Raw genomic sequence first — 57671 nt, 5'->3', positions numbered from 1 at the left:
CTTACTATATATTCATAATTTAGCAACTGCATACTATTTGCGAAATCAGCAAGTTATAGACAGCCATAATAAAGTTATTTTAGATGCAGGTTGTGGAAGTGGTTATAAATCTTTAGTGTTAGCTTCTGCTAACACGGGAGCCAAAATAGTTGGTATTGACATATCAGAAGAATCAATCAAATTGGCAAAACATAGGCTTCAGTACCACGGATTTGATAATGCAGAGTTTTATGTTCTGTCAATCTATGATTTAGCAAAATTGAACTATAAATTTGATTATATAAACTGTAATGAGACTCTATATTTATTTCCTGATATTGTTCAGGCACTAAAATCCATGAAATCTGTTTTAAATAATGGGGGGATAATTCGAGCTAATTTACATAGTGCAATCCAGAGGTTTAATATTTTCTGCGCTCAAAAGGCATTTACCATTATGGGATTAATGGAAGATAATCCTGGAGATTTAGAGATAGAAATTGTTACTGATACGATGAAGTCCCTTAAAGATAATGTTTTACTCAAGGATAGGACTTGGAGTCATGATTTTGAACAGGATGATAAAAAAGAGCGTATCTTGATGAATTATCTATTTCAAGGAGATAAAGGCTATACAGTTAGTGATATGTTTGCAGCTTTAAGAGCAGCAGACTTAGAATTTATTAGCATGTTGAATTGGCGGCAGTGGGATTTAATGAGCTTATTTCAACAGCCTGATAACTTACCAGCTTTTTTAGCTATGAGTCTACCAGAGATTTCCATGGAGGAACAGCTAGAGTTATTTGAGTTACTACATCCTATGCATAGACTACTAGATTTTTGGTGTGGACACCCGCAACCAGAGCGCACTTTTACACCCATTGCTGAGTGGGATGATTCTGATTGGCTAAATACTAAAGTCTATCTACATCCACAATTTAATAACTTAAATTTTAAAAGCCATATCGATAACTGCATCAACAGAAGTCAAGTTTTCCCCATGTTTAGAAATGTTACCTTGAATAAAGAAACTATTTATATAGATAGTTCTATGGCTCTGTGTCTACTTCCTTTATTTGACAAACCATATTTAATGATGGACTTAGTAGAGTATTGGCAGCAACGTAGACCTATTGATAGCCTTACGGGAAAACCCATAGAAACTGATCAAGTATTTGAACTAGTGAAAAATACCCTATCAACACTAGAAGGTTTTGACTGCATTATGTTGGAAAAGCTATCTTCCTAGACTATATACAAGAGGCTCTAGTGCAAAGTATTTGCTGAAATATAGCAATAGCAAGGTTTTCAGAGTGATAGGACAGAATAGAAAAAAATTTTTTAGTTGGGTGATATGAATTTAAGCGAAATGGGTAAGTTCTTTATAGAACAAACAACCCACCCTACTCCTGGGAAAACACTTATGAAAACCGAACTAAAAGCTAAATTTCTCCAACACATCCTCGGTAAAAAGAAAGAAGGAGAAGGTTTCACCCTTATTGAATTGTTAGTTGTAATTATCATCATTGGTATTCTGTCTGCTATTGCTCTACCTTCCTTCTTGAACCAAGCTAAAAAGGCTAAACAATCTGAAGCTAAGACCTATGTTGGTTCTATGAATAGAGGTCAGCAAGCATACATGACAGAAAACGACGCATTTACTGCCAGTATTGATTCAATGGGGATTGGTATTGCTAGCCAAACTGCAAATTACAAATTCACTGCTGTAACAGGCGATAACAGCGGTCTAGCTTATGCAATCAACGACTCAAGCTTAGTAACATCAAGCAGTGGTTTGAAAAACTACGGTGGTCATGTGTACTTGAAAAAAATTGGTGCTAACTCTGAGTTAACAAGTGTAGCTTACCTATGTGAAACTAATAACGTAGGACCAAGAGGTTCAGCTACAATTACAGCAGGTGGTACAACTTGTGATAGTGATGGTAAGTTAATTAAGTAATTGTTGTATTGTTACTTATTACCAGTATTAAAAGATTGTAGTTCACCTTCCATGATAAAGATGGAGGGTGGATATTTTTATTTATAGTACAGTTAATAAAATAAGAAATTATTTATGACTCAATTAGTTAATGAATGGCAAAAACAAGCAAAACAGTATCTTGTTAATGAACAGTACAATGCTGCTGTTAAACTTTATGAAGAGGCAATTAAACAAGAGCCTGAAGTTAAAAGTTATTATTGGAATTTAGGATTATTTTTATTATTACAAGGTCAGGAAACAGAAGCACAATTTACTTGGTTTACAGGCTTATCAGAATTAGCAGAAGCAGATGGTGATACTCAAGAATTATTAGAAGTTTTAGAGACAGAAGCAACCCGACGCATCACAATTGAAGACTATCATGTTGCTTGGGCAATTCGTCAACATATCAGAGAAATTTCTCCTGAAAATATTAATAATCTATTACATATTGCTTATCTTATTACTAAATTAGAGGCATTTAAAGACGATTGCCCAGAAATTTTAGCAGAAATTTGTAACTATTTACCTCTCAACATCGATAATTGCGATATTCGTTTATTGATAGATGTTATGATAGAGGTTTTAGTTTATTTAACTACAGTAGCAGAAGCACTTGATTCTATATTTAATTTTGTGCAAGTAGCTTTCCAAGCATATTCAGATACCTATGTAATGGGCATGATTGAGGCTGTAATGCTGCAATGCATTAAATTTTCTGCTTTTTATAAAAGACCAGATTTAGCATCAAAATTTGCCGAGCTTTGTTTACAGAGAGTACCAAAAAATTCTCATCTTGAATATACAGAAATACTGACTCTATTGTCGCATTTCTATCAAAATGAGGAAAAATTTGAAAAGGGAATAGAAACAGCTAAAGCTTGTTATGATTTGAGCAATACTTTAGCCGAAAAAATTTGTTCAAATTATCTTGTTCTCAGAGGATTGATGACTTCTGGTAGCTATTGGCAAGAAGCTTATTCTCGCTTACAAGATCAGATTATATTAACTCAACAGCTAATAGATAAAGAACCTGGTGATATTAATATAGTACAAGTTACAAGGTTGTTTGATGCTTTATTTTTCTTACCATACTTTGAAGACCAGCCACAAAGAAATCACACTATTCAGCATCAACTATCTAGTTTCTGTCAAGCCAAAGTTACTAACTATTATTCAGAATCTTATAAATCATACAGCGAATATTTAAATTTACGTAAAAATAATCGTAGTCAAAATAAATCAACTCTAAATATAGGTTATATTTCTCATTGTTTTAAAAGGCATTCAGTTTCTTGGTTATGTCGATGGATTTTTAAATATCACAATCCAGAAAACTTTAGAATTCATTGCTATTTTCTTCATGAATCTGAAGTATTAGATAATTTTACAAAAAATCATTTCCTTAATCAGTCATTTAAATTTCATCAATTTGGTCTCCGCAACCATGAGCAAATTTGGAGCCAAATTCAAGAAGATGAAATTGATATTTTAATTGATTTAGATAGTTTGACATTAGATCAGGCTTGCGAATTAATGTCTATTAAATCTGCGCCTATACAGGCAACTTGGTTAGGTTGGGATAGCTCAGGATTACCATCAATAGACTACTTTATTGCTGACCCTTATGTATTACCAGAATCAGCACAAGATTACTACAGTGAAACTATTTGGAGATTACCCCAAACTTATATAGCAATTGATGGTTTTGAAATAGATGTCCCTGATTTACGTAGGGATGATTTAGGCATTCCTAATGATGCAATTATCTATTTTATGACTCAAAAAGGATATAAAAGGCATCAACCGCATTTACATTTACAAATGAAAATTATTAAGGAAGTACCTAATAGTTATCTTTTAATTAAAGGTGATGCAGACCCAGAAAAAACCAAGGTCTTTTTTGAAGAGATTGCCCAAGAAGAAGGCGTAGATTTTTCACGGATCAAATTTTTACCTTATGCCCGTAGCGAAGCTGTCCACCGCGCTAATTTGCAGATAGCAGATGTTGTACTTGATACTTATCCTTATAATGGCGCAACAACTACGCTAGAAACCTTGTGGATGGGTCTTCCCCTAGTTACAAGAGTTGGTGAACAGTTCTCTGCACGTAATAGCTACACTATGATGATGAATGCGGGTATTACAGAAGGTATTGCTTGGAATGAAGAAGAGTATTTAGAGTGGGGTGTGCGCCTAGGTAAGGATGAGAAATTACGACAACAGATTTCTTGGAAATTGCGTCAGTCAAGACATACATCACCGCTATGGAATGCCAAACAATTTACCTATGAGATGGAGAAAGCTTATCAACAAATGTGGCACAGATATCTTGATAGTTAAAATTCCTGGCTGATTGTAAATTGGGTTGGTGCGACGAAACTCTATAATTACAGCCAATTGGAACCCAATAGTAACTTAGTGAAGGGCACAACAAAGTCTGTTGTGCCCTTACTTGTGAATTTATTTAGTTGAAAAACGCTGTCAATTCAAATCTTGTAAAAACATGGTTTAACTAGCAGTCTGAAAAATTAAACTCATCCCAAATCAAATAATTTTTGCAACACATCAAGGTCATTCAGTTGTCAAGGTTCAGTACCTTGCGGCTAATCCTCCAAACCCTTATGGGTCTTAGTTTCTAGCCAACGATTCGCACTTATTCACTACACCCCACACCCGACACCCCACACCCAAAAGCCTTATAGGTAATGGGTTTGGCGTTATCTTAGTGCCATTCATCTCTTGCTCCCTTCTCCCTGTGGGAGAGGGGCTGGGGGTGAGGGCGAAACCTTCCACAAGAGCGGGTTTCACGTTAAGTTGACACGTATGGGTACTGCCGTGCCCCTACGATATGTCACATTCTGTTTTTAAATTGGTATTAGTCAGTAGTTAAACTTAAGCGTGGGAAAGTAGCTTGGATATTTTTTATCGCGCTATCTAATTGATAGATTGGTATCTCGGTTACTCGTGCTTCTGCTAAAGCTGTCTCATCTTCATTAATCAGAATTATTCGACCATCGATCAGAGGTAACAGATATCGCCATTGTATATCCCCCAACTTATCTATTAAAGAAATATTTATGGTATCAGTAATATCTAAATCTTCCATCAAAAGATTCATGGCGACACTAGATAAAAATATTTCTGCATCTTCAGTAGTTATATTAGCTGTATAAATCAACAAGCTAATCTTTTCACTTTCAGGATGAGTTGCTAAAGCTTGAATTATTTCTTGTAACTCTAAACCGAGTTCTTCTTCTGATTGTGACCAATCGGGAAAGATGATGAGATTAATATCTTTTAAATTTAAGGATAACAAAGTTGCATCAATTAGCGCCTTGCTAACTGTTCCAGCCATCTTTGTCCAGGAGAACTTTTGAGCCTGCGCTAAACCTGCTGTAATTAAGGCATTACGTACTATAGGCTTTTGTACTTCGCACATAGCATTTGCCAATGCATCAACATCATCCTCTTGAACATAAATAACTGCATCTCCTGCTACTTCAGGAATAGAAGCATTAGGACAGGTGATAACAGGACAACCACAAGCCATTGCTTCAACTACAGGCATTCCAAAACCTTCATATTTAGAAGGATAAACTAATGCCACTGCACCAGAGTAAGCTATAGCTAATTCTTCATCACTAAGTTGTAGTGTATGAATAGCGCTACCTGAAGTATAAGCTCTATATTCTGGCTCTAACATACTACCAGCGCCAGTAGAAATAATATCGAATCCGTGGCTAGTAGTAAGTTGTGAAAAAGCACGGAAGAATAAAATACTATTTTTATAACCGCTACCACCACCAACTACTAAGAAGTAAGGTTTATGAATACCGTATTTATTTTGGAAAGCATTGACTAATTCTGCTTGGGCTGGTGAAAAAGTATTGCTAACCCCACAATGAGCTACAGTGACAGATTCTAAAGCTATATTATCGAAATATCTAGCTAAGTCATGGGCTGTATTTTCAGAAATAGATATATATCCTGAGGCGTTTTGAATCGCTTGATGCTTTTCTTTCCACATAGGATGATTTAAATCCCATCCCATCACTTCTGGAATCATGTCATAAGCCATGAATACAGAAGGCGTTGTAATTGGAGAAGTATAGTAAGTAGAAATAAATAATTTTGCTTCTTGTTCATCACAGATGTGTTGAAGCATCTTTTTATCAGCTGCGGTATTGTTATAGTCGTATGGGGGAATTGTCAGATAACGGATACCATTAATTTTTGGTGCAGTGTTGGCTCTATTTAAGACTAAAATATGATTTGTAAATTCAGTGTTTGCCCATTCTTCTAGTAGCGATCGCCAAACTCTAGCTATTCCTGTTTTATATAATTGGAAAAAGACTCCGTCAATGATAATTTGTGGTTGAGTATGGACATTAAAAATTAAGTTGAAATAATTTTTAATGAAATCTAAATCTCTATTTTTACTAAATTTTAGGTGGTTATCTAAATCTTGAGTATATTGGTAATCTATAAACTGTAAGCCTTCTGCTGTTAATAAAATATTCCAAGGTCGAATATCAGCAACATTATCTAGCTTTTCCAGCCTATCAAATTCAGCCTCAATTTTCTGATTACAAGTTTCATAATTAGGTACTAAAATCTCTCCAATTTGAGCAACATCAGATAGAAGTACGCCCGGAACAGTTCTAATATCTTGATTAAGATGTGATTTGTGAATTATTAATCCTTCTGCATCAGTTTTTAGAAAATAATTACGAGGTTGTAAAGGATAACCTATATAGGGAAAAATAGATTCTCTGGCATAATTAGGAGAATCAGCATAATAAAATGAACGTTTTAAATCAGTATCACAATGGGTTGCAGCTTCATAAGACATTTTGATAAAAACAGGTTTAAATTGACTAATTTTTTCTAAAGTAAGTTGTTTTTTCAATATATCCTTACCACAAACTCTTGACTCATCAGGGTGAGGAAGTTCAATAATAAAAGATTTAGAAATTTCATTTAATTCTGTTAGAAAATTTTCTGCATCTGGAATATGATGTAAAACTGATAACAAAAGAGTTACATCAAAGTAAACACATGCTTGGGTAGCTTTATATAACCATTCTGTCGTGACTTCAGAGTGAATTAAAATTACATTATTGACACCTTCTAATTTAATTAATGCCTGTTGCAAACGTGCATAAGGATATTGTTTTTCAATACTTATAAAAACATTTTGAGGAAATAATTTAGCTAAGTTAATAGTAAAAAATCCTACATTAGACCCAATATCGAGAATAGTTTGTTTGGGTTTAATATAATTTCTAATGACTTCTAACCTTTCAAAATCGTTAGCTCTAACTCCTTCTCTAATTAATTCTCCATGCAAATAGATAGATTGATAGACTTCAGGTAAATCATCTATTAAGTTTTCTAATTTTGATAGTTCTTGTGAGTTAATTTTCATAAAATTAATGCCAAAATTTAATAATTTAACATTGCCTATTAGAAAAATCAGTTATATAACTTGATTAACTAACCAGTAATTGATGCCATTGATTCATTAATGTTTCCAATTCTGAGTGGCTTTTAAGTGGATTCTCTAAAACTTGCCAAAATGCAATATAACGATCAATCAATTGAGCGATAAGTGCACCGGAAGATTTAATATTATGATTAACAATTGAGTCACGATGCTGCTTTTGGCTCTCAATTTCAATGAGATTATGGAAAGAGCTATCAGAAGCGAATACTTCCTGTAGTTCTTTTAATGGCTTAAAAAGAATATCTTTTGAAATCAGACTAGATTGAGGTTGTAGCTGGTTTGGATCTGCATTAAAACGACCTGTTTCTATACTGATACCAAATGAGAGAAATTCTATACTAACGGATGATTGATCGGTAACTAATACATCTACGAAAGGAAATAAGCTACAGATATTTAATTTTCTAGGTGCAACAATAATGTTGGGTAGGTTATAAGCTAAAGCTGTTTCCTCCATTTCTTGAACAGAACGAAGAGAACTTTCATATATTACTTCTGCACCCTGCGGATAGGCTTGACCTGGATTTACATAAATATGATTCTTAATAATTACGTTACATTGAAGATTTTTAAATAGAGGTAATAATTGTTCCCATTCCCTTGTATATCCCCAAGTTGGTGCATATAAAATAGTATATTTATACGGTAAGTTAGATAATTTTTGGGCAAGTTCGCTATATTCTTTAGGAATTTGCATTTTGTCATATTTTGGCCACCCTCCTTGCAAAATTAATCTTGTAGGTTGTTGAAAAGCCTGTGCGTAAGTTGAGCCTAATATTTTTTGAGCATGATGGTAATGAACATCTCCAGGAACGAAGATAATATTAAAGTCTCTTAACCTATTTTTTTCTATTTCATAAGCATCTATATCTCCCAAATCATGATGTAAATAAAATAAATATTGATAACTATTAACAGATTTTTTAATATGAGGATGATGTTGAGTATGATCCAACAAAATAGCTGCCTGTGCATCTGTTGGTTGTTGATTAGGGCCAATTAACCAACGACAGTCAAAATGTTGACTCATGCTTTCAAATACAGATAATCCTGCCTGTGCTTGTAAATCATGATAAGCAATAAAATCTACTCGAATTGGCTGACTTACAAAACAGGATTTATCAGTAGATGAACACCTTTGTAAAAGATTAGTTGTCGAAATATTTTTTGTATAAGGAACTAGTTTAAGACGACCTTGCTTTTGAATTTCTCCATACCAGTTTTTGAGATTTTCTTCATTGACATCATCCCCATGACAAACATAGTCAATATTTAAGCTTTCTAAATATTCTAAAGTCACATTTAAAGGAGCATTGGGAATAACTTCATCAACATAGCGGCAACTTTCAACGACTGCCATTCTTTCAACCATATTCATAATAGGTTGGCGTTTATATCCAGCAACAGTATCATCAGAGTGGATACCTACAACTAATTGATCGCCTAAAGATTTTGCTTGACTGAGAAAGTTGACATGACCTGCATGAAATAAATCAGCTACCATATCAACATAAATTCGGATTGGTTTGGTATTGTGCATAAATATATGAATAAAATTTTAAAATTCTGAGAAATATCTATGATTAATTAGTCTTAATTAAGACATTAAATCTATCTAGATTATAAAAACCTTGACTAATTTCTGCCATAGGAAAATTTTGCGGTTTAAATAAAAGATGTTCCGAGCGATGAGATTGAATTGGTAAATCTCCTATGAATATAGATGTTTTGGACACTCGGCTCATTTCTTCAATTACATTTTGAGCATATTGGAGGTTAGGAAAATAGTGAAATACGCTATAAGAAAAGGCTTTATCAAATGACTTATCCTTAAAAATTAAATTATCAGCCGAACCGTGAAGAACTGAGTTACAAAGTAATTTAATATGTTTCTTTACTAGAGATTGAGAATAATCAACTCCTACATAGTTACAATCTAAATATTGAGCCAACATGCCTGCACCACAACCAACTTCTAAAATTTTATCTGTAGGTTGAATGTCTAGTATTTTAGTTATTTGATTAGCAACAAAATTTGGATCAATTGTTGTCTCTTCATATCCATTTAACTCTTTTAAATCTTCTGTTTCTAAACTTCCCTTTCTCTCCCAAACTTCATGCCAGTCTAAAGACATAAATATACCTTTATAATTTAATTGCTTTGGCTAAAAATAATTTTTCAAAACATTGAATTAGTTCTTGAATTTCACTGTGATAAATATTGCCCATATTAGCAATCCTAAATATAGTTTTTTCTAGACCACCCTGTCCAGCATATATTATAAATTTATGTTTTTTTAACTGCTTATGTATATCGTAGTACGAATAATCAGGCGGTAATCGATAGGATTTTAAAACGCAAGAATAGTCAGCATAATTTAATAATGTTCTTATTCCTAGAGATTGCAAACTATTTTGAATAATTTGTGAGCGGTTTTTATATAATTCATTTCTACTTTGCCATCCGCCTTCCTCTTCTAATTCTTTTAAGGCTTCCTGTAAAGCATAGCTAACTTGAACAGATTGAGTAAAAGGAGAATAACCTTCTAGCTGTTGTTGGTGATAGCCATAAATATCAAGATATAGACTGGATGCTGCTGTATAACGAGACTCAAATACAGATTTTTTAGTCAGTACAAATGATAATCCGGGTACACCATGTAAGCATTTATTAACAGTTGCAGCACAAGCTTCTAAATTCCACTCAGAAAATTGGATGTTTTCTGCACCAAAGCTGGACACGCAATCTAGTAACAAAGCAACATTTCGACTTCGACAAATTTCGCCTAATTTGGCTATATCATTTAATCTTCCTGTTGTGGTTTCATGGTGAACAGCAACAACATGAGTAAAGCTAGAATCTTGGGTTAGATGCTGCTCTACTGCATCGCAATTCATTGGCTCTTCCCAAGGCGATGTGACTACTACCAAATTTTTCTGATGGATTTTCACCATTTTGGCCATGCGTTCACCATAAACACCATTGGTAACAATCAAAGCTTTTCCTGATTGTGGTATCAGGCTTGATAGCATGGCTTCTACTGCACAAGTACCTGAACCTGTGAGTACAATAGCTTCATAATTTCCTACAGCTTCTGGATATACACTAACTAAGCGACTTTTAATGTCTAACATCAATTGAGCAAATTCTGGCTCTCGATGGCACAAATCTTCTCTAAGCAAAGCTTGGCGAACTCTCTCGCTTAGTGTTACAGGGCCAGGATTAAGTAGAATATTACGATGGTTGATAGTCATTTATTTTGTAAAAATTCTCGTAAACGTTGAGCCACTTCTGGCGGTGTAATTTTGGGGCGAGGTAGTTGTTCTGGGATACCAGGTTTGATTTTAATGTGCAGGAAAGTTAGTTCTTTGGAAGGTGATTTTAAGTAATTTTCTAGCTCTTCTGGAGTATATATACAAGCAACTTTTTGATAACCGCAAGCTGATGCGATCGCACTAAAATTAATAGAATGCGAAACAGTAGATTGACCGCCAGTAGATTCATGGCATTGATTGTCAAGTAAAATGTGGAGCAAATTTGCTGGACGTTCATAACCAATAGTAGCTAATGCACCTAAACGCATTAGTGCTGCTCCATCTCCATCCAAAACAATTACACGCTGTTGGGGTTTACTAATTGCTATACCCAATCCTAAACTTGAAACGCATCCCATCGACCCAACCATATAAAATTGGGATGCATTATCTGCAATAGAATAGAGTTCACGACCACAATAACCTGTGGTCGCTAATAAAATATCATTAGAACTCATATAATTTTGAATATTTTTGAGCATTTCATGGCGGCTAAAACTTGCTTCTCCTTCTAATTCTGCAGTATTTGCCGTTAACGAATAAGACTTAACCTTGAGGACAGAATTAAGGGAACAAGTTTCGATTGAACCTTTTTTCATTACTAAAGCGTAAGGTTTTTGTTCAATCCTCATTATTTGCACTGCACGCTTTAAAGTAGGCTGAATTTCATCAACCTCTGTGGGGAAATATTCCCAAGGTATTTGCATCAGTTCCAGCAATTGGGGAGTAATTTCTCCCATCATCTGATGTTGCGGTTCATCTTTGTCACCATCAGGTTGACCACGCCAAGTTACTATCATCAGAATTGGGATTTTAAAAATTTGATTAAGAGAGGTTAACGGGTTCACCGCATTGCCTAAACCTGAATTTTGAAACATGACAATACTAGGAACTCCTGCTAATTCTGCTCCTGATGCAATTGCGACTGCATCACCTTCATTCGCTGCACCGACATAGCGTAAAGCAGAGTCATCAATTACATAGTTAATAAAAGAAGTGAGATAGGAACAAGGAACACCTGTATATAACGCAAATCCTAAACTTTGTGTAGCTTGAATAAAAGTTTTAGCAGGTATCATTAGAAACCCCCAGCTGTAATCATATCTTGAATTTCATCTACATCTAACCAATTTCCTTTAATGTAAATTACATGAATAACATAGCCAAGATGCACTAATTCATTGATTAATTGTGGTATTCTTCCTTGCTCTTGTATTTCATCTTCAATTAATAAAGTTTTGATAGTATCCCGCAGAATATTTTGAACTGCACTGGAAACCTTGAAAAGACCTGTCCATATTCCACAAATTTGTTCTGGAGAAATTTGACTATTAATTTGTTGTAAATATACATCTGTATAGAATGCTTGTTGAGAATTCGGTAACGTACATTTTACATAGTCCGGTCTGACAGAATTTAAATGCGCTTTACTATCAGCATCAACAACTATTACAAAATCTTGTTCGCTATCTAATAAAAGCTGTAATACATATTTTTTGAAGAGTACGTCTCCATAACCAATAATTAAATCTTGATTTTTTGCAGATATTCCTTCTAACCCTAAATAGAGAGACATCAGTTCTCCACTAGAGTCATAATTATCATTATCAACATAATTTAGATTCTGCAAATTAATAGCTTCTTTTTTATAGCCTCGCACTACTGTAATATCTTTGATGCTAATTGTGCGGTAATTATTCACAACTTGAGACAGTAAAGGTTCGCCTTTTAATTCCAGCATACACTTGGGCTTATCTGCAGTAAGTTGCCCAAACTCTATACCTCTTGATGCAGCTAATAACAAAGCTGCAATACCTTTCTGATTTTGAGGCAAATAACGTTTCTCTGCTTCTTGTAATTCTAAGGCTCCTTGCAATCTAAAAACTTCGGCTACTGAAATAATCTCTTCTTCAATAGTTAATAAACTTTCTTCTGTAAAAATCCTTTTTGCGGCTTGCTGCATAGCTGTGATAGCTGCTCGACAAATCTGATTAGCCCAGATGACAACTGAAAATTGATAATCCCGAAAGACTTGAGTAGGAGTTGTATAATATTTAGTTGGAACAATAACAACAGGACAGCGATCCCCCCACTCTTGCTTAAAAGCTAAAATCTCATCGGCAGTTCTCAAAGAACTATGAATTAAAATGCTATCAGCCCCAGCTTGATGATAAGCATCAGCCCGTTTGAGGGCTTCTGGTAAACCCCAACCTGCAATCAAAGCTTCAATTCTGGCAATCACGACAAAATCCTCATCAGACTGAGCATCTTTAGCCGCTTTAATTTTTCCGCAGAATTCTTCTATATTGGCTAATGGTTGTGTTGCGCCATTAATAAAACTATTCGTTTTTGGAAAAACTTTGTCTTCTATACAAACACCAGCAATTCCTCTTTGCTCTAATTTTTTGACTAGACGACGAACATTATTAAAATTACCGTAACCCGTATCTCCATCTAAGAGAATTGGTATCGAAGTAGTATCGCACATGAATTCAAGTACTTCTAGGACTTGTGTCCAACTGGCTTCGTTATTATCTCTAACTCCCATTGCTGAAGATATAGAAAGCCCACTCGCCCAAATGCCTTTAAATCCTGATTCTTGTCCAATTTTAGCGCTTAAACCATTATGAGCTTCTATTAAAAACTCAAGAGTTTTTGAATTAATAATTTGTCGTAACTGCTTGGTTTTTTTCATTATATCTATCTAAAAATTAGAGTAATTATTAATTGCTGAACAGTATTTTTTCTGTGAATTTAGTCTATTTTGAGGCTCTCATGAGCGCACAAAATCTAAATTACATACTTAGATGATGCTTGAGTCAATAGTATTAGTTAGGTTTAGACTGTTTATTAGTTTGGGAATTACCTTTGACTTGTTCTTTCTTCAATTTCTCTAATAAAACTTTGTAATTTTGATTATCAGGACTCAACTGGACTAACTTCTCTAAGGGTTGAATTGCACCTTGAGTATCTTTTAAACCTAAGCGCACATTTACCAATCCCTGCAAAGCCACTTGATTGTCTGGTTCTCGTTGCAAAACCAGTGCAAAACCCTTTTCTCGCTGTTTTAGTGCAGAATCTGGAGATGCAACTACTGTCTTAGACGGCTGAATAGCCTTTTGAATCACAGGAAACGCCGAAAACCCAATAGAACCTAAGAACGATCCTAGAGATATAAATGTAAGCAACTTTTGTCGTCGCTTAATTTGTTTTTTGCGATTAATGAGGTAGTCTTCCCCTGAACTAGCCATACTTAATGAATGCTGTGGTAAATACTTAGGTGATACCAGCCCTCCCGATATGAGGATACCCACGGCTCACAGCAAACTATCATCTGAGGAAAAAATGTTTTACACAAAATTCAAAGGTAGATTTTGAATATTTGATGTTATTTATGCTAATCCAGTAGAACATTAATGATTTTAGGTTGCGATCGCCTTCCCTCAATCAAGCAACACAGCAGCTTTACTAGCGATCGCATTCTCTGCCAAAATCACACATCAATAGTATTGGCATGAGTTATGGATTTATGAGAGCTATTCACTCTATCTATCTTTAGCAAGATTTTGATATATGCAAACCGTAAGCTAGGATACTGTTGCGCGATCGCAATTGAGCAGCATCATGAAAGTTTTATAAAGATTTGCAATCTGATTGTTGAAGTTTAGATGTTTGCGATATTCTATATAAGATGCAAATACAAAACGGTAAAATTGTTTTGCTCTTGCACAATAAAAATTCTCAACTACCCGTATTGTATGGGTTTTTCAAAATTTGCAAATATTCCGTTGACTAAAACCAATACAGTTTTACAAGTCGTGTTTGCTTATGTGATCCATGCATTGATGAGGACGGCTGTTTTGTGCTTTCAATGTCTACGATGACTGTGCGATAGGCATCTTTGTTTTGTGGTGGTAATTACCGTACAAAACCGATAGACCGCTAATTTAGTAGAGTAAGTTATGGTATAGTTAAATAGTTAAGACTAGCTTTGCCAGATTAGAACGCTCTACGCATCGGTAGCATTTACAAAACGGAAAGCAGTTTTGATTAAGCATTTACTAAACAAAATCTGAATTAAATCGAGGTTATGACTCAGCAAGTAATTCACCCAATGGTGAAATTGCAGCGTAACGTGCAATCACTCGTAGAATCAAATATTATCAAGCCAACTGATAGCATTTGGAAGATCGCTTTGCTCTATGGCAACGATTGGCCACACTGGAAACAAGAACTGTTAGATTTTGGATTTACTATGCAAGATCCAATCAGCGAATTGTTAGCAGTGGAAGCTTGGGACGAGGAAGAATAAAGGATGAAGGATGAATTTTCAACCTTCAGACCTGATGCTTATTTACTTAATTTATCGGCAAGTAGCTAATGCTGTAGCCAGTTCTTTCGCAGTTTGATAGCGATCGCGCGGCAATGGCTCTGTGACGCGATCAATCACCTCTCTTAATTGGGGCGTGATTGTAGGTACACTAGCTACTTCAAACCGGAAATGTCGTCCTCGTTGGTGGTAAAACTTGAACGGGTTTTCACCTGTCAGTAAAAAAATTAAGGTTGGGCCGATAGCATACAAATCGGATTGAGTCAGGGGTTGTCCGCGTTCTTGTTCGGGAGCGCAGTAACCCTCTGCACCAATGCGAGTACCTGGTGCTGTGCCAATTTCTTTGACAGCGCCAAAATCTAGCACAACTATGCGATTATTAGAACTTCGCACCATTAAATTCGCTGGTTTAATATCCCGGTGAATTAGTGGTGGTTGTTGGCTGTGGAGATAGTCTAAAATATCGCAGGTTTGGATCATCCAAGCGATCGCTTGATTGGGTGTCACAGGCCCAGTTGTATAAATTCGTTTTTCTAAATCCTGTCCGTGAACTAATTCCATTGCCAAATATTTTTTGCCACCTTCCACAAAGAAGTCGTAATATTTGGGAATTCCTTCATGGTGCAAGGATTTTAAAGTATGTGCTTCTCGCTCAAATAATTCTTGAGCTTTAGCAATTTTCACCATATCGGCATTCATCTGCTTTAACACCAACAATTGTGGGTGTTTAGCAGTCACACCTGTTGCATCCCAAGCTAAATAGGTAGTACCCATCCCGCCTTGTCCAAGTGTTCGTAAGACTTGATACTGGCGGATTGTCTTTTGTACTGATAAAGGCTGACCGCAATGGATGCAAAACAAATTATTGGGAGAGTTACCTTCATGGGTGCAGGGAACAGATCCAGGCGAGAGGGTTTTTTCCATTGAGCCTGGTAGTTCTGTTTGCCGCAACCAAGAGTCTGGTGCTGTTACCTCTTGCAGTTGGAATTTGAGTATTGGGCCTCCCTGTGCTAGTTGTAACAGAGAATTATCTGGTAGCTGATTCTGGGTCACAAGCACACCATTTAAGAAAGTGCCATTTGTGCCTTGACTAATTACTTGCCACAAACCACCACTTTTAACAGAACTAACTTGTTTGAGTTCTAGATGATAGCGAGAAACTAAGCTATCAGTTAAAACAACATCGTTATCCGCCGCACGTCCAATGCGAATCACAGAGGAATTCTCGAAATACCATTGCTTAAGCGGCGTTTTTTGTTGCGGTTCTAGCAGTGTCAGAGTAACCACAATACGAAGATAAAGGATGAAGGTTAAAGTTTAACAACGGATATGTAACTGAGCATTAGCTACAGTTCATTTTAGGAAATTACAGTCATTAGAATTAAAAATTTATACTTCATAATTCATATTTATTTTTGGCTGTCTAAATTGGGACGCACTTTAGCCCGAATCAGTATAGCTGTAATATTGTCATGGCCGTTGTATTGGTTTGCTAAATCAATTAAGTCTATTACGCCGGACTCTAGGTTAGTACCAGAGCCGAGTAGAGGTTTGAGGTGCGTCTGCCAATGTATTTCTAATAAATCATTATCCGATAAACCGTCCGAAGCTAGGATGAATAAGGTATCTTCATTAATCTCGAAAAAATCGACATCGGGATTAATTGAGTGTTCGTCACGGGGCCCTAAAGCTTGGGTAAGTTGGTAAGCGTCGGCGCGGGCATAAGCAACGCTAGGCTCTACGCCTCTGCTAATCTCCCGTTGACCTACTTCATGATCTACGGTGATTTGTTCCAGCCCCCGCTTATGAGTGACGCAATAGAGGCGGCTATCTCCCACATGAGCTACGGCGGCGTGACTATCCTGTATTAAGAGCATGACTAGAGTAGTACCCATGCGCCCAACTCCAGAACGGGCATCTTTTTGATTTAGGTCATAAATTGCCTGATTTGCTAGGTATACTGCATCCCGGATGCTCTCTTCGCTTGGTAGCTGATTATTAACCCAGTGTTCTTGAAAATATTCTCGCAGGGTCGTAACCGCCAACTCACTAGCTATTTCGCCGCCAGCGTGACCACCCATACCATCACAGAGAATATACAAACCACGGGCTTGTAGAACTCTAGTTTTAGGTAACTCTAGTTTATTAATCTTGGTTTCAATGCCAAAGAAATCTTCATTATGATGACGTTGTCTGCCAACATCAGTAGCACCCGCGTCTTGCAGGCTACTTAGCTGCATTGGTAGCACCACTGTGGGCATATCATCATTTCTGGAACTGAAATCCTCTGAGTCATCAAATTGCAGCATAGTTGGCGCAGTGGGATATTTTTCCTCTTTCGGCGGCAAAGTTTCAATAGTTGGTGCTACTAATTCAGTAGACATTTCTTCTAGACGCGATCGCAATTGTGCGATCGTCTCAATTTTACCGATTTCCAAATCTCCTAACATCTGAACTACAGAGCCAAATTGAGTGCGTTGAGACTGCCTAAATAATGCCTGCCAAACTCGCCCCAATGCTTTAATTGTTAAAGGCTGCTCTGGTTGATCGGATGTCTGGTCTGCTAAATCTGCTGTCAGATCACTAGAGACTTGAATATTAGATGATTCTTGATATAAACGTCCTAGGGTCAGGGTTTGGTCTTCATCCAAGAGCAAATTCGCCAAATCCAAAAGGCTATGACGACAATTCACTGGTTCTAGTACTGTCCACAATTGGGTCATCTGATAACACCAGTGAATTATTTGTAGTGAACTGGTGGTGTTTTCTTGCCACAAGTCAAGTAAACGCGGCAAATGTGAGCGGTCTTGGATGACTATCACCTGCATTTCACCTTGCTGCCATGCATCATGAATTGGCGGTATCCCTGGGTTTACTTGGGCTTGTAATGCTATATAAGGTTTAGCAAGGTGGGGAATACCACTGGCTTCTACAGATGGTGTAACTAAACCCTTTTGCCAATTTCCTAATATGGCCTCAAGGGGTGAAATTTGATATGGTTGACAGTCTAATACCTTAATACATATTTCCGTGTTGACGGGAAGTGCTTCTAAATTTGGTAATGCTTCTAATAATTGATAACGCTGTTCTAAGTCTAAATAAGAGCCTACTGTAAGCTGAAGGCTATTTGGCACAGGAGATACAGCAGATATTGCTGCTTCTTCTCCTGCCTCATTTTCTGTACTGTTTTGAGTAGCAATTTCCGCTTCTGCAGTAGCAGCTTTGGCAATTATTGCCCACCAAACAGTTCCGCATTCTGTACCACAATTGGGACAATTTAGTGCGTTGATAGGTACAGAGGTACTGCATTCCGGACAGACCTTGTGGGTCAAGGATGTACCACAGTTTTGGCAGAATTTGTTAGAGTTCAAGTTTTCAAATTTACACTGAGGGCAAATCAGCATAGTGGAAGTTCCTCATTCCCATTCCAAGGTGCTTCTTGCCACTTAGATCCAAAGTGCCACAACTGGCTACCCCTGCCTACAGTAGACCGCTCAGAAATTGTGGTCACTATTAAATTTTGGTGGCAGTATTAATTGTGACGCATATTAGCCTAATATTTCAGATTTCAGCCAGCTAATTTATCTAACAATGGTGCAGGGGAGTAGGGTCAGCAGGGGAAAAACACCAAATCCCAAATACCAAACGCCCATTGTTTAATTTCCCTCACACCTCATTACTCAATGGTAATTGAATCGCAAAACAGGTACGGTTTGACCCACTTTCAACTTCGATTGTTCCTCCTAAAAGTTTGGTAAGTTTTTGTACTAGTGCTAAACCCAATCCTGTGCCACCTTGCTTCCACGGGTCATTACTGGGAATGCGATAAAATTTATCGAAAATCCGTGGTAATTCATAACTGGGAATTTCTACACCCGAATTAATTACCTGGAATTGCATATTTTGCGATTTCATTTGAGCAGAAATTGTAATTTCGGCATCGGGAGGGCTGAATTTACAGGCGTTTGTGAGTAGTTCGATTAGAATACGCTCTAGACTGAATGGATCGCAAGTTAATAAAGGCAGACTGTTAGCGATGCTGAGGCGTAGCTTTTGCTGACAAGAGTTGCGGTTACGTGCTTTAAATAGTTCTACTACCCGCCACAGCCATTGCTGTACTTGAACAGTTTCCAGTACCAAGGGCTTTGTATTATTATCTAGCCTTTGTAAATCTAAGAAATTACTAATGAGATTAATTTCGCGATCGCACTCGTTGTCTAAAATGTCATAATAGCGAGCTGCCTTAGAGCGTTCTGTCTGTGGCTTTTCCATCTCCAAGAAAAAGTTTTGCTCTTGATTGAGTGCTATACCCAACATTTGAATTGCCATTTTCATATTCGTTAATGGCGTGCGTAGTTCGTGCGATACAGTACTGAGAAATTCATCTTTGAGGCGATTGAGGCTTTCCATTTCCTCTAACTGCGCTTGCACTGATTCTTGACTATGTTTGAGAGCAACTTCTGCTGATTTGCGCTCTGTAATATCTATACAACAGCCAATGTAGCCGACAAATTTACCATTGGGGGTAAACCGAGGAATACCTGTATCTAACACCCAACGATATTCATTATCATGGCGCTTCAGCCGATATTCCATCTCAAATTTAGCTCTAGCATGAAAAGCGGAATCATAGATGTCTTGGCAGAAATCTTGCTCTTGTGGATGGACTCCTTCTAGCCAGCCTAAACCTTGCTGTTGCTCCATGCTACGTCCAGTAAACTTTAACCAGGATTGATTAAAAAAGGTAAACAGTCCATCACATCCTGTCATCCACAACATGACTGGTGCAGTATTCGCCATAGAATGAAAGCGTTGTTCACTTTCTCGTAAAGCATCTTCCGCTTGTTTATGAGTAGTGATATCTTCCAACACCATCAGAATTTGCGGATGCTTTTGTTGATGTTTATCTGTTGAGCTTAAGTCTAGATGAGAAAATCCATCATCAGCAGGTAATAACCTTGCTACAACCTTTACCCATACAATCTCGCTAACCGGACAATTTAAACGCAACTCCCATTTAGAAACCTCGCTAAAAGATGCAGTTTTTACTAATTCCCCTAATGCATCAGATAACTTTTGCTTGTCGGAATGTTCAAACAAGTTCAAAACAGACTGATCAATCAATTCTTCCACACTGTAACCAAGGCTGTTAGCACCAAATTTATTCACAGATAGAATAATTCCTGTAATATCTAAACTGAAATATACAGAAGGAATATTTTCATACAGCCTACGATACAAAGTTAATTCCTCTTGGGTAGGAAGCAGGGTTTCTGCTGTGCAAAGTTCTAAATCTTCGGCTCGTTCAGACACAAGTTCTAAGCGCGCAGATTTTGCAGACAAGATATCTTGTTGATGGCGATTTTTATGCCAGATCGATTGCTGATTACGGCTCATAAGACTGTATAACTTGCACCCAAGGTTTTGAGGTGGATATGGGCAGGAATAAAAAAAGATTATTATACTGCTTCTGAATTGATTTTTGTCAAAGGGTACAAGTAAAAACTTATGTAACAAAAATCATCCCCATTTAGTGAGTTTTTGAGTTCTAATTAAGCACAAATGGCTCAATATGTTTAGCAAAATACATTTATTTGGATATGCCTGTGATGGAAAAAGTAATTTTTTATATACAGGATGACAGTATCCAAATCCGGAGGATATGGCTGAGTAATCTCTGAGTAGAGAGTAAGCAGAAATGCTCAAAAATAGCTAACTAATAGTTATGCTTAATAAATGATTTTTTTTAGCAATACAATAAGGGCTTAACCCCTCAAACTAGTAAAATTTTCAGTTCAGATTCAGTGAGAGAACGCCACTCACCTGGTTGTAAACCCTCTAATTTCAAGTGGGCGATACTCACCCTGATGAGCCGTAAAGTCGGAAACCCTACTGCTGCTGTCATCCGCCGTACCTGACGGTTTTTACCCTCAGTGAGAGTCATTTCTAGCCAGGCTGTGGGTACATTTTTGCGAAATCTGATTGGCGGATTGCGATCGCACACCGGAGGTTCTTCAGATAATAGACGCACTTGTGCTGGACGAGTGTGGTAATCTTGAATCTTCACACCTGTTTGCAACTTATTTATAGCATCAACATCCGGAATGCGTTCTACTTGTGCCCAATAAGTACGTTTATGCCCAAATTTTGGATTAGCCAAGCGATGTTGTAACTGTCCATTGTTCGTCAACAACAGTAACCCTTCGCTATCCCAATCCAAACGCCCCACTGGATACACATCAGCAACCTCTATATATTCTTTGAGGGTACGGTGTTTGGGAGTTTCTTGGGTAAATTGGCTAAGAACGCCATAAGGTTTATGAAAAAGAATATATCTATATATAGAAGTCATTTGGTGTTTGTTATTTGTCATTGAGTACTTGGTAATTGGTAATTGGTAATTGGTTTTGGGTGTTTGGTGTTTGTTATTTCCCCTTGTCACCCCTCATCTCCCTCATCTCCCTCATCTCTCTCATCCCTAAGAGTCATCATGAACTGTGTACACCAGCACGCATGACAATCTGTCTTTCCCATGCCCAGTGCCCAATGCCCCATGCCCTATTCTTATCCATAAATAACCATCAATACTTAGTCCATACACTTCAGGAATTGTAAACAGCCTTGCTCACAGCCATAAGCAAGGTGGTACAATCTACTTCCATGCTAGGGGTGCCCGAATAACCAGGCTGAGATCACACCCTTAACACCTGAGTCTGGGTAATACCAGCGGAGGGAAGCTGTTTATCGAGGAATTTAATATGCGGACAGAATGGGTTGCCAAGCGGCGTGGGCAGAGCAATGTAACTCAAATGCACTACGCGCGTCAGGGTGTTATTACCGAAGAAATGCACTACGTCGCCCAGAGGGAAAATCTTCCTGCAGATCTCATTCGCGAGGAAGTGGCGCGGGGGCGGATGATTATCCCTGCTAACATTAATCACACCAACTTAGAGCCAATGGCTATTGGCATTGCCTCTAAATGCAAGGTAAATGCCAATATCGGTGCTTCACCCAACTCTTCTAATCTTCAAGAAGAAGTCGATAAGCTCAAACTAGCGGTGAAGTATGGTGCTGATACCGTGATGGACTTGTCTACAGGCGGCGGTAACTTAGATGAAATTCGTACCGCTATCATCAAAGCTTCGTCTGTTCCTATTGGCACAGTGCCAGTTTATCAAGCTTTAGAAAGCGTTCACGGCACTATTGAAAAACTCACCCCTGATGACTTTCTCCATGTCATTGAAAAACACGCCCAGCAAGGGGTAGACTATCAAACCATTCACGCGGGAATTTTACTTGAGCATTTACCTTTAGTCAGAAGCCGGATTACTGGGATTGTCTCTCGTGGCGGCGGTATTTTGGCGCGATGGATGCTGCATCATCACAAACAAAATCCCCTTTATACGCACTTCCGAGACATCATTGAAATTTTCAAGAAGTACGATGTCTCCTTCAGTTTAGGCGATTCCCTACGCCCTGGCTGTACTCATGATGCCTCAGATGCGGCACAATTAGCAGAATTGAAAACCCTCGGACAGCTAACTCGCAGAGCTTGGGAAGATAACGTACAGGTGATGGTAGAAGGGCCTGGACATGTACCAATGGATCAAATTGAGTTCAACGTCCGTAAACAAATGGAAGAGTGTTCTGAAGCACCTTTCTATGTGCTGGGGCCATTGGTAACAGATATTGCTCCTGGTTATGACCACATTACCTCAGCTATTGGGGCCGCAATGGCTGGTTGGTATGGTACAGCAATGTTGTGCTATGTCACACCCAAAGAACACTTAGGTTTACCCAATGCCGAAGATGTGCGTAATGGCTTAATTGCTTATAAAATCGCAGCACATGCAGCAGATATCGCTAGACATCGCCAAGGTGCTAGAGATAGAGATGATGAATTGTCTAAAGCCCGTTATAACTTTGACTGGAATCGTCAGTTTGAATTATCACTCGATCCAGAGAGAGCTAAAGAATACCACGACGAAACTCTACCAGCAGATATTTATAAAACTGCTGAGTTTTGTTCGATGTGTGGGCCTAAATTCTGTCCTATGCAAACCAAAGTTGATGCTGATGCACTGACAGAACTTGAGAAGTTCTTGGCGAAAGAAAAGGTTACTCAATCGTAAATTACTCAAGTAGGGTGGGCATTGCCAACCCTACTAACTTCCAGGATCTACAATGTAACCTCAAAAATTGCTTTGACATCACAGGGTAAAACAATCCTATTAACTATTTTTGAGCTTAAGAGATAGACTTTTATAAATTTTTATTATTTGATCGGGTAGAAATTGCTATAAAGACATTATCTAAGATTGCCCACCCTGCAAAAAACTTAAAGTGAAAGATTATGATTAATTCAAATTTGAACAAGAGTAGAGATATTTTTTGCAAGTAGCGTAACGCGCCATCCAGTTTATAATTGCGTTAAGAATAAAGTGCATCACCCACCCTACTAAGTATTGGCAAGCATTTGTGAACTTGTATATACACTAATATATCTAGCTTATAAAATTTTTAGCTAACTAGCTAAGTTGATATCACTACTTTTATCATCTTCCTCTAGCCCTAACCTTTCGTATAATTCACTAACAGATTGAGGCTCAACAATTTTTTCTTTTGCACGTTGTAAAGCAGTGAATAAACGAGTAGAGTTTGCTGGAAACCGAAGTAAGTAAAGTGTTTCTAGTAAGCTTTCTAGTTCAGTTTCAGAAATTAACACAACATTTTTACCATCAGGTCGGCTAATTCTGATTACCTCATTAGTCTCAATAAGTTGATTACAAATGCTATCTAAATTTTTAGCGGCTTCTTCTGATGTTATTTTAATTGACATAATAATTGACCGATTTTGACTAATTTTTTACCTTTTTAAAAGTACATACTTATTCGTAATGATATCGAGCTTTGAGGAAATCTATTCTGTCTTCGCTAACTAGATAAACAAGCCGATGCTCTTGATTGATACGACGCGACCAGCATCCAGAATACTCATATTTTAACGGTTCAGGCTTACCAATGCCTTCAAAAGGATCTCGTAAAATTTCCTTGACTATTTTAAGTATACGAAGCGCCATTTTCCGGTCTTTGCTAACCCAGTATTCTAAGTCTTCTATAAATTCTGGCTGAAATACAGCTTCACGCTGACGTTGAATGTCACCCTCATCACCCATGCAATCCAACCTTTAAGAGCCGTCTTAAATTTAATCGCTAATCTGTAAATAAGTAAGTAAGTAAAGTTAATTTGTATCAATACTTACCAAAACTCACTCAAAAAGATAATACAAGGAATGCGATCGCACTCTTTATCAGCTAATTACCAACAAAGCAATTTTGCGATTCGCATTCTTGATTACCTAACTAATTTCCTAATTCCCGATACCGCTTTTGAATCTCCTCAATTGAGAACAACGCTTCAAACTTTAATCCTGCTGACTGATATAACTCAGCGCCTCCTTGTAGGCGATCTACTAGTGCAATTACTTGCTCAACGGTATAACCTGCTTCTTTGAGGCGGTTGACTGCTTTGAGCGCAGATTGCCCAGTCGTGACCACATCTTCTAAAACTACAACTTTTGCACCCTCTGGCAAACTGGGCCCTTCAATATAAGCCCGCGTTCCATAACCTTTGGCTTCTTTACGTATAATTAGCGCTGGAATTGGGCGGTTTTCATAGACAGAAACTACACTGACTGCAGTCACAATGGGGTCAGCACCCAAGGTTAAACCAGCTACAGCTTGAGTATCTACAGGTAATAAAGGAAACAGTAAGCGTCCGACGGCTAAAGCGCCTTGGGGATGTAGTGTTACCTGCGTCTTGTTAACGTAATAAGAACTACGTAACCCAGAAGACAGAACAAAATCACCCTCTTGATAAGCGAGTTCACAGAATAAATCTAGTAAATTGTGGTGCAGGGTGGTCAAATCAGCAGTAGCTGCCCAAATATTGGAAGGGTTAGCGGTTTCAGTAGAATAAGTCATTACAAGACGTTATAAATTGTGCTACACCAAAGGTTGAACTCATCAGAGTTCTGAATTTAAGCATAAATTAAGATTCGCGCAAAAATTGAGGAGTAGGGAATATGGGTATAAAATTTCAGACCCCAAGTATTTTTTTACTACTGCTAGCTACTAGTATTGCTGTTCCCTCTGTGGCTAGCGCCCAAACAGCAACACCTAATTATGAAACGCCAAGTGAGGCACTGGAGCGAGCTTATTTCCGCCACGATCCAAATTTCTATCAAAATCGCAGCTTACAACGTCAAGTAGACTCCCTTGTTGGTGCTGGTTCCTTTGGCAATTCCTTTCCAGAAAATGAAATTGCCCGTGATGGTGAATTAATCCATAGTGTTTATCGAGATATGTTAAACCAACAAGCCACTAACGACCCTTACCTGCGTACCCCAGATTTACCCAACCCATACGGTACATCACTACTATTGTCTCCTCGTGCAAACGCCGAGCAGCTCAAAGTGGGGACTGAGTTTCGTTTCGAGACTTCAACAAGGTAAGAGTGTTGAGTGCTAAGTGATAAGTAGGTAGTAGTTAGTTAAAACTTAGCTATGAGACTATAGTAGTTTTTCTAGCTCCTAGTCCCTTAGTAGCTTAGTGCTCACAATTACAGTATTGATTAAATCCAGGGTGCAGGAGTTGAACCTGCCTTGGGCGAATTATGAGTTCGCTGCCTCAACCGCTCGGCCAACCCTGGTCGATTTTTTATTGTAGCGTGAGTTTGGTAGCTCGTGTACCCTCGAAGATAGTTTAGCAGATTTTTTTACTACATAATTTGATTCCGGAATAGTGCAGACTAATATTGATTAAGTTCTTTTAAGGATTGGGGTCAACGGAAGGCTGAAGTATGAAGTATAAAGTATGAGATTACTTTAATCATCAAGGCAAGGGATAAAACGACTTGTAGGCGATACAGAGTTCTGATTCGCTCACAAAATCCTTTAAACTTGAGATTTCTTTAGTCAACAGCTTCAATCGGTTTAAATAAAAGAGAATTATTCTGCAATAGCCTGTCAGCGATGAAAATTAATTCCACTGTACTTCTAACGTTAATTTTGTTAACCCTGATGTTAGGGGCAGGTTCTGTGAGCGCGTTTTGGGGGTTTACTCTAGGGAGTTCAGCACTTAAAGGGGTAACAACACCAGATGGTCGTCCTACAACCAAATTTACCAGTGCTAAGTCCTCTAACTCGCAGCAAGGAACCTTAGCGTTATTAAAAGAAGAAGAGATACTAAAAATTGTTAAGGCCAGAATTGAGGGTAAGACCAAAGCTGCTAAATCGGAAAAACTAGAGGAAGATGATGAAGAAACCAACAATAGTAAACAGAAGCCAGAGGAAAAACCCCAGGAAATAGCTGAGGAAAAACCCCAGCAAGGATTTCCTATTAATGCTGAAAACAAGGGCGTAACTCTCGCTGTGCAATCTGCTCGCTATTCCGGTGGAGATCTACTATTAAAGGTGAAGATGCAGAATAAAGGCGCTGATTCTGTGCGCTTTTTGTATAGCTTTTTAGATGTTACCGATGACAAAGGGCGAACTCTCAGTGCTAGTACAGAGGGTTTACCAGCAGAGTTACCGGCAAATGGCCCAGCCTTTTCAGGTACAGTTAGTATTCCTACCGCTCTACTTGATGATGTGCAAAAGGTTTCACTGGCGCTGACCGATTACCCTGCTCAACAATTAAAGCTGGAAGTTTTGAATATTCCTGTAGCAAAATAAGCGAGACAATTGTGATATGGGGAATTTGAGTTGGGAATTTGAGAGGAAAAGTCTAGTGAGTTGTTAAAAAAGTTTTTTGCTCTGCCAAGAAGAACTCGCAGTAGAGTGCGACAAGTTGTTAGACAACAGAACTGCGAAGACTAACTGAAAAAATTTGCTTTCAGATAAAACCCAGTTAATCAGCCTTACATAGCTGTAACCGGGGTAGTTGGGCACCAGGGATGGCGAAACAGCGCAACCACTATCCCCAATTCCCGAATCTCAAATCGTCAATTTCAGAGTGGGTGCGTAGTTGTACACGAGCTTTAGCAGTGAGTGCTTTTCCTAGCTTAATTTGGACAGATGTGGGGCTGCGATTGTTATCAGTGCTGCTACTGATTGCCATCAATGCTTTTTTTGTCACAGCTGAGTTTTCAATGGTGACAGTGCGGCGATCGCGTATCCATCAGTTAGTCCAAGCTGGTGACATTCCTGCGATCGCTGTGGAAATGTTGCAACGTAGTATTGACAGACTGCTATCTACCACCCAGTTAGGCATTACTCTTTCTAGTTTGGCGCTGGGATGGATCGGTGAAAGCTCGATTGTGGTTTTGGTGGATACATGGCTTAAATCCTGGCCTTTACCTGAACGAATGAGTTTGTTGATGGCTCATTCTTTATCTATCCCCATCACATTTTTTTTAATAGCCTATCTGCAAATCGTCTTAGGAGAACTTTGCCCCAAATCGGTAGCAATGCTGTACTCAGAACAGCTATCAAGATTTTTGGGGCCTTCAGTCAAAGCGATCGTGCGTTTTTTCAGTCCCTTTATTTGGATTCTCAACCAATCAAATCACTGGCTGTTAAGACTCTTTGGTATTGAATACACAGGTCAAGGCTGGAGACCACCTGTGACTCCAGAGGAATTGCAGCTGATTATCTCTACAGAACGGGAATCAACTGGTTTACAGCATTCAGAACGCGAATTGCTCAATAACGTCTTTGAATTTGGGGATGTGATGGCACAAGAGGTGATGATTCCGCGCACCAGCATTGTAGCTTTGCCCAGAGACGCTACCCTTCAAAGATTACTCAAGGAAATGGCTTCTACTGGTCACTCCCGCTATCCCATCATGGGCGAATCTTTAGACGACATTCGCGGCATTATTTACTTTAAAGATTTAGCACAACCTTTGGCGGTGGGAAAATTAACTTTAGAATCACCCATCCAACCGTGGATACGTCCAGCACGCTTTGTCCCAGAACATACCCCATTAAGTGAACTACTGCCCATGATGCGGCAAGAAAAGCCAGCTATGGTCATGGTGGTGAATGAATTTGGCGGTATTGTCGGACTAGTAACGCTGCAAGATGTAGTAGCGGAAATTATTGGTAGTGCAGGCGTACTTGATAGTGCTGAAGATTTGCTCATTCAAATGTTAAATGAGCAGACATTTCTAGTACAAGCACAAATCAACTTAGAAGACCTCAACCAAGTTTTAGATTTAAACTTGCCCCTAACTAAGGAATATCAAACACTAGGGGGCTTTTTGCTCTACCACCTCCAAAAAATTCCCGCCAAAGGGGAAACCTTCTTATTTGAGAATCTTGAATTTACGGTAGTTTCCGTCATTGGCCCCCGCTTACACCAAATTCAACTCCGCCGTTTGCAAGGCGATAGGTGAATTGGGTATGGGGCATGGGGCATTGGGCATGGGGCATTGGGCATTGGTAATGGGTAATTGGTAATTGGTGTTTGTCATTAATTATTTCTTCCCCTGCGCCCTGCCCCGTTGCTTTTCCCAGTCCCCAATCCCCATTACCCCTTATCCCCAGAGGGGGCCCCGAGTTCCCCAGTCCCTAAACATAAGCAACTGGGTCTTTCAAGCCTAATTCAGCAAAAGCTGCTAGCCTAAGGCGACAGGAATCACAGACTCCGCAGGCGATATCCGCACCAGCGTAACAAGACCAAGTGAGTTCCCAGGGAACGCCGAGTTGATTACCCAACTGGATAATTTCGGTCTTTTTCAGATTAATTAAAGGTGCCGCGATAGTAATAGGTTCGCCTTCTCGTCCTTGCTTGGTTCCCAGGCGAAAAACTTCTTGCATCGCTTGGATATAATCAGGGCGACAATCAGGATAACCAGAATAGTCTAAGGCATTGACACCGATGTAAACGCGTTCAGCTGCGATCGCTTCGGCGTAGGCGAGGGCAAAACTTAAAAAGATGGTATTCCGGGCTGGTACATAGGTGACAGGAATACTCTGCGACATCTCATCTAGGGAACGTTCCTCTGGTAAATCAATGCTACTGTCTGTCAGCGCAGAACCACCCCATTGCCGTAAGTCGAAATTTACTACCTGATGTTTAGCCACTCCAGCTTTTTGCGCCACTAACCGAGCTGACTCTAACTCGCGTTGATGTCGCTGTTGATAATCAAAGGAAAGAGCGTGACACTCATAGCCATCAGCTTTGGCTTGGTACAGAATTGTGGAAGAGTCTAATCCCCCTGATAACAGAATTACAGCTTTCATCGTGGATTTAATCTTGAGATTTTCAATCGCTAAATCTGATTGCTTGAGCCTTTGCACTCCTGTTGGCGATCGCATCTCTCTTACGCCCTAAAAATTCAAAGGTCAATATCTACTACTAGTGTCGTGAAAATTCGCTTCACAATCTGCAATAGTTGCAGATAATTATGTAAAAATTATTAAAGTGTATCATTGGTGATCTTTATCAGTAAATTTTTTCAATTTTTCTTCAGGCAAAAGTTCAGTGTGGGATTTTCATTTTTTCGTAATTTTACTGAGAAAAAATTATTAACTTCAATTTATCAATCTCTGATTGATCCAAATAATTATTACCTTTAGGTATTACTTAGGTTATTAAGTTAATAAAAAGACATCAGATATTTTGTGTAAGGTGTAAAAAATCTATCAAGGGTGAACTGACTATACAAAAGATACTCAGATTGCGGGAACCCATAACAAACTTTGAAATTCTTCATAAATAGAACCTCTATGTTACCATCTGGATGGTTTTAGACGGATCGTCACTGGCAGTTAAGTATAAAGGCCAACGACCGTAGCGTCTCTAAATTTGGTGGTTGAGGAGAGAATCATAGTGCAGGATAGCATGTCAGTAGCAGAACCAAATCTATATACACAGCGCAACCAACCACGACCAATTCGCATAGGCGTAATTGGGGTGGGTAACATGGGGCAACATCACGCCAGAGTCCTGAGTTCAATGAAAGATGTTGAACTGGTAGGTGTTTCAGATATTAATGTCGAGCGAGGATTAGAAACTGCTAGCAAATATAAGGTCAAATTTTTTGAAGATTATTGTGACCTTTTGCCCCATGTAGAAGCAGTTTGTGTTGCTGTTCCCACTCGCCTACATTACGCCGTGGGCATTAACTGTTTGTTAGCGGGAATTCACGTTTTAATTGAAAAACCAATTGCCGCAAGTATTTCTGAGGCAGAATCCTTGGTCAATGCTGCTGCTGAATCGCAGTGTATTCTCCAAGTCGGTCACATTGAGCGCTTTAATCCAGCATTTCGCGAACTGAGCAAAGTGCTGAAAACTGAAGAGTTACTAGCTATAGAAGCTCATCGGATGAGTCCTTATTCAGACCGAGCCAACGATGTTTCTGTTGTCCTGGATTTAATGATCCATGACATTGACTTACTTCTAGAATTAGCTGCTTCCCCTGTAGTGAAGTTAACTGCTAGTGGTACTCGTGCCCTAGATTCTGGTTATTTAGATTACGTGACTGCTACCTTAGGATTTGCTAATGGGATTGTAGCTACTTTAACTGCCAGCAAAGTGACCCATAGGAAAATTCGTCGGATTGTTGCCCATTGCAAAAATTCATTCACTGAGGCAGATTTTCTCAAGAATGAAATTTTAATTCATCGGCAAACAAATAACAGCTCTTTAAACGATCATCGGCAAGTACTTTATCGCCAAGATGGTGTAATTGAGAAAGTGTACACCACTAATATTCAACCTCTCAGCGCAGAGTTAGAACATTTTGTTAACTGTGTACATGGCGGAAATCAACCTTCTGTTGGCGGAGAACAAGCTCTCAAAGCTTTAAGATTAGCCAGTTTAATTGAGCAGATGGCTTTGGAAGAGCGGGTTTGGAACCCATTAGATTGGCAATCGGAACCCAGAGTGCAATCACTCACCCCGACAGTCTAAAAATTAAACAAGATTCAAAAGTCAAAAGTCGCAAGATTTTTGACTTTTGTTTTTTGTGTTCACCTTTACTCTTTTAATCCAAATTGCCAGTGAAATTTCTAGTTTTACTACGACTAAGTCTAGCTAGGTTCCAGCTAGCACAAATAATTAAATTTGGGCTTAAAGAACTGGCACATATATATTTTTTGATGGTTTTTGTGAATCTAAATTCCCAATTTCTCAGTCCGATAATTTTAGACTCTTGACCCTTGAACGCGACTTCAACCGCGCACAAGCCCTTACAGCCGTAAGGGTAGGAGACGGCTGCTCTGAGCTAAGCTACGCCCAAGTAATACGTAGTTAATATCAGACTGCATTAATCACAAAGCTTAGGAAAAACAAGCTACATTCCTAAGTTTCGATAAAGTTTAAAAAAGTTAACGCTGAATTTAACCACCACACTGGTGTAGTATTTGCAGGAAGTAACCAAATGCTCGAATGGATAACTAATACTATCAACTCCCTAGGCTATTGGGGAATTGCTCTATTAATGTTTTTAGAAAACCTTTTTCCGCCGATTCCTTCAGAGTTGATTATGCCACTGGCAGGATTTACAGCTAGTCCCTATCAGCCAGGAGGGGCAAAGCTAAATATCTTAGGTGTATTTGTCGCCGGACTAATCGGTTCTGTACTAGGCGCACTCATCTGGTACTACCCAGGAAAATTTTTAAGTGAAAAGCGCTTGAAATCTTTAGCAGACAAACATGGTAAATGGATTTCTATTTCTGGTAAAGATATTACTAAAGCCAACAACTGGTTTTACAAGCAAGGTAATAAAGCTGTATTTATTGGTCGTCTAGTGCCGGGAATCCGTACTTTAATCTCTGTACCGGCAGGGATGAGTAATATGAACTTGCTAAATTTCCTATTTTACACTACCTTAGGTAGCGCTGCTTGGGTAGGTTTGCTAACATACTCAGGATATTTGTTGGGTAGTCAGTATGAACTTGTGGACAAGTACCTTGCTCCTGTATCAAAAATTGTGCTTGGGAGCTTGGTGATCGCATTTTTCATTTGGGTGTTCAAACGTAAGCAAAAAACTACTAGAAAATGACATACATAAGCCTTTGTCCACAAAATTAGGTTTTAAAGATGCCTAAAATTGGCCTACACTATCCCAAATAATGCTAAATTCGCGATCGCCTGACTTAATTTTTTGCGTATTTCTAGCTACACTTGACGCAGCTGGAAATTTTTGGTAACTCCCATTTTTGTAAGATTGAGCAGGATAAGTTTTTACAGTTAAGTTAGGACTAGGAGCTTTTATGACAGACCAACCTTCCGCTGCCACCCCAATGAATGCCGCTGCTATTCCTATGAATAGAGTATCGGCATCTACCCCAATCAACGCTACTACTACTCCTAAGCCCAGTACCTCCTATTCAGGTAAGGCCATTCTCAGCGTTGATTTAGGTAGAACTTCTACTAAAACTTGTGTCAGCCGCGAACCAAACAATGTCGTTTTCGTACCTGCAAACGTCAAGCAAATGTCCATCGAACAGGTACGTGGTGGTGTGTTTGAAGCGCGTGCTACTGACCCTTTAATGGATTTGTGGTTGGAGTACCAAGGTAGTGGCTATGCTGTCGGTCAATTGGCAGCAGACTTTGGCGCTAATTTAGGCGTAGGTCAATCTAAAGTAGAGGATGCACTGGTAAAAGTTTTAGCTAGTGCTGGCTATTTCAAACTCAAAGACGAAATTTCCGTTGTTCTGGGTCTGCCTTTCCTGTCTTTAGAACAGTTTGAAAAAGAAAAAGCACAGTTGATCAGTGCGGTAACCGGGCCTCATGTTTTAAACTTCCGGGGTGAATCCGTCTCACTCAACGTCACTAAGGTTTGGGTAATGCCAGAAGGCTACGGCAGTCTGCTGTGGACGGAAGCTCAACCTCAAAAAGGTGCAACACTTCCTGATTTTACGAAAATTTCAGTTGCAATCGTTGATATTGGTCATCAAACCATCGATTTGCTGATGGTAGATAACTTCCGCTTCGCTCGCGGTGCTTCTAAGAGTGAAGATTTTGGGATGAATAAATTTTATGAATTGGTAGCTGCTGAAATCGAGGGCGCTGATAGTCAATCTCTAGCATTGATTTCTGCTGTCAATAAACCTAAGGGCGAAAGATTCTATCGTCCCAAAGGTGCAAGCAAGCCTACAAACCTAGATGATTTTCTCCCCAACCTAACAGAAATGTTTTCCCGTGAAATTTGTAGCCGTGTTCTAGCATGGTTGCCAGAGCGGGTTACAGATGTAATTATCACCGGAGGGGGTGGTCAATTCTTCTGGGAAGATGTACAACGTCTACTTAAGGAAGCTAAAATTAACGCTTATTTAGCTGCACCTTCCAGACAAGCCAATGCCTTGGGGCAATATATTTATGGAGAGGCGCAATTATCCGCCGTTCGCTCTTCTAGGGCTTAAAACTGATGTTCCAATGGTCAAAAAAAGTAGTGAAATCGGTCACGTTCAATCCAGGGGTCGCTGATGAAAGTTTGTTGGCGCTTGTAGAAAGCTATTTGGAGAAACAAGTCGATAAAACTTTCAGCGACCTGTGTAAAGAAGCTCTATGGCAGTCTTTATGTGTACCGGAATCAGTAAAACCTATTCCGCAAACAACAACAGCAACAACAGATGCGGTTGAACAACAAATCGGTAAACTGCAAAATCAACTGGCTGACCTTGAGGAACGCTTTTTTGCCAAGGAATCTCATCGGTTGGAGGTAATGGAAAGCCAAATTATGCAACTTACTCAACAAGTTGCTCATTTGGCTATTATGGTTGCTGAAAGACCAGTGATTCAGTATTCCGTGCCAACAACATCAGCCCCAGCAAGCTCAGTAGTGGAAGTAGTAAATAATACTTATATGCCACCTCCACCACCTCAAGAGGTTGATCCTGTAATCAGCCGACTTAGCCAGTTTCTCGATGATTTTTAAAGTAACATCAGGGCTTTGAGCATCTTTTGCTGTTATGTAAAATCCTTAATAGGAAAAACTATTAAGGATTATTAATATTTGTGTACATTTATATATTGATTTTAAAGATGCGATCGCAGTTTTTTCCGAACTGAGAACGCCATCTTTTTTGTTCTATCAAGGGAATAAACCCATCCCTGATCAATACTGCTCGGTTAAGGATTTTCAACTCGGAATTGGGTTTGGGGAAAAGGTGAAAGGGTAAGGGTTAAAGGTTTGTTCTTGCCCCTTTTCCCCTTCCTCTTTTGCCCTTAACCGACAAGTATTGCATCCCTGATTTATGCTTAGTAGCAATTATACTTAGTATTACCCTAGAATTTTTTACACAGGATACTGTATAAAATAGTAGAATCCGCAGGTAAAAAATTTAGGATACCTTCATGCCAGTTGTAGCGAACTCCATCAAATTTGGTACAGACGGCTGGCGAGGCGTGATTGGTGATGAGTTCACCTTTGAACGCCTCGCCTTAGTTGCACCAGTAGCAGCAAAAGTATTATATGATACGTATTTTCCTAGCGTTGGTAGCCGGACGATTGTTGTCGGTTACGATCGCCGATTTATGGCGGAAGACTTTGCCCGTGTTGTAGCCGATGCTGTTACCGCTGTTGGATTTGATGTGCTACTTAGCGAAACCTATGCACCCACTCCAGCTTTTAGTTGGGCAGCAAAACAACTCAATGCTTTGGGCGCATTGGTAATTACAGCTAGTCATAATCCTGGGTCATATTTGGGGTTAAAAGTCAAAGGTTACTTTGGCGGGTCGGTATCACCGGAAGTTACTCAAGAGATAGAAGCGCTATTACCGCAAGGAATACCGCCAAAAGCAGATACTCCAGGCAAATTAGAGATATTTGACCCTTGGCCTAGTTACACCGCAGGTTTAGAGAAGAAAGTTGATATTGCTAAACTGCGAGATGCCATAGCTTCTGGGAAACTGACTGTATTTGCGGATGTGATGCATGGGGCGGCGGCGGGTGGATTAGCCAGATTACTGGGCGATCGCGTCCATGAAATTAACAGCAATCGTGACCCTTTATTTGGTGGTGGCGCACCAGAACCCTTGCCTAAATACCTGTCAAAGCTATTTGAGGTGATAAAAACTCATCAACAAACCAATAAAACAGCTTTAACAGTGGGATTAGTGTTTGATGGGGATAGCGATCGCATTGCAGCTGTAGACGGATCAGCCAATTTTTTGAGTTCTCAGGTGCTAATCCCGATATTAATTGACCATTTAACCTTAAGACGCAATTTTAGTGGTGAAATCGTCAAAACAGTCAGTGGTTCTGACTTAATTCCCCTGGTGGCAAAATTACATAACCTCTCAGTGTTTGAGACAGCAGTAGGTTACAAATACATTGCTGACAGAATGCTAGCTGCAGAGGTGTTGTTAGGGGGCGAAGAGTCAGGTGGAATTGGCTATGGTAGCCATATCCCCGAACGGGACGCGCTGCTATCAGCCTTGTATGTTCTAGAAGCAATCGTGGAATCTGGAAAAGATTTAGGCGAATATTATCAGGACTTACAACAGCAAACTAATTTCATATCAGCCTACGATCGCATTGATTTACCCCTAGCGAGTATGGAAGTGCGATCGCGTCTTTTGCAACAACTGCAAACCCAACCTTTAACGGAAATTGCAGGACAAGCCGTAATTGACTGCAAAACTATTGACGGCTACAAATTCCGGTTGGCTGACCACAGTTGGTTAATGATTCGTTTTAGCGGGACTGAACCAGTATTACGCCTGTACTGCGAAGCCGCGACAATTGAGCGAGTACATCAAACTCTTGCGTGGGCGAAACACTGGGCAGAGTAAAATTAGTTTTTAGTCATTTGTCATTTGTCCTTTGTCCTTTGACGAATGACTAAAAACAAATGACAAATAGCAGAATGACACATGACTAAACTACTTGTAGTAGCCACCGGAAATCCAGGTAAATTGAAAGAAATGCAACAATACTTGGTTGATTCTGGTTGGCAATTAACTCTTAAACCAGAAGAATTAGAAATTGAAGAGACAGGCGATACCTTTGCGGCGAATGCTTGTCTAAAAGCTTCCCAAGTGGCCAAAGCTACGCAAAGTTGGGCAATTGCGGATGATTCTGGCTTACAAGTAGATGCGTTAGATGGCGCACCGGGGGTGTATTCTGCACGTTATGGTAGAACCGACTCAGAACGTATTGCTAGGGTATTGAACGAATTGGGAAGCGAAGTCAACCGCAAAGCACAATTTGTTTGTGCCGTGGCGATCGCTAATCCTCAGGGTGCGATCGTTTTAGAATCTGAAGGGGTTTGTCATGGCACAATACTCCATGCACCTCGCGGTAATCGTGGCTTTGGCTACGATCCAATTTTTTACTTTCCAGATAAGCAATTAACCTTTGCAGAAATGACACCACAGTTGAAGAGGTCGATTAGCCATCGAGGTAAGGCTTTTGAATCTTTACTTCCTCAATTGGCAGGATTGAGTACTAAATTTTGATTGAGATAAATTCATCAGATTTGACAATCTCAAGTCTTAAGTTAGATTGATTTTGGAATTAAGGGATGAAATCCTGAAATAAGTTCTGAATTTAAGTCTATTTAGTCAAATTATTAGCTTTTTTAGCTAACAACTCAGCAATGCCAGTTGCTGCAAAGGAGGATAACCTCAACGCCAGCTACCTACAACGGAAAAACTGTTTTCAGTGCTGGCTTTGCAACGCACTGGCTGATCAAAACTAAAAGTTCAGACTTTAGACGGCTTCGGTATTTTTTTCTCCAGTACGAATCCGCACAACTTGCTCTACAGGAGAGATGAAAATCTTACCATCACCAATTTCACCAGTGCGGGCAGCAGCAATAATTTTATCTACTACCATATCAACTTGGTTGTCTTCAACGACGATTTCTACTTTGAGTTTTTGCAGAAATTCAACGGTGTACTCCGAACCACGATAGCGTTCAGTTTGACCTTTTTGTCTACCGAAGCCTCGAACTTCAGAAACGGTCATACCGACAATCCCTGCATTAACCAAGGCAATTTTGACTTCATCAAGCTTAAATGGGCGGATAATCGCTTCTACTTTTTTCATGTTTTGGTCTCCTAAATTTCTACTAGCTTCGTTAATCTATCTAAGCAGATCCCTTGTCTCAGACTTTAACTAGTAGGATTATTTTAAAAATAATATGTAATAATTTACGACTTTATTTGCCCTATGGGAACAATTATGAAATTAGCCATGATAAATCTGACTAATTCAATAGTCGTTATGGTTATGACATGAGAAAAAATCCCTCTATTTAATATTAGAGGATGTGTGTGTTGCAACTAATATTTATAAAAATTCCCTGAATTAACCTCTAGGAGTTGAGCAAGTAATTTAAGAGCAATTGTGTAAGCAGCTAAAGCCAAAAACAAAAAAGTGAAATTAACGACTTTGATGTTCAAAGAAGGGACGCACAACCAAATACCCAGCAGTAAAAGCAGTGAGCATAATTAATAAAATTGAGATTGCTAACCACCATCCGCTTATTTCTTTGGTTTCTGACTCAGTAGGGCCATAATATCTAACTTCTTGCTCTTCTATTAATATTGTTTCCGGCATTGAGGGTAGCATTTCTGTTACAGGTACAGCAACATGAGTGCGATTGCCTTTCGTGGTGGTGACTTCGGGTTTAGCAGTTGGACGGGGACGTGCAACTTGCTGACGGGGACGTGCTTCCTTGGCTGGAGGCTGCTTAGTTGCGGCTGTAGTTTTCGCCTCAGGAGTAGGTACTGGGCGATCGCTTGGCTTAGTAGGTAGTGGAGTTGGTACATCCACCAACTTTTGCAAATGCAATAAAGACTCAACAACTTTGGTAATTTCTTGGCGCAGTAGTTGATTTTCTTGCACTAGTTTGTGATTTTTAGATGTCAGTGCATCTATTTGTATTTGTGCTGACTTTAACTCATCCGCCAACTCCCGATATACAGAAAGCGGTACAGATGGCGGCTGCGCTGGAGCCTTGTCTGCATCTGGATTGTAATAAATAGAACTTGTAGTTGTTACCATTTGTCGCCTGGTATTAAAAATCGAAGTAATTCATTATGTTGTAGAGATACTATCAGAGATAGTCAACTCTGAAACCATGCTGAAGAATTATTGAAAAATTATTGAATAGAGAAAAAAGTAGGGAATGGGTAATGGGTAATTGGTAATGGGTGATAGATATTTATTATTTCTCCCTCATCTTCCTCATCTCCCTCATCCCCCTCATCTCCCTCATCTCCCCTATCACCTAGCCTCTCTGAAGCAAAGGGAAGAAATGACCCACAGGGCCTTGTCCTTTGCCAATATCGAGGGAATAAGTGAGTGCAGTTGTAACATAGTTTTTTGCTTGCTGCACTGCTGTTAAGAGGTCTTTATTTTGAGCTAAATTGGCAGCGATCGCAGCTGATAAAGTACAACCAGTACCGTGGGTATTTTTGGTTTCTACTACTTGGGTAGTGATAGTTTCTACATTTTGCCCATCAAACCAGATATCAACACCACGTAAGTTTCCTTGCATACCTCCACCTTTGACTAAAACTGCTTTCGCACCTAATTTGCGGTGGATGGTTTCGGCGGCTGCTTGCATATCTTCCAGGGAATTAATCGCTAAACCACTCATAATTTGAGCTTCATAGCGGTTTGGTGTGACAATAGCAGCTTGGGGTATTAAGGCACTACAAAGAGTCTGGACTGCGTCATCATCAATCAATTGTGCCCCTGTGCGTGAAACCATTACTGGATCGACTACTAAGTTATTGATCTTCCAAGCTTCTACTTGTTGAGCAACAGCTAAGATAATCTCCTTGTTGAGCAACATTCCTGTTTTTGCAGCTTGTACACCAATATCCTCAACCACCGCCTGAATTTGCGCTACTACAGCCTCAACAGGTATAGCATCAACTCGGCTTACCCCCAAGGTATTTTGCGCCGTGATGCAGGTAATAGCACTAGTTCCGTGGACACAGTGAAAAGCAAAAGTGCGTAAATCCGTTTGAATTCCCGCACCACCACCACTATCTGAGCCAGCAATAGTTAAAGCAACAGGTATCTTGGATTGTGTAACAGCGTTCATCTGATTTAAGGTCAAGGGTCAAGGGTTAAGGGTTAAAGGTCAAGAGTTAAGTATATTTATTTATTGTGAATGATTAAGTGTTTTGTTCCCATTACCCATTACCCATTACCCATTACTTAGTCCCTAATTTACTTTGTAAATACTTACCCCATTCAGCTGCTAAAGGGATTTCGGTAAAAGGGACTTTTACAGATTTAGCAGGTTCAGGAAAGAGAAATTCTAATTCAATCTGACGACCTTTTTCTGGTGGTGATTCTAAATTAGATAATTTGTCATCAACTAAAAGATTGATTGTTTGGACATCATCTAAAGAAAATGTCTCCAGTTTAATTGGCCCTTTAGGCGTAGGTTTTCCCCAAGTTATATTGTTATCTTTTTGACCCAATACTGCATAGATATCATACTTTGCCCGTTCAAATTGCTCTGCCCAAGCGCGGTAAGCTTCAACTTTTTGATACTCTTTTGAGCCTTGCCAAGCCAACCAGAAAAACATTGCTAACAAAGGCAACCACAATAGACCATGTTCCATTGTTTCAACAGTCCTGAGTGCTAAGTGAAAGTTTTAACTTAAGTGCAAAATACACCAACTCGAGGCACAGATAAGTTATCGTAGTGAGCAACTGGCAAAAAGCGGTGATGACTTTATATGAGAAGGCTTATATTATTTTGCTTGTTTCTCATTGGTTTGGGGGCGGCTGTATTTGGGTTCCTCAATTTTCAGGGACTAGCAGCCAAGGGTGAGTTTGAGACGATTCTGCTTGATTTTCGTGAAGATATACCCAAAGAGGTAGTAGAGAAAGATTTGCAAGCGATCGCTCAACAATACCAGGTTACACCCCAACTCGATAATAAATTTTCAGCAAAAGATAATGTGTATATTATCAAAGGCGATCGCCAACTGCTGAAAGAACTGCAAAAATCCAAATTCAAGTCGGCTACAGAATTTATCGAGCCAAATTATATTTACAACAATATTCCCCAACCGGGTGAATTTGCTTATTTGGGAGAATTTTTAAAACCCAATGAAGATGAAGAGAATGTCACTTCCTCATTAACTGGCCCTAATGACCAGTATTACAGTAAGCAGTGGAATTTACATAACATTGGCATTGAAGGCGCGTGGAGTCAAACCAAAGGTAGTGGCATTACGGTTGCTGTCATTGATACTGGTATCACTCGCGTACGCGACTTATATGAAACGAAATTTGTCAAAGGCTACGATTTCGTTAACGATAGAGAAGAAGCCAAAGACGATAACGGTCATGGTACCCATGTTGCAGGTACTATTGCCCAAGCTACCAATAATAAATATGGTGTAGCTGGTATTGCCTACGAAGCTAATCTCATGCCTTTGAAGGTATTGAATGAGTATGGTGGTGGTACAGTTGCCGATATTGCCGAGGCGATTAAATTTGCTGCTGATAAAGGCGCAGATGTCATTAATATGAGCTTGGGTGGTGGCGGTGAAAGCCAGTTAATGAAGCAAGCTATTGACTATGCCCACAACAAAGGTGTTGTGATTGTGGCGGCGGCTGGTAACGAAAACGCGAATGGTGCTAGTTATCCAGCACGTTATCCCCATGTTATTGGCGTTTCAGCATACGGCCCAGACAGTGAAAAAGCCCCATATTCCAACTTTGGTGCTGGGGTTGATATTTCTGCCCCTGGTGGTAGCGATGCTGGCAAGATTCTGCAAGAAACCATCAATGATCAAGGTGAAGGTGTGTTCCTTGGCTTCCAAGGTACAAGTATGGCATCTCCCCACGTTGCTGGTGTAGCTGCATTAATCAAAGCTAAAGGTATCACAGATCCCGATGAAGTTTTAAAAGTCCTCAAACAGTCTTCACGGGCTATTCAAGAAGATGGTTTAAACTACTACGGTTCTGGGCTACTCAATGCCGAAGCCGCCGTTAAACTTGCCACTGACGGTCAAATTAGCTTCTCTGATTTCTTCCGTTGGTTAAGAGATAACGGCTATCTCAACCCTGGATTTTGGATTGATGGCGGTGCTGTAGCGCTGTTACCCAAAATTTTGATGGTAGTTGGTTCTTATCTATTAGCTTGGTTTTTACGAGTTTACTTTCCTTTCACTTGGAGTTGGTCTTTATCCAGTGGTTTAATTGCTGGTAGTTCGGGATTATTCTTCCTTAAAGGAATTTATATCTTTGACCTGCCTCAATGGCCTTTCCGGCTTTTGGGTAGTTCTATTCCCGAATTAGGTAACAGTCTCCAAGGCACTGGTGATTTAAATCCCTTGTTTGCTAGCGTATTGATTCCTATAGTTCTCGTTGCATTACTACTGGGACATCCTAGCGGCAAATGGTTTGCCATTGGTTCTAGCCTTGGTGTGGCAGCCTGTTTGACAGTCAGTGCCCTTTACGATCCTGCTGTTTGGGGTTTGGGCAGTAGCCACTTAGCCCGCGTTTTCTTGATTGCTAATGCCCTGCTGTGTTATGGATTAGCTCGTTTAGCCTTGAAAAACGAAAGGCAAGTAGCTTAGTTAATTAACTGATATGCATTAGAGAAAATCTTCTCGCATTCAAGCTATTCAGGCTCAGGGAGGATGAGAAAAAGGGGATAAAAATTCAAAATTCACAATTATCCCCTTTTTCCTCCCAACAAACACCCAACACCCAACACCAAAAAAATTATATGAGTACTACAGTTACAGGCACTATTGAACACCGCGACATCGGTACTGGCGCTTGGGCGCTAGTTACCGATGAAGGCGTTACTTATGAACTTCCTAGAAGTGTAGATAAAAAATTATTAAAAGTAGGGCAAAAAGCCAAAGTTACGGGCAAAGTGCGAGAAGATATCATGACTACTGCCATGATTGGCCCTGTCCTGGAAGTAAAATCTTTTGATGTAATTAGTTCTGATTAGCTGCGGAAGCTAAAACTTCTTGTAATCGGCTTCTAAATTCACCTTTGGGATGGCCTCCTTTAACTTCACCAATAATCTGAAACTCTCCTTCAGGAGAATTACAGAGAATGTAGGTAGGCCATCCCATTTCTGATTTATCGGGATATTGAGTTAACAAAATCTTACGATACTTGCGATAAGTAGCCGTATCCTGCATTTTGACATCAATGAATTGCAAACCGAGTTCTTCAGCTACCTTTTGGTCATAAAATGACATTTTGTGGCAAATGCCGCATTCTTCCGAAGAGAACTTAATTACTGCTAAATTCATTTGACTGTGCGACTATTTGGACATAGGCAAATTATTGTAGCAGAAAACCTTGGATATCCGCCGCACAGCACGGCAAATAGTAATAAATACTAATCCTTATGCAGCTAAATTCTTGAAAAATAATTAAAAATTCTGCCAAATTGGCAGATATATTGTGGAATAACAATATGTATCTGCCTAATAGCCCATAAAAAGGTAGAAATTTAGTCAGGGAAAGGCATAACGAGTATCGAAAAATAATGATAAGATAAATGTAATTAACGATGACAGCAAGATAAGCGATCGCTAAGACACAATATTCAGAAATTTAATTTCACAGCGCATTTTTGTGCTAGAATATATGCCTCATCAATTATCAGTGGGCAGCTAGAGGCAAAATATCTCCTCAAAAAACCCCTAGTATGTATGAGCCTACCAGGGGAGTTAGTTATCAGGGTGCATCTACCAATTTATTTTTCTTAGTTTAAATACAATCTTCCGGAGAGTTTTTGGTAAAGGAAGATTGTTGTTTTTTCAATAATAAAAAACCCCCAGTAGGTATGAGCTTACCAGGGGAGTTAGTTATCAGGGTGCATCTACCATTTGATTGTTCCAGGTGAAATCGAGATGCTCCGGATAAATTCGTGATGCGTCGCCGATTATGGTTGAAAAACAAAAACCCCTAGAGGCTTTCGCCAACTAGGGGAGTGAGTTATCAGGGTGCATCTACCATTTAATTCTTCCAGTGCTACTACCTTAATCCGGATAAATTTTTGACCAATTCGCTAAAAAATAAAAAACTCCACCGATTTTATCAACCAGAGGAGTGAGTTATCAGGGTGCATCTACCATTTAATTCTTCTGAGTGCAGCTACCCTTATCCGGATCAATTTGTGACACGATTCGCTGATTATCTGTAAAAAATAAAAAACTCCACCGATTTTATCAACCAGAGGAGTGAGTTATCAGGGTGCATCTACCATTTAATTCTTCTGAGTGCAGCTACCCTTATCCGGATCAATTTGTGACACGATTCGCTGATTATCTGTAAAAAATAAAAAACTCCACCGATTGCCATCAATCAGAGGAGCAAGTTATCAGGGTGCATCTACCACTTAACTCTTCTGAGTGCAGCTACCCTTATCCGGATAAATTTTTGACCGATTCGCTAAAAAATAAAAAACTCCACCGATTTTATCAACCAGAGGAGTGAGTTATCAGGGTGCATCTACCATTTAATTCTTCTGAGTGCAGCTACCCCTATCCGGATAAATTTTTGACCAATTCGCTAAAAAATAAAAAACCCCCGCCGATTGCCATCAATCAGGGGAGTGAGTTATCAGGGTGCATCTACCATTTAACTCTTCTTGTGCAACTACCCTCATCCGGATAAATTTTTGACCGATTCGCTAAACACAAAAAACCCCCAGTGGTGGCAGCCAACTAGGGGAGTGGATTATCAGGGTGCATCTACCAGTTAACTATTCTGAGTGCAACTACCCTGATCCGGATAAAAGTCTTATATACATGTATTAGTGTTAACCACAAAAAAATCCCCTAGTGGGTACCAGCCAGCTAGGGGAGTTATTTATCAGGGTGCATCTACCATTTAATTGTTCTATGAGAAATAAGTAAGCTCCGGATGAAATTGTCACAATAGTGACTATCTGTATTTTTAAAGAAAAAACCCCCAGTAGGTATGAGCCTACTAGGGGAGTTAGTTATCAGGGTGCATCTACCGTTTAATTGTTCTATAAGAAATAAGTAAGCTCCGGATGAAATTGTCACAATAGTGATTATTTGTTTTTTCAAGAAAAAACCCCCAGTAAGTGTTAGCCTACCAGGGGAGTTAGTTATCAGGGTGCATCTACCATTTAACTGTTCTCTATATAACAAGTATTATCCGGATAAAATTCACTATGTATTGGTTTTATTGCCGTTTGCCAAGCTGAAAAAAAACCCCGGTAAGCATTAGCCTACCAGGGGAGTTAGTTATCAGGGTGCATCTACCATTTAATTGTTCCCCAGAGAAACGTTAAGCTCCGGATAAATTGACTAAAATGTGTATTCTAGTTATGTGTCAAAACAAACCCAAAGGATGCTAGGCAAAGAATCAGAGGAAAGCGCTTTGATCTACCACGTTCTCCAGTTAATAATGCTTATGTCTGAGGATGTTGTTATTTGCCAACATAAAAAAATCCCCTAATGAGCATTCGCCAATTAGGGGAGTCGAAGATCAAGGTGCATCTACCAATAAACTGTTCTACTCAGATGTCAACTAATCCGGATAAAGTTGTAAAAGCCGGATTTCCAATTAAAAAATATCCTATTGCCTTGTAAGCACAAGAGTAGGGAGCAGGTGAGCCAGCGAAGTCATCTGTACAAGAAGCTGCGCGTTGGTGTTAGCCTCTCGTAGAGTAGGAGTAGGAAGAAAAAGATTATCTGAGTAATTGGATAATTTATTTTCTATCAGTACCTAAAAAAGCAAAATAACGAGCATTCAGAAACATTCAGTGGCAAGATGCATCTAAGGTATCAGAAGAAGCGAAAAATCGACTTGAAACTTTCGCGTTTCAAACCTGATTTAGGAGGCGAAGAGGAGAAGTTGTGACCCAGGAATTTCATATTTCCGTAACCCCAGTAGGGCAAAATGACTACTTGGTGCGGACGGAACAAGTCGCGCCTGGGGTGCCATTAGCAGAAGAACTGGTGACTTGGCCTGTAGCTGATTGGTTAGCTGCTGCTGGGCATTTGATGAACGATCCGTTGATGTCAGTGTTGCAAGGAGATGCGATCGCCTTTGGTGGACGTGAAAGCGACATTGCCAGAAACTCAGTCAATCTAGTAGCGTTGGGTCAGCAACTATATAATGCACTGTTTCAAGGTACCCTCAGAGATAGTTGGATTACAGCACAAGGTATCGCCCAGAATCACCAACAGGTGTTACGTCTACGTTTAGGGTTGAAAGATACTAGGTTAGCGCGGTTACCTTGGGAAGTTATGCACGCAGGCGATCGCCCTCTAGCCACCGGGCCCTATGTCGCTTTTTCTCGCTACCAAAGTGGAATTCTGCCAGCATCTCGGTTGCCATCCAAAAATATACCGCAACCCTTAGAAGAAGGTGGTATTAAAGTATTAATGGTGATTGCCTCACCTACAGATCAAGTCCGTCTGGATTTGCTCAAACATGAGGCTATTAAACTGCAAGCCGAACTACAACGCCATATACCACGTGCCGCAGAAAGCGGTAATTATCTACCCGATATTGAACTTAAAGTTTTAGATCAGCCAGGGCGAGAAGAATTGACGCAAGCCCTAGAACAAGGGCGATATCATGTTCTACACTACTCCGGCCATAGTAATCTTGGTGCCAATGGTGGCGAAATTTATCTAGTTAATAACAGAACTGGCTTAACAGAAACCTTAAGTGGCGACGATTTGGCAGGTTTGCTTGTCAATAATAATATCCAAATGGCGGTATTTAACTCCTGTTTGGGAGCATACAGCGCTAACAGCGATACTGGTGAAGACACTGGAGAACGTAACCTGACAGAAAGCTTAGTTAAGCGCGGTATTAGAAGTGTCTTAGCTATGTCAGAACGCATTCCTGATGAAGTGGCGCTGACGCTGACACAATTGTTTTACCGCAACCTCAATCAAGGATATCCTGTGGATTTGTGTGTGAGTCGAGTACGCCAAGGGCTAATATCTGCCTATGGTTCTCACCACATGTATTGGGCGTTACCAATTTTATATCTCCAACCGGAATTTGACGGTTTTCTCAGCCCAGAAATCCCTGATAGTGCAGAAGCACTCAATGAGTATAATCCAGCTTTCAGGGGAAATCCTGCAGCAATGTACTCTGATATCGCCGAGGAGACTGATCTGTCTTTAATGGAGGACATGATCCCTTCGGGTTTAGCGCGTGACTCATCAGGGCTAGATTGGTTAGGTGAAGATACTTGGGGCGATTTGGTTGATGAAATCGAGTATGATGATGACCCCAGCTACGCCGAAGATTCCGCACTGGTTTCCGATTTGTTTCGCCAACTAGATAGCCAAAAAGGGATATCTGAGCAATCATCTTCCATGACGGCGGAACTTGTACCCCAGTTAAACGACAATAGCCTCCGGGGAAGACAACTTTCTTCAGAATTGACTGCACCCGATCAAGAAGCTAGCTTTTGGGAAGAAGAACCAGAGCCTGCAAATGAAACTTCTACAAGTTTTGATGGGAATTGGAATCACAATTCCTATGGCAGCTCACAAACATATTCCTCAAAACGCCGCCAGCGTCGGCAGATTTGGCCGATGGTAGGTATTGTAGGAGCAAGTGCGATCGCAGTTGTTGTGGGTGTCAATTTGTGGCAAAATAACCAAGCGAAAAAATTACCACCCATACCACCAATTCCTATTCAGTCGATTACCGCCCAACCTCCTGTAGATTTAAAGACGGCTGCAACTGGAATTGTCACTGCTACCGCTACAGAAAAATTGAGCCAAGGCGACTTACAAGCAGGGCTAGAGGCTGTAGAAGAATTACTGAACCGTGGCGCGCTTCCACCTGCCCAAGCCGCGTTAAAACTTGTCCCGCCGAAGCAAGCTGATAATCCATCTGTTAACTTTTTCAAAGGAAGATTAGCTTGGCAATCTGTGCAGATAAAAGATAAAAAATACAGTATTGATGATGCGCGCCGTTATTGGGAAAGTGCTGTAAAAGCAGATCCAGAATCGTTTTTATATAATAATGCTTTGGGATTTGCTTATTATGCAGAAGATAACTTAAATCGAGCTAATGATTCTTGGTTTAAAGCTTTAAATTTAGCACTTAAGCAACAAGCAACTACTAAAAATACTACATCTAAAGATGCTTTAACTTCTTATGCGGGATTAGCTTTAGGGCTTTATAAATCTGCATATAATCAACCATCTGAAAAACAGTATCAATATATGAATGAAGCGCTAAAATTGCGCCAAATGGTCATTAAGGACGATCCGATAGATTTCCAAGTAGATAAATTAAGCCGAGATTGGCTATGGACAGAAAAGGCTATTGCCGATTGGGGATCGCTACTGAAAGAAAAAGCTCAGAAACAATAAAAGGGAACAAGGAAGAATAATTTACAAATTGACTTTGGCTTTCATAAATGAAATAGGAATGCTATAGAGTTAAGAAGATAATAATATAGCTATCATTTTGCGAAATACTAAACCGATTATCATCGCCCATAGAGGGGCTAGCGGCTATCGTCCCGAACATACATTAGCGGCTTATGAATTAGCAATTGATTTAGGGGCTGACTATATTGAACCTGATTTAGTTGCTACTAAAGACGGGATATTAATTGCGCGTCACGAAAATGAAATTTCGGAAACTACTGATGTTGCTAGCCATGCAGAATTCGCTCAACGCCAAACTAGCAAAATCATTGATGGGGAGAGTAAGACAGGCTGGTTTACCGAAGACTTTACCCTAGCCGAACTCAAAACCCTACGAGCAAAAGAGCGAATTCCCGAAGTGCGATCGCAAAATACAAAATATGATGGTTTATTTGAAATTCCTACACTGCAAGAAATCATCGATTTAGCTCAAGCTAAAAGTATTGCGGTTAATCGGACTATTGGCATTTATCCAGAAACTAAGCACCCAATTTATTTTCAATCGATTGGTTTATCTCTAGAAGAACCGCTATTAAAAACTTTAGCAGCTAACGGTTATCAAGGCGCAAATGCACCTGTTTTTATTCAGTCTTTTGAAGTTAGCAACCTCAAATATTTATCAACAAAAACTGATTTACCTCTGGTGCAATTAATTAATAATACTGGTAAACCTTATGATTTTATCGTTAATGGTGATGAGCGCACATATAGCGATTTAATTACAGCCTCAGGGTTAAAAGAAATTGCAGAATATGCACAAGCTATAGGAATTCATAAAAATCTACTTGTTCCCAGAGATAGCACAGGTAAATTACTACCGCCTACATCCTTAGTTACCGATGCTCATGCAGCTTCTTTGCTGGTTCATGTTTGGACTTTCCGCAATGAAGATTTATTTTTACCTTTAGACTTTCAAGGGAATCCAAAACAAGAATATGAACTATTTTTTAGCTTAGAAATTGATGGCGTTTTTAGCGATTTCCCGGATATAGCTAATACAATTTTGGATTTTGGATTGTAAATTTCTATTAAGCCACCAATGCCCAATGCCCAATGCCCTATTCCCTGTGGAATGAGGTATTTTCACGGGCTGCAAAACTCCTCAATGACTTGCGCTTTCACCTCATCCAAAGGAAAAGTATTGGGATAGGTAGAAAACATTAGCATGATGCCTTGTAAAGTTGAGGAGAAATAGATAGATCGCTTGCGTGGATTTGCTACCCCCAGCTTTGTGAACATTTCCGTCTGCACCTCAAACTGCTTTTCTTGCTCATCCATTAACCTCTGGCTGTATTTAGCTACGACTGGATCGAGCCTGGGTTGGGTAAACAGGTTGAGGTAAAAACGGAAAACTTCAGGTTTTCGGCGGACATCTTCTAAAGCTCCTTCGGCAATGTGCCGGATTTGTTCGGCAGGTGTTGGTTTTGCAGCCGCCGCTTCCATGACAAACAATAAATCGTGGAGTCGCATATCAACCAGTGCCGCAATCACATCTTCTTTGCCTTTGAAATAATGATAAAGAAGTCCCTTGGATATCTTCGCTGTTTTCGCAACGTCGTCAATAGAGGTGGCGTGATAGCCTTTGCTGAAAAAAAGCTCCATCGCCGCTTTTAAGATTTGCTCCTTGGTAGCCTGACGGATACGTTCATTTTCTGCTGGGGTGCGGGGCATCTTTAGATTATTACTCGCTCAAAAAATCGCTAATCAGGTTAGTTACCTCTGCTGGATGTGTATCACGTAAATCTGCACCGCCACTATGAATGAGAGCGATCGCATCGCCCTTTCCTTGGATTTCGTAATGTAGATCCATTTGCAAATCCTCCTTGTAGCCGCCAATTGCAGCCCTATATGGGGTGATAGCGTTTTTTAGTGAATGCGATCGCCACCACTATCTTCAATATATTTTATGACTGACCATACAGTTAATAAAAAATCACACAAAAATAGCCCTCCGTAAAATAGGAGGGTCAAGGACTTTCAAATAAAAAATATCCCATTACTTTTAAAGCTGGGGAAGTTAAGGCAGAAAAAGGGACAAGCAATGCAAAATTCAAAATTCAGACATTTATTTGACTTTTGACTCTTGACTTTTGACTCTTGACTCTTGACTCAGCACTCCTAAATATTGAGTCCTGACTTTTGCTCACGATTGATCAAAATACCTCTCAAGCCAGCAGCTTTAGCAGCTTGATAGTCTTCTTCTGGGCTGTCGCCAATGTGCCATGCAGCCTCAGGTGGACACTTATGTTTTTCTAAGGCTATAGCAAAAATTTGAGGATCTGGTTTAGCGGCGCGTGCTTCCGTAGAAATGGTGATGGAGGTGAAAAAGTCCCTGAGTCCTAAACTTTGCAACACTGAATAAATGCGGGAATCGAAATTAGACAACACTCCTAATTCGATTCCCATCCGCCGCCAGTTAATCAAAGCTGGTAGCACATCAGGATAAACAAACCACGGTTCAGCAGTGCCAAAGTGGATATAAAGTTCACTAAAAAAAGCCGAAAAGTCAGAAAATTGCTTGAGAACGCCTGCGCTTTCAAAAGTATTGAGGGCAATGATTCGCCACCAATCAAATTCGCGCTGGAGAATGTCTTGGTTGTCTGCATCAGGAAATATCGGCGGTGGTGCGGCTTTAAAGCTTTCGATAAATGTTTTATCTAATGTATCAGCGGAAACTTCCACATCAAATTCCTGGGCTAGCTTACTATAAACTTCGCCCACACTACCTTTGACCCCGATGAGTGTGCCTACAGCATCTAAAAAAATAACTTTCGGTCGTTCCATCAAACTGTTATGCTTTTGCGTCCTGGATTTGAGATTATGCCTGATCGAGCTTCAGTGCATAGTTATATTTACGCACTATTTGCTACTGAGAAAGCGTTTCTATAATAGGACGTACTAGCCAATTAAAACCAACTCTGAGTTGATGATCGAAAGTAGGCAACCGATAAAGATAGGCAAGACGACGTGCTAAATATGCCAATGGCCCTTCTAGCTTGATTCCCAAACCCGTTAAAGTAGCATTATCTACTCCCAGCGCCAGCATTTCCCCTAACTTTTGATATTGGAAGGGAAGTAAAGGACGATTTGTCAGGGAAGCCCAAATATTCCAAGCAGTATAATCAGCTTGTTGAAAAGCAGCTTGAGCAGTAGCAGGGACTTGCTGACCTTGAGCATCAACACAATCTACTAAATCCCCCAAAGCAAAAATTTCTGAATGGTCTAGAACTTGTAGAGTAGCTGTAGCTGTAATTTGACCGCGTTGATTTTGCTTCAGTGGTAGGGATCTAACTACGGGAGTTACTCGCGTTCCGACAGTCCAAATCACCAAATCTACAGGAATTGTATCAACTTGATTTTTATATTCTAGGGAAATAGTATCTTGAGCAATAGACTCTACATTGGTTTCTAAATCAATAAATATACCTCGCGCTTCCAAAGCTTTCTTTGCCGCTTCACGGTTAAAGTCTGGGGAAGTTCGTAAAATTTGGTCGCTGAGTTCTATCAGCCGGAAGCGTCCTCTTTCTCCTAGTCTGTCGGCTAACTTACAGGCTAACTCGACACCGCTATAACCTGCGCCCACAATTGCCACCCGAATTTTATCAGCATCGGATTCTTCTAAAACTCGCAAGCGTTCTTCTAGCCGATAAACATCAGGAATAGTGCGGAAGGGGAAAGCATAGGATGTGGCACCGGGAACCAAATCTAGCGGTGTTTCTCCACCCAGCGCCAGCACTAATCTGTCATAAACGATTTCCGGCCCATCTTGTAACTGTACTCGTTGCTGGTCGATATCAATGCCAGACACCACAGCTTGATAAAAGCGTATACCTGTGCCTTGTAATAATTCTGCAAATGGTGGGGCAATTTCCCAAGTTTGGAGTTCGCCCGTCAGCAATTCGTAGAGTAGAGGAGAAAACAAAAAGCGATCGCTTTGATCTACCAGGACAATTTCGGGTTTTTGCGTAGACTCCCAAGGTAACTGGCTCAAGCGTAAGGCAGTATAGAGACCACCAAAGCCGCCACCCAGGATCACAATTCTATTAGTTCGTTGAGTCATTTGTTCTTAGGGAATATCCATCCCACTTGGGCAACTATCATTCAGTGTAATGATTTATTTCTGCCTATTGCATGGGAACAATAAACTTAGGCCCACAAAGGCTGCTCAATTTACTCATATCACCTAGTAATGTTTCCAGGTGAGTTGAAAAACAGCAATACTGTGAACTGGTAGTGCCACACTTAGATGACTCCAATCAATTTTCGTAAGTTAGTCACCCAAAAAGAATTTCTGGCCATCCTCAATCACCTGGAAAGGGAGATGGGCACTACTATTTGTATTGAAGATATCAAGGGTACAGCACTAATTGGTATTAAAAGTGATGCCAGCCTGTCTAGATACCCAGTACTACTGCTAGAAGAAGTAATTGGTTGGGTAGTTGGGGATCAAAAAGCAGCTAGTATTGCTACCCTCATTTCCTACCTAGCACAACAGCAATCCGAGAAAAAGTCATTAACTAAGGAATTGTTAGAAAAGTATCAAGAAATAGACTTATTTCAAGACCTTTCTACACAAGTTACCGCCAGCTTAGATGTGCAAGAAATTGCCAGGTTGGTGATTGAGGAAGCGAGACAATGCATTCCTTCTAGCTGTGGTGCAATTTTATGGTTAGATGACAAAACTAGTTGGCTGAAAATTCTCTGGGAATATGGCGAACTTAGCTCATGGTCAGAACCCCTCAAACTAGGTCAAGGAATCATCGGTACAATTCTGCGATCGCCTAAAGGTGAAATAGTCAACAATGTATTGGCAGATCCCAGATTTGTGGAGATGGAACCTAAAGTTAGCTCTCTGATTTGCGTACCCTTACTGTCTAAAAAGCAGCTAACTGGGGCAATAGTGATGTGTAATCAGACTCCCACAACTTACTCTACTAAAGACTGGAAACTGCTGAGTATTTTGGCATTGCAAGCAGCAGGTGCAATTGAAAAAGCGCTGCTTTACGAGCAAAGTTGTAATGCTGCACAAGTCGCCCAAGAACAAGCGCAGCAACTCCAGCTAACTCTGTTTGAACTTCAGCAAACACAGAGAAAGCTGATTCAAAGTGAGAAAATGTCTTCTCTAGGTAATTTAGTTGCAGAAGTTGCTCACGACATGAATAACCCCATTAACTATGTCAGTGGTAACCTCAGCCATATTCAACAATCTACACAAGAAATTTTAGATTTATTGCAACTTTATCAACATCACTATCCCAAGCCAGTACCAGAAATTCAAACGGTTATCGAAAATCTCGATTTAGAGTTTCTCATCGAAGATTTGACCAAAATGCTGTCCTCCATGATTGTAGGAGTGGGGCGAATGCGCCAACTGGCCTTAACTCTCAGAAACTTCTCCCGCCTAGATCAGGCAAAGATGAAGCCAGTTGACATTCATGAAGGAATCGAAAGCACCTTACTCATCTTACAAGGTAGATTCAAGCCCAGAGAAAGAAACTTAGGTATTCAGATTATTAAAGAGTATGGTGATATTCCCTTGGTTGAAGGCTACGCCAATCAGCTTAATCAGGTATTTATGAATTTAATTGCCAATGCGATCGATGCTTTAGAGGAGTCAATGATCAGTTGTCCATGGCCGCCTATGGGGGTGAAAACACCTGAAAATTACCAAATTCGCATTTCTACTGAGATAGTTAACTCTAATTGCCTAAAAATTCAGATTAGTGATAATGGCCCAGGTATTCCAGAAAATATTCAAGAGCGATTATTTGAGCCATTTTTTACTACTAAACCTATTGGTAAAGGTACTGGATTAGGTCTATCTATCAGCCATCAAATTATTGAAAAACATGGCGGATTGCTGCGTTGTATATCTCAAATGGGAATGGGAACTACTTTTAGTATTGAAATTCCGGTTCTACACAATTATGACTTTTCTACTGATTAAGGTAAAAACCAGTCCATAAATCTATTATTGACTAATTTCTTTATTGGAAAACAAGAATAAATAAGTAATTTTCCCCGCCTTATTTATTAATGTAAATTTCTTGCTAAGTCCAGGCTATAAACAAAGCACTGACTTAAAAAAAGAGGCTTGAAATCAAGATGGTATAGGTTTTTGAATTACATATTTTATATTCTTATAGCGGTTTCTAACCTAGTAAAGTACAAATTTATTAGCGTTTATCCTCTGCCCTCGGCGGTTAATTTTTTATAGTTGTAGCTCACAAATATGGCAAACAATATACTATAATCTCTTGTGCATCAGCCGATTAATAATTAGAGTTATCTTGCAATAGTTTTTAGGGGATTGCCACATATAGCAGGTTTCATAATTGATGTTTTAGTAGTAAATAAAAATTTTTTAACCTTAGAAATACTGACAGACATATTAAATACATAGATATACAATATTATTGGCACAGCTATAAGTAAATCCAAGATGTCAATCTTGCTAAAAACTAATCAAAGGAGGATGATTAATCCAAGAGAAAATAATTACACAGGGGCTAATATAAATATTTATTAGTTATTTTATTTAGAAGTCATTGAGGAAAGAATTTACTTTGTATGAACAATAAGCTACTAATTGTTGATGATGACGCTAGTATGCGTTTGCTAATGGAGGAAGTGCTAGAAAGCCTAGAAGATGAAGAAGTAGAATTATTGATGGCTAAAAATGGTGAAGAAGCATTAGCAATTATTCAAACAGAAAAGCCAAAACTAGTCTTTTTAGACATAATTATGCCAAAAATGGATGGTCTAGAAGTTTGTAATACTGTTAAGAAAAAACTAGCAATCCCTGATATTTACATTGTTATGCTTACTGCTAACGGGCAGGAATTCGATAAACAACAAGGTATTGATGTAGGTGCAGATTTGTATATAACCAAGCCTTTTCGCCCTAATATAGTACTAAAAATTTCTAGAGAGGTACTGGGTTTACCCGTTGCTGTTGAATTGGCAAAAGACGGTTTGTAACCAAGACAAACCGCCGGGAATTTAAACTTTAATAAAAAGGCAATTAATTGCCACCAGTGGTGATAGCTTTATGATGTATCGGGGGATCTTCTGGTTTTCTCTGCCATTGACCACCGTTACCTTGTTGGTATTCATTCCTGACGCTATTCCAAGCAACTTCACGCGCTCCATTTTCACTCATACCGTCTTTTTGAGCCGCATTGAAAGCTGCAAAGAAAATCTGTTGAGCATGTTCAGGCAGTTGCTCTCTGATATCCTGTGGTAATTCGTCTATCTTGTTATAAGCCATAAACCTACTCCAGTTATCTCTACTTTAGGTTTATGTTAAAAACTGATAAATCAAATTTCCTCTACTAACAGAGATATACGAATACTATACTTTTGGCTGAGTCAGAAGATATTCAAATCAACTCTACAAGAAGAAGTAGGATGCGTTAGTAACGCATCGTCTTCAGATTTTGATATTTTGATGTCACCTAAGCAGTTTATTGTAAGAGCAGTCAATATACTCACAATAAATTTATATCCCTATAGTTGTTCTCATATTGCTGTAACTCAACAATAAAAATTTAACCGCAGATGAAAGAGGATTAACGCGGATATACGCCGATAAATTTGTACTTCACTAAGCTAATAAAGGTTATAATATTTCAATATTTTTACCTACCAAGTAATAGTATATTGCCATTTATTTATCATTTTGGTACTAACACCCGGGACTTTTTCTAAATCATTCAAAGATGTAAACTTTTGCTGTTGACGAGCAATGATTATTCGCTGTGCTAATTTTTTACCAACACCTGGTAGGGTTTCTAATTCTTCTAGGCTAGCGGTATTGAGATTGATTTTAGGAGATATCTGATTTGTACTGGATGTTGGAGATTTAATTTGCGGACATTGTTTGGCTTCGGTTGCAATTTTTTGTTGAATAGTAAGTGGTAAACCAAGTTTTACCTTTGTATAAAGACGAGCAAATTCACGTACATAATGGGCAGCAACTTTAGGATTTTCAATTACTAGTAGGGTTTCATCGTTACCATTATTAGCGGCTTCTGACCAATTATGAGAACCTGTAATTACTGTATTACCATCAATAACAGCAAATTTGTGATGCAATAAATCGCCTTTTGGTAAAGTTGGTACGCCAACAGTAGTAATAGGATTTTTCCAAGGGCGGTTATCTACTTCATATTTACACTCTTCAGCTAGTGCAAATCCCATCATATCTAAGCCTTCGCTGTAAGAACGATAGGCAAATTGTGGTTCAATTAAAGCGCGAATATTGACTTTGTTTTGATGGCGATTTTCGAGAACATTAGCTAATTGTTGATCGGAAAATACAAACAATGCCATATCCACATATTTAGTAGCTGATTCTAAAGTATTAGCTATTAAACCGTTTGTACTCTGACTCCAAGGTTGAGTGGGTGAAGTTGGCGAAAACTGTACAGTAATTTTAGTTTCACCTAAAGTAATAGTTTTTGGCGATCGCGCTGGTTTTTGCAAACCAAATCGGCTATCTGGCTTACCGCCTGGGCCATCACCCCACATGGTGTTAAACTCTTCTGTAAATAAAGCTGCTAGTTCTGGACTCTCTATTTTTAAGAAATTGTTGGCATTGCCTAAACTACTGGGATTACTATAGTCTCCAAAAACATCGCTCAAAGTGAAGTTTGCAGAAGTAACAATCACAATGCTATTGTCTACAATCACAAATTTGTGATGCATTAAACTGCTACCTGCTGTCCCATCGGCTTTGTCATCTATTAAAGGAACTTTGGCATTTTGTACGATTACCAAAGCATCTCTTTGGTTAATTTCTTCAGAACTGAGCTGATTATCCTGGTTAATATCGATAAATTTACGAACTTCGTTATAGCGTTCTTGTTCCCTTTTTTCTAACTGGCTAATTTCCTCGCTTGTGAAGCTACTCCAAGGACGGCTATAGGTATTTTCTAAAATTAATCTGACTTTGACTCCAGCTTTTTGTCTATCTACTAATGCTTGAGCTACTTTTGGTAAACGTAATTCTTGAACGGCGACATCGACGGTAGATTTAGATTGAGCAATTGCATCGACAATATGCTGTTCTAAATTATCTCCCAGACGAACTTGCTGACGGTAAGGTTCGGTAAATTCTGAGGACTCGGAATGGTTAAAGTAAACCTGCACCAATGGATCTTGCGGTAAGGGTGCAGGAAGCTTATTGAATGACTGAACTTTTTGACAACCAGCTAGAGCAAGAATAAGCAAGAAAATACAATAATTATGGGAATGATATAAACAAGGCACAGGAATTTAGCTAGATATGCTTTAAAGGTGAATAAATAATATTATTCCCACAATTGAGTATGTCTAGTGCTTATAAAGACACTAACGAAAGCTTTTGCTAAGATTGGTTACATAATTTAACATTTTGTTTTTAATTTAGACATTTATGCAGACTGTTCTCAAATCAAGCCAAGAACAAGTCACTCGATTGTTTTCTAATTTGGAATTTGATGGAAATCAGTTAAGTCATCAACCTGGTAGCGTGTTAGGTAGCACAGCATTGATTGCAGGAACCACGGTTGGTGCAGGAATTTTGGCATTACCTGCGGTGACTTTACCGTCTGGGGTTGTACCATCAACAGTGCTGTTGATTGGTGTATGGTTATATACCTTAGTTTCAGGATTATTAATTGCCGAAGCCACTGTAAATACTATGCGTTTTGCTGGTCGTCCCAGTGTAGGCATGTTAGCAATGATTGAAAATACTCTTGGTGTTGTAGGTGGGCGAATTGCTGGTGCTACCTACTTATTGCTACACTATGCCCTCTTGGTAGCATACACAACCCAAGGTGGCGATATTTTAGGTTCTGCGATCGCAAACTTACTTGGTATCCAACATAAATTACCTGCATGGGTAGGCACAATAGTTTTTACCCTGATATTTGGCGGGATTATGTATCTGGGGCGAGAAAAGTTTGTCGAAAAACTCAATAGTGTGTTTGTCGCCATTGTCCTAGTATCGTTTCTCGGATTATTGCTGCTAGCTGGCGAACAAGTTAAAACCACACAATTATTATTTCAAAATTGGAGTGCTTTAGGTAGCGCCGTTTCTGTGATGGCTGTAGCGTTGTTTTACCATAATGTCGTGCCAGTGGTGGTGACGCAGCTAGAAGGCGACACTCGTAAAATTCGGCAGTCTATTGTGATTGGTTCTCTGATTCCCTTAATCA

Annotated in this window: 47 protein-coding genes, 1 tRNA gene and 1 riboswitch (2 of these 49 only partly in view); of the genes, 21 read left to right on the top strand and 27 right to left on the bottom strand. The window is 39.5% G+C overall.

What is annotated here, in order from left to right:
• From HG267_RS11785 to HG267_RS11775, 3 genes are all read left to right on the top strand, one after another.
• Positions 1–1228, top strand: partial view of a class I SAM-dependent methyltransferase gene (locus HG267_RS11785; protein WP_045869139.1) — the 3' portion only. Its footprint begins 104 nt before the window's first position; 1228 of the gene's 1332 nt are visible here — the last part of the coding sequence; its start codon lies off the left edge, out of view; it ends in the stop codon at positions 1226–1228.
• 174 nt (positions 1229–1402) lie between these two features.
• Positions 1403–1939, top strand: coding sequence for a type IV pilin-like G/H family protein (locus HG267_RS11780; protein WP_045869637.1), 537 nt, complete (start codon positions 1403–1405; stop codon positions 1937–1939).
• Between the two features lie 114 nt (positions 1940–2053).
• On the top strand, positions 2054–4303 hold the full coding sequence (locus HG267_RS11775; RefSeq protein ID WP_045869138.1) for an O-linked N-acetylglucosamine transferase: 2250 nt from the start codon (positions 2054–2056) through the stop codon (positions 4301–4303).
• 535 nt (positions 4304–4838) lie between these two features.
• Here HG267_RS11775 and HG267_RS41730 read toward each other — a convergent pair.
• The 7 genes from HG267_RS41730 to HG267_RS11735 all read right to left on the bottom strand — a co-directional run bounded on the left by HG267_RS41730 (position 4839) and on the right by HG267_RS11735 (position 14035).
• The gene (locus HG267_RS41730) at positions 4839–7391 is read right to left on the bottom strand and encodes a glycosyltransferase (RefSeq protein WP_045869137.1); all 2553 of its coding nucleotides are present in this window, start codon (positions 7389–7391) and stop codon (positions 4839–4841) included.
• 64 nt (positions 7392–7455) lie between these two features.
• Positions 7456–9009 (bottom strand): adenylyltransferase/cytidyltransferase family protein, encoded by a 1554-nt coding sequence (locus HG267_RS11760; RefSeq protein WP_052335119.1) that lies wholly within the window; start codon positions 9007–9009, stop codon positions 7456–7458.
• 43 nt (positions 9010–9052) lie between these two features.
• On the bottom strand, positions 9053–9604 hold the full coding sequence (locus HG267_RS11755) for a class I SAM-dependent methyltransferase (protein WP_045869136.1): 552 nt from the start codon (positions 9602–9604) through the stop codon (positions 9053–9055).
• Positions 9605–9614: 10 nt separating this feature from the next.
• The gene (locus HG267_RS11750; protein WP_045869135.1) at positions 9615–10724 is read right to left on the bottom strand and encodes a 2-aminoethylphosphonate aminotransferase; all 1110 of its coding nucleotides are present in this window, start codon (positions 10722–10724) and stop codon (positions 9615–9617) included.
• Positions 10721–11863 (bottom strand): phosphonopyruvate decarboxylase, encoded by a 1143-nt coding sequence (gene aepY, locus HG267_RS11745; RefSeq protein ID WP_045869134.1) that lies wholly within the window; start codon positions 11861–11863, stop codon positions 10721–10723. Before aepY ends, HG267_RS11750 begins: the two co-directional genes overlap by 4 nt.
• Positions 11863–13479, bottom strand: a complete 1617-nt coding sequence (gene aepX / locus HG267_RS11740; RefSeq protein WP_045869133.1) for a phosphoenolpyruvate mutase — start codon at positions 13477–13479, stop codon at positions 11863–11865. The genes aepY and aepX overlap by 1 nt, the downstream gene beginning before the upstream one ends.
• Before the next feature lie 133 nt (positions 13480–13612).
• Positions 13613–14035 carry a tetratricopeptide repeat protein gene (locus tag HG267_RS11735; protein ID WP_045869132.1) on the bottom strand — a complete coding sequence of 141 codons (423 nt, stop codon included), beginning with the start codon at positions 14033–14035 and terminating at the stop codon, positions 13613–13615.
• An 839-nt stretch (positions 14036–14874) separates the two neighbouring features.
• Between HG267_RS11735 and HG267_RS11730 the strand changes: the two genes are divergently transcribed.
• Positions 14875–15096 carry a DUF4327 family protein gene (locus tag HG267_RS11730; protein WP_045869131.1) on the top strand — a complete coding sequence of 74 codons (222 nt, stop codon included), beginning with the start codon at positions 14875–14877 and terminating at the stop codon, positions 15094–15096.
• A gap of 51 nt (positions 15097–15147) precedes the next feature.
• On the opposite strand, the gene HG267_RS11725 is transcribed toward HG267_RS11730, so the two are convergent.
• From HG267_RS11725 to HG267_RS11710, 4 genes are all read right to left on the bottom strand, one after another.
• A complete protein-coding gene (locus HG267_RS11725) occupies positions 15148–16401 on the bottom strand; it encodes an FHA domain-containing serine/threonine-protein kinase (protein ID WP_045869130.1) in 1254 nt (417 codons plus the stop codon).
• A gap of 122 nt (positions 16402–16523) precedes the next feature.
• Positions 16524–18518, bottom strand: a complete 1995-nt coding sequence (locus tag HG267_RS11720; RefSeq protein ID WP_045869129.1) for a serine/threonine phosphatase — start codon at positions 18516–18518, stop codon at positions 16524–16526.
• Positions 18519–18780: 262 nt separating this feature from the next.
• Positions 18781–20511 (bottom strand): PAS domain-containing sensor histidine kinase, encoded by a 1731-nt coding sequence (locus HG267_RS11715; RefSeq protein WP_045869128.1) that lies wholly within the window; start codon positions 20509–20511, stop codon positions 18781–18783.
• Between the two features lie 376 nt (positions 20512–20887).
• Positions 20888–21466, bottom strand: a complete 579-nt coding sequence (locus HG267_RS11710) for an rRNA large subunit pseudouridine synthase E (protein ID WP_045869635.1) — start codon at positions 21464–21466, stop codon at positions 20888–20890.
• Between the two features lie 303 nt (positions 21467–21769).
• A riboswitch (TPP riboswitch) is annotated at positions 21770–21866 on the top strand.
• Positions 21867–21872: 6 nt separating this feature from the next.
• Here HG267_RS11710 and thiC point away from each other — a divergent pair.
• On the top strand, positions 21873–23246 hold the full coding sequence (gene thiC / locus HG267_RS11705) for a phosphomethylpyrimidine synthase (RefSeq protein ID WP_045869127.1): 1374 nt from the start codon (positions 21873–21875) through the stop codon (positions 23244–23246).
• Positions 23247–23638: 392 nt separating this feature from the next.
• On the opposite strand, the gene HG267_RS11700 is transcribed toward thiC, so the two are convergent.
• From HG267_RS11700 to pyrE, 3 genes are all read right to left on the bottom strand, one after another.
• Positions 23639–23953: a type II toxin-antitoxin system Phd/YefM family antitoxin gene (locus tag HG267_RS11700; protein ID WP_045869126.1), complete on the bottom strand. Its 315-nt coding sequence runs from the start codon at positions 23951–23953 to the stop codon at positions 23639–23641.
• 49 nt (positions 23954–24002) lie between these two features.
• Positions 24003–24290: a Txe/YoeB family addiction module toxin gene (locus HG267_RS11695; protein WP_045869125.1), complete on the bottom strand. Its 288-nt coding sequence runs from the start codon at positions 24288–24290 to the stop codon at positions 24003–24005.
• Positions 24291–24477: 187 nt separating this feature from the next.
• Entirely contained in the window at positions 24478–25098 is a 621-nt protein-coding gene (gene pyrE / locus HG267_RS11690; RefSeq protein WP_045869124.1) for an orotate phosphoribosyltransferase, read from the bottom strand.
• A 101-nt stretch (positions 25099–25199) separates the two neighbouring features.
• Here pyrE and HG267_RS11685 point away from each other — a divergent pair, with 101 nt between their 5' ends.
• Positions 25200–25628, top strand: coding sequence for a hypothetical protein (locus HG267_RS11685; RefSeq protein WP_045869123.1), 429 nt, complete (start codon positions 25200–25202; stop codon positions 25626–25628).
• A gap of 124 nt (positions 25629–25752) precedes the next feature.
• On the opposite strand, the gene HG267_RS11680 is transcribed toward HG267_RS11685, so the two are convergent.
• A tRNA-Ile gene (locus HG267_RS11680) sits at positions 25753–25825 on the bottom strand.
• A 322-nt stretch (positions 25826–26147) separates the two neighbouring features.
• Here HG267_RS11680 and HG267_RS11675 point away from each other — a divergent pair.
• Both HG267_RS11675 and HG267_RS11670 read left to right on the top strand, forming a co-directional pair.
• Positions 26148–26849, top strand: a complete 702-nt coding sequence (locus tag HG267_RS11675) for a hypothetical protein (RefSeq protein ID WP_045869122.1) — start codon at positions 26148–26150, stop codon at positions 26847–26849.
• Between the two features lie 311 nt (positions 26850–27160).
• Positions 27161–28513: a hemolysin family protein gene (locus tag HG267_RS11670; RefSeq protein ID WP_235623033.1), complete on the top strand. Its 1353-nt coding sequence runs from the start codon at positions 27161–27163 to the stop codon at positions 28511–28513.
• Positions 28514–28688: 175 nt separating this feature from the next.
• Here HG267_RS11670 and queC read toward each other — a convergent pair whose 3' ends face one another.
• Entirely contained in the window at positions 28689–29363 is a 675-nt protein-coding gene (gene queC, locus HG267_RS11665) for a 7-cyano-7-deazaguanine synthase QueC (RefSeq protein ID WP_194007718.1), read from the bottom strand.
• Between the two features lie 589 nt (positions 29364–29952).
• Between queC and HG267_RS11660 the strand changes: the two genes are divergently transcribed.
• The 6 genes from HG267_RS11660 to rdgB all read left to right on the top strand — a co-directional run bounded on the left by HG267_RS11660 (position 29953) and on the right by rdgB (position 36531).
• Positions 29953–31035 (top strand): Gfo/Idh/MocA family protein, encoded by a 1083-nt coding sequence (locus tag HG267_RS11660; protein WP_045869121.1) that lies wholly within the window; start codon positions 29953–29955, stop codon positions 31033–31035.
• A gap of 469 nt (positions 31036–31504) precedes the next feature.
• Positions 31505–32128, top strand: coding sequence for a DedA family protein (locus HG267_RS11655; RefSeq protein ID WP_045869120.1), 624 nt, complete (start codon positions 31505–31507; stop codon positions 32126–32128).
• 211 nt (positions 32129–32339) lie between these two features.
• Entirely contained in the window at positions 32340–33491 is a 1152-nt protein-coding gene (locus HG267_RS11650; protein ID WP_045869118.1) for a ParM/StbA family protein, read from the top strand.
• Between the two features lie 5 nt (positions 33492–33496).
• Positions 33497–34006 (top strand): hypothetical protein, encoded by a 510-nt coding sequence (locus HG267_RS11645; RefSeq protein WP_045869117.1) that lies wholly within the window; start codon positions 33497–33499, stop codon positions 34004–34006.
• A 419-nt stretch (positions 34007–34425) separates the two neighbouring features.
• A complete protein-coding gene (locus tag HG267_RS11640) occupies positions 34426–35865 on the top strand; it encodes a phosphoglucomutase/phosphomannomutase family protein (protein ID WP_045869116.1) in 1440 nt (479 codons plus the stop codon).
• An 81-nt stretch (positions 35866–35946) separates the two neighbouring features.
• A complete protein-coding gene (rdgB, locus tag HG267_RS11635) occupies positions 35947–36531 on the top strand; it encodes an RdgB/HAM1 family non-canonical purine NTP pyrophosphatase (RefSeq protein WP_045869115.1) in 585 nt (194 codons plus the stop codon).
• 253 nt (positions 36532–36784) lie between these two features.
• On the opposite strand, the gene HG267_RS11630 is transcribed toward rdgB, so the two are convergent.
• The 4 genes from HG267_RS11630 to HG267_RS11615 form a co-directional block, all read right to left on the bottom strand.
• Positions 36785–37123, bottom strand: a complete 339-nt coding sequence (locus HG267_RS11630; RefSeq protein WP_017749852.1) for a P-II family nitrogen regulator — start codon at positions 37121–37123, stop codon at positions 36785–36787.
• Between the two features lie 336 nt (positions 37124–37459).
• Positions 37460–38083, bottom strand: coding sequence for a hypothetical protein (locus HG267_RS11625; RefSeq protein WP_045869114.1), 624 nt, complete (start codon positions 38081–38083; stop codon positions 37460–37462).
• Between the two features lie 226 nt (positions 38084–38309).
• Positions 38310–39134, bottom strand: coding sequence for a bifunctional hydroxymethylpyrimidine kinase/phosphomethylpyrimidine kinase (gene thiD / locus HG267_RS11620; protein WP_045869113.1), 825 nt, complete (start codon positions 39132–39134; stop codon positions 38310–38312).
• A gap of 112 nt (positions 39135–39246) precedes the next feature.
• Positions 39247–39663 (bottom strand): hypothetical protein, encoded by a 417-nt coding sequence (locus tag HG267_RS11615; protein WP_045869112.1) that lies wholly within the window; start codon positions 39661–39663, stop codon positions 39247–39249.
• A gap of 117 nt (positions 39664–39780) precedes the next feature.
• Here HG267_RS11615 and HG267_RS11610 point away from each other — a divergent pair, with 117 nt between their 5' ends.
• Together HG267_RS11610 and HG267_RS11605 are read left to right on the top strand one after the other, a co-directional pair.
• Positions 39781–41634 (top strand): S8 family peptidase, encoded by a 1854-nt coding sequence (locus HG267_RS11610; RefSeq protein WP_045869111.1) that lies wholly within the window; start codon positions 39781–39783, stop codon positions 41632–41634.
• A gap of 152 nt (positions 41635–41786) precedes the next feature.
• Positions 41787–42020: a hypothetical protein gene (locus HG267_RS11605; protein ID WP_045869110.1), complete on the top strand. Its 234-nt coding sequence runs from the start codon at positions 41787–41789 to the stop codon at positions 42018–42020.
• Here HG267_RS11605 and HG267_RS11600 read toward each other — a convergent pair.
• Positions 42007–42330: a hypothetical protein gene (locus tag HG267_RS11600; protein WP_045869109.1), complete on the bottom strand. Its 324-nt coding sequence runs from the start codon at positions 42328–42330 to the stop codon at positions 42007–42009. The two genes, HG267_RS11605 and HG267_RS11600, sit on opposite strands and share 14 nt — an antisense overlap.
• 2586 nt (positions 42331–44916) lie before the next feature.
• On the opposite strand from HG267_RS11600, the gene hetF reads away from it, so the two are divergent.
• Both hetF and HG267_RS11590 read left to right on the top strand, forming a co-directional pair.
• Positions 44917–47409 carry a cell division protein HetF gene (gene hetF, locus HG267_RS11595; RefSeq protein WP_045869108.1) on the top strand — a complete coding sequence of 831 codons (2493 nt, stop codon included), beginning with the start codon at positions 44917–44919 and terminating at the stop codon, positions 47407–47409.
• Between the two features lie 97 nt (positions 47410–47506).
• A complete protein-coding gene (locus tag HG267_RS11590; RefSeq protein ID WP_228045279.1) occupies positions 47507–48490 on the top strand; it encodes a glycerophosphodiester phosphodiesterase in 984 nt (327 codons plus the stop codon).
• A gap of 62 nt (positions 48491–48552) precedes the next feature.
• Here HG267_RS11590 and HG267_RS11585 read toward each other — a convergent pair whose 3' ends face one another.
• The 4 genes from HG267_RS11585 to HG267_RS11570 all read right to left on the bottom strand — a co-directional run bounded on the left by HG267_RS11585 (position 48553) and on the right by HG267_RS11570 (position 51529).
• Positions 48553–49140, bottom strand: a complete 588-nt coding sequence (locus HG267_RS11585; protein WP_045869106.1) for a TetR/AcrR family transcriptional regulator — start codon at positions 49138–49140, stop codon at positions 48553–48555.
• A gap of 10 nt (positions 49141–49150) precedes the next feature.
• Positions 49151–49279 (bottom strand): hypothetical protein, encoded by a 129-nt coding sequence (locus HG267_RS11580; protein WP_255325171.1) that lies wholly within the window; start codon positions 49277–49279, stop codon positions 49151–49153.
• Positions 49280–49587: 308 nt separating this feature from the next.
• Positions 49588–50253: an HAD-IA family hydrolase gene (locus tag HG267_RS11575; RefSeq protein ID WP_045869105.1), complete on the bottom strand. Its 666-nt coding sequence runs from the start codon at positions 50251–50253 to the stop codon at positions 49588–49590.
• An 82-nt stretch (positions 50254–50335) separates the two neighbouring features.
• Positions 50336–51529, bottom strand: a complete 1194-nt coding sequence (locus tag HG267_RS11570) for an NAD(P)/FAD-dependent oxidoreductase (RefSeq protein WP_045869104.1) — start codon at positions 51527–51529, stop codon at positions 50336–50338.
• Positions 51530–51715: 186 nt separating this feature from the next.
• Here HG267_RS11570 and HG267_RS11565 point away from each other — a divergent pair, with 186 nt between their 5' ends.
• Complete coding sequence (locus HG267_RS11565) at positions 51716–53416, top strand: ATP-binding protein (protein WP_045869103.1); 1701 nt, start codon at positions 51716–51718, stop codon at positions 53414–53416.
• Between the two features lie 623 nt (positions 53417–54039).
• Positions 54040–54450: a PleD family two-component system response regulator gene (locus tag HG267_RS11560; RefSeq protein WP_045869102.1), complete on the top strand. Its 411-nt coding sequence runs from the start codon at positions 54040–54042 to the stop codon at positions 54448–54450.
• 43 nt (positions 54451–54493) lie between these two features.
• Here the strand turns inward: HG267_RS11560 and HG267_RS11555 are convergent, their stop codons facing one another.
• On the bottom strand, positions 54494–54739 hold the full coding sequence (locus tag HG267_RS11555; RefSeq protein WP_045869101.1) for a ChaB family protein: 246 nt from the start codon (positions 54737–54739) through the stop codon (positions 54494–54496).
• 374 nt (positions 54740–55113) lie between these two features.
• A complete protein-coding gene (locus HG267_RS11550) occupies positions 55114–56742 on the bottom strand; it encodes a DUF655 domain-containing protein (protein ID WP_045869100.1) in 1629 nt (542 codons plus the stop codon).
• Between the two features lie 145 nt (positions 56743–56887).
• On the opposite strand from HG267_RS11550, the gene HG267_RS11545 reads away from it, so the two are divergent.
• Positions 56888–57671, top strand: the 5' portion of a protein-coding gene (locus HG267_RS11545; protein ID WP_081583941.1) for an amino acid permease. The gene runs 521 nt beyond the window's last position; only the first 784 of its 1305 coding nucleotides appear in the window; the start codon lies at positions 56888–56890; the stop codon falls past the right edge of the window.

The organism is Tolypothrix sp. PCC 7601, assembly GCF_025677855.1.
Taxonomy (GTDB): domain Bacteria; phylum Cyanobacteriota; class Cyanobacteriia; order Cyanobacteriales; family Nostocaceae; genus Aulosira; species Aulosira diplosiphon.
This window is presented reverse-complemented; position numbering and strand designations above follow the sequence as displayed.

Excerpts from the sequence above, each read along its gene's own strand:
- HG267_RS11780 (WP_045869637.1), top strand. The coding sequence starts at position 1,403 with ATGAAAACCGAACTAAAAGCTAAATTTCTCCAACACATCCTCGGTAAA.
- HG267_RS11775 (WP_045869138.1), top strand. The coding sequence starts at position 2,054 with ATGACTCAATTAGTTAATGAATGGCAAAAACAAGCAAAACAGTATCTT.
- HG267_RS41730 (WP_045869137.1), bottom strand. The coding sequence starts at position 7,391 with ATGAAAATTAACTCACAAGAACTATCAAAATTAGAAAACTTAATAGAT.
- HG267_RS11760 (WP_052335119.1), bottom strand. The coding sequence starts at position 9,009 with ATGCACAATACCAAACCAATCCGAATTTATGTTGATATGGTAGCTGAT.
- HG267_RS11755 (WP_045869136.1), bottom strand. The coding sequence starts at position 9,604 with ATGTCTTTAGACTGGCATGAAGTTTGGGAGAGAAAGGGAAGTTTAGAA.
- HG267_RS11750 (WP_045869135.1), bottom strand. The coding sequence starts at position 10,724 with ATGACTATCAACCATCGTAATATTCTACTTAATCCTGGCCCTGTAACA.
- aepY (WP_045869134.1), bottom strand. The coding sequence starts at position 11,863 with ATGATACCTGCTAAAACTTTTATTCAAGCTACACAAAGTTTAGGATTT.
- aepX (WP_045869133.1), bottom strand. The coding sequence starts at position 13,479 with ATGAAAAAAACCAAGCAGTTACGACAAATTATTAATTCAAAAACTCTT.
- HG267_RS11735 (WP_045869132.1), bottom strand. The coding sequence starts at position 14,035 with ATGGCTAGTTCAGGGGAAGACTACCTCATTAATCGCAAAAAACAAATT.
- HG267_RS11730 (WP_045869131.1), top strand. The coding sequence starts at position 14,875 with ATGACTCAGCAAGTAATTCACCCAATGGTGAAATTGCAGCGTAACGTG.
- HG267_RS11720 (WP_045869129.1), bottom strand. The coding sequence starts at position 18,518 with ATGCTGATTTGCCCTCAGTGTAAATTTGAAAACTTGAACTCTAACAAA.
- HG267_RS11715 (WP_045869128.1), bottom strand. The coding sequence starts at position 20,511 with ATGAGCCGTAATCAGCAATCGATCTGGCATAAAAATCGCCATCAACAA.
- HG267_RS11710 (WP_045869635.1), bottom strand. The coding sequence starts at position 21,466 with ATGACTTCTATATATAGATATATTCTTTTTCATAAACCTTATGGCGTT.
- thiC (WP_045869127.1), top strand. The coding sequence starts at position 21,873 with ATGCGGACAGAATGGGTTGCCAAGCGGCGTGGGCAGAGCAATGTAACT.
- HG267_RS11700 (WP_045869126.1), bottom strand. The coding sequence starts at position 23,953 with ATGTCAATTAAAATAACATCAGAAGAAGCCGCTAAAAATTTAGATAGC.
- HG267_RS11695 (WP_045869125.1), bottom strand. The coding sequence starts at position 24,290 with ATGGGTGATGAGGGTGACATTCAACGTCAGCGTGAAGCTGTATTTCAG.
- pyrE (WP_045869124.1), bottom strand. The coding sequence starts at position 25,098 with ATGACTTATTCTACTGAAACCGCTAACCCTTCCAATATTTGGGCAGCT.
- HG267_RS11685 (WP_045869123.1), top strand. The coding sequence starts at position 25,200 with ATGGGTATAAAATTTCAGACCCCAAGTATTTTTTTACTACTGCTAGCT.
- HG267_RS11675 (WP_045869122.1), top strand. The coding sequence starts at position 26,148 with ATGAAAATTAATTCCACTGTACTTCTAACGTTAATTTTGTTAACCCTG.
- queC (WP_194007718.1), bottom strand. The coding sequence starts at position 29,363 with ATGAAAGCTGTAATTCTGTTATCAGGGGGATTAGACTCTTCCACAATT.
- HG267_RS11655 (WP_045869120.1), top strand. The coding sequence starts at position 31,505 with ATGCTCGAATGGATAACTAATACTATCAACTCCCTAGGCTATTGGGGA.
- HG267_RS11650 (WP_045869118.1), top strand. The coding sequence starts at position 32,340 with ATGACAGACCAACCTTCCGCTGCCACCCCAATGAATGCCGCTGCTATT.
- HG267_RS11645 (WP_045869117.1), top strand. The coding sequence starts at position 33,497 with ATGTTCCAATGGTCAAAAAAAGTAGTGAAATCGGTCACGTTCAATCCA.
- HG267_RS11640 (WP_045869116.1), top strand. The coding sequence starts at position 34,426 with ATGCCAGTTGTAGCGAACTCCATCAAATTTGGTACAGACGGCTGGCGA.
- rdgB (WP_045869115.1), top strand. The coding sequence starts at position 35,947 with ATGACTAAACTACTTGTAGTAGCCACCGGAAATCCAGGTAAATTGAAA.
- HG267_RS11630 (WP_017749852.1), bottom strand. The coding sequence starts at position 37,123 with ATGAAAAAAGTAGAAGCGATTATCCGCCCATTTAAGCTTGATGAAGTC.
- HG267_RS11625 (WP_045869114.1), bottom strand. The coding sequence starts at position 38,083 with ATGGTAACAACTACAAGTTCTATTTATTACAATCCAGATGCAGACAAG.
- thiD (WP_045869113.1), bottom strand. The coding sequence starts at position 39,134 with ATGAACGCTGTTACACAATCCAAGATACCTGTTGCTTTAACTATTGCT.
- HG267_RS11615 (WP_045869112.1), bottom strand. The coding sequence starts at position 39,663 with ATGGAACATGGTCTATTGTGGTTGCCTTTGTTAGCAATGTTTTTCTGG.
- HG267_RS11610 (WP_045869111.1), top strand. The coding sequence starts at position 39,781 with ATGAGAAGGCTTATATTATTTTGCTTGTTTCTCATTGGTTTGGGGGCG.
- HG267_RS11605 (WP_045869110.1), top strand. The coding sequence starts at position 41,787 with ATGAGTACTACAGTTACAGGCACTATTGAACACCGCGACATCGGTACT.
- HG267_RS11600 (WP_045869109.1), bottom strand. The coding sequence starts at position 42,330 with ATGAATTTAGCAGTAATTAAGTTCTCTTCGGAAGAATGCGGCATTTGC.
- HG267_RS11585 (WP_045869106.1), bottom strand. The coding sequence starts at position 49,140 with ATGCCCCGCACCCCAGCAGAAAATGAACGTATCCGTCAGGCTACCAAG.
- HG267_RS11580 (WP_255325171.1), bottom strand. The coding sequence starts at position 49,279 with ATGGATCTACATTACGAAATCCAAGGAAAGGGCGATGCGATCGCTCTC.
- HG267_RS11575 (WP_045869105.1), bottom strand. The coding sequence starts at position 50,253 with ATGGAACGACCGAAAGTTATTTTTTTAGATGCTGTAGGCACACTCATC.
- HG267_RS11570 (WP_045869104.1), bottom strand. The coding sequence starts at position 51,529 with ATGACTCAACGAACTAATAGAATTGTGATCCTGGGTGGCGGCTTTGGT.
- HG267_RS11565 (WP_045869103.1), top strand. The coding sequence starts at position 51,716 with ATGACTCCAATCAATTTTCGTAAGTTAGTCACCCAAAAAGAATTTCTG.
- HG267_RS11560 (WP_045869102.1), top strand. The coding sequence starts at position 54,040 with ATGAACAATAAGCTACTAATTGTTGATGATGACGCTAGTATGCGTTTG.
- HG267_RS11555 (WP_045869101.1), bottom strand. The coding sequence starts at position 54,739 with ATGGCTTATAACAAGATAGACGAATTACCACAGGATATCAGAGAGCAA.